Below are 57,671 nucleotides of genomic sequence, written 5' to 3' on the forward strand. Positions count from 1 at the left end.
GCCCGCAGGCTCTTCCGATCTGGAGGGGCGGGTTCAGGCCTATGGCCGTTGGTTCGCCATGGGGGTGTTCTTTCCCCGCTGGGATCAGGAACGGCGCGCGGGCGGCAATGCCTCATGGAACACCGGCGTGGATTATGCCGCGCAATTGCAGGCATCCGGCAAGCGCGCGCTGGTCGAACAGGTCTATGCCCGCGCGGGATTGTCGCTGCGGGAGGATCTGGCCACTTTGGCCAAAGCGCCGCGTGTTTCGGCCAACCCAAAAGCCGTCGCCTACATGCGCGCCAATTTCGTGCCCTCCGGCCGGTTGAAACGTCCGGTCCTCACGCTGCACACCACAGGCGACGGCGCCACCATGGTCACCTATGAGCGCGCCTATGCCGATCTGGTGCGCCACGCGGGGGCAGCGCCCATGTTGCGGCAGGCCTATGTGCAGGCCTTCGGCCATTGCAGCTTCAACACCGCCGAGACCGTCGCGGGGATCGAGGCGCTGGACCGGCGCATCGCCAGCGGGCGATGGGATGACGCGGCCATCTCCGCCTCCGGCCTGAACCATGCGGCAGAGCCCATCGGCAAGGCACGCTTCGTGTCCTATCGGCCTGCACCCATGCTCAGGCCTTGCGGCGCCGTAGCGGGGTCTTGCCGTGGCGAAACGACAGCACCGCGTTAGGCAACTGAACCAGCCGGATCGGCGCCTATGTGCGGAACAGCATCGTGACGAGGAACAGGATGGTCTTGACGTCCAGCAGCTTCAGCGCGGCGCGGGCTTCCTGCGGCGTCAGCTTGGCGACCATCGGCATGGCGCCGAAAATCTTGCCCCGGATCACCAGCGCATCGCCATCCCGCTCGATCTTGCGGACGGTCATCAGTTCCTTGTCATTGGCATCCAGCACGCGCATCTGCGGCGGCTTTTGGGTGGTGTTCATCAGATGACTCCCCCGCAGACCTTGTCGAAATCGATCCCCATGTCGTCCATCATCTGGATCGCCGTGGCGCGGCCAGCGCCAAAGACCCCGCCGCCCGGATGCATGAAGGGCCCGACCAGATAGAGCCCCTCGATCTGTGGCACGCGGAAGCTGCCGAGGTCCGGCGTGGGGCGGTGGCCGACCGACTGATACATGAAGGGCGCGCAGCCGTGGATGTCGCCCTTGATAAAGCTGGCCGGACTGTCGCGCTCGTGATCGACGGGTGAACGGATCAGGCGGCCGGTGATGTTGTCGTCGGTGAGATTGCTGTAGAATTTGCGGTATTGGGCAAGGGCGGCGTCGGCCACCTCTTCCTTGCGTTCGTCCCACGCCGCGTGGCCGCCGTCGAACAGGTCATAGGGCGCGAAGTTCACCCCGTAGAACACACCGGCCCCTTCCGGCGCGCGTGAGGGATCGAAGATGGTGTTGTCTCCGCCCGCGATCAGGCGTGGAGCGGTCAGGCCACGGCGCAGCTTGTCATACTCCAGCAGCATGTCGCGCATGGTGTAGAAATCCATGAGTTCGGTCATCATGGCATTGGTCTCATTGCCGACCTTCAGCGTCAGGCGCTCCTTCAGCGTCAGATGCATGAGGTTGATCGAGAAGGTGGAGGGCGTGACGCGCTCGGCGCGTTCCAGCACCGGCTCGGGCGTTTCGGCGACGAATTTGCGCAGGACATGCGGGTGAATCGCACCGATCACGCCATCCCTGGCCATGAAGGTTTCGCCCGTGGTCAGCTCCAGACCGACAGCCTTGCCGGAGGAGACGATCACCCGGCTCACCTCGGCGCTGCAGCGCACCTCGCCGCCCCAATGTTCGATGGCGCGGACCAGCGCCTTGCTCAGCTGCCCCGAACCACCCCTGGGCATCGAGCAGCCATAGGTATGGATGATGCCCGGCATCAGGAAAGCACCCATGCCGGTGCCCAACTCGTCAGGCATCTGCAGATTTTCGGTGACCATGCGCAAGATATGGAGGCGGAGCAGATCGCTTTCGAAATACTGGTTCACCACATCGAGCGCCGACCGGCTCATCACATCGAGCAGGAAGCGGCCCTCGTCGGACTGATCCATCATCGCCACAAAGGCGCCCATCGGGAACGGGGGCGCATAGAGCCCGCTCATAAACATAGGCAGGGCGGCCATGCTGGCCCTGGCGAACTTGCGATAGGCCTCGGCATCGCGCGGGCTGAAGCTGGCGATCTCTTCGCAGGTGCGATCCAGATCCTTCCAGGAGCGGACGATGGTGCCATCCTCCCAGATCGAGGCATGGGGCAGTTCGGGATAGATATATTCCAGGCCGAACATGCCCAGCAGGCCCAGTTCATCCTGACGCAGCATGGGGTTGCCCTGAATCATGATATGCACGTTGGAATGCTCATCATGCCAGAAGCCGGGGCGGATCAGTTCACGCGTGGAGACACCCCCACCGAAATGCGGCTTGCGCTCCAACACCAGCACCCTCTTGCCGGCCTTGGCCATATAGGCGGCGGCGGTCAGGCCATTGTGGCCGGCGCCCATCACCACGATATCGTAATTGCTCAATGCCCAACTCCTTGAAAAGCGTCTCCCGAGAAGAAGGCGCGGAAGGCCGCGAGGCCCGGAACATGGCTGGCACAGCCGCCATCGGCGACGAGCACCTGCCCCGTGATATTCCGCGCGGCATCGCTGGCGAGGAAGGCCACCGCCTCGGCGATATCTTCCGCCACGCCAAGCTGGGGGCGCAGCGTTTCGCCCTCGACAGCTTCGCGCAATTGCGGCGGAAAGGCCTCGCGCAGGGCGGGCGTCATGGTCATGCCGGGCGCGACGGCATTGCAGCGCACGCCATGGATGCCATGACTGGCGGCTATGGCGCGGGTCATCTGGATGATCGCGGCCTTGCTGCTGGAATAGGCCGCCTGAATGATATGCCCCTGAAGCGCCAGATTGCTGACGGTGTTGACGATGTTCCCACCGCTCACGCGCAGGTGCGGCAATGCCGCCCGGCAGCCGATCATCGTGCCACGCACGTTCACCGCATAGGTCCGGTCCCAGAGGGCGGTGGCCATATGCTCGATATCGCCATCCTGCTGCGCAATATCGGGGCCGAGCAGCGCCGCATTGTTGTGCAGCACATCCAGCCGCCCGAAATGTGCAACGGTCCCGGCGATCATCGCCTCGATGCTGTCGGCCTGTTCCAGATCCAGCGCGATCGCCAGAGCGCCGGGCAGGGTCTCCGCCAGTTCCCGCGCCCGGTCGAAAGCGATATCGGCAATCGCCACCCGCGCCCCGCGCTGCGCCATACGTTGCGCGGTGGCCCAACCGATCCCACCTGCTCCACCGGTGATCAGGACCACCTTGCCATCCAGCCGGATTGCATCCTGCGCCATTCGCCTGTTCTCCCACTTCCACACTTGTTTGCGCGGCTGATCGATGCTCTTAATCGCCGCACGACCCAGCGGAAGACGGCACTTTTTTGTGCCCTGCATGAAGATGAAATCTGTGATCGATCCGGACGATTTCCCTCAGGATCTGCGCGCTGGCCTGAGCGCGCTGGCCACCGATATGGCAAGCCATGGCACGCGCCGCGTCGATCCCCCGCGCGAGGTGATGGCCATGCTGGGCGACCGCTGGACATCGCTGATCCTGCAGGTGCTGATGATCGGCATATGGCGCCACGCCGATCTGAAACGCGCGCTGGCGGCTCTTTCGGAGGAGCAGGCCATCTCGCAGCGGGTGCTCACGCTGAAGCTGCGCGCGCTGGAGCGCGACGGTTTCGTCGCGCGCCATGTCACGGCGGATGTTCCGCCGCGCGTGTCCTATCGCCTTACCGCGCTGGGGGTGGAGCTGGCGCAGGAAGGCCGCCGGATGATCGATTGGGTGAACACCCGCAGCGCGGCCATCATTCAGGCGCGCACCGCGTTCGACCAGCGCGACGGCTGATCAGTTGCCCCGCATCCCCGGGTGGTTCTGCTGGAACTGCACCGCGATCTCGTCGCGCCGCGCATCGGCGATGGGCACCACATTGCTGTCGGCCGAGGGCGTGGTTTCCTGCGCATGGCACGCCAGCCGCTCCACCACCCAGCGCAAGGCCCGATCATTGTTGTTCGAGATATGCCACTGGATCGCCTCACGGATGGGCGGAATGTCGAAGGGCACTTCGCGCATCACCAGACCCATCGTCGGCACGAGCTGATTGGCCAGACGGCGGTGCATCGTGGCGATCCGCCGCGTGCCGATCACCAGCCCCGCCTGTGACAGGAAGGTGGGCGCCACCACCTCGATCCGGCGCTGGGTCTTCTGGCGGCGCACGAACCAGTCGTCGAACGCCGGGGTGCGGCTCTTGCCGAAGCGGGCTGTCACATGGCCCAGCGCGAAATAGCGTTCGCGGGTCATATCGCCCTGCAGATCGGGGTTGGCGGCATCGCCGACCACCACATAATCATCGTCGAACAGCACCTGGCTGGGATGATCGGCGCTGATCGCGAAATCGATGGTCAGCAGCAGATCGATCAGGCCGCGCTCCAGCACCTCGATGGGATTGTCGCCCATCGGCTGGATCTCGAAGCGCATATGCGGCGCTTCGCGCTCCAGCGTGGCCAGAGCGCCCGCCAGCAGCACCTGCGTCGAATAGTCCGAGGCCATGATGCGCACCTGACGGTCGGCGGTGGCCGGATCGAACTCGGGGGCGATGGCCACGGTGGTGCGGATCTGCTCCAGCACGGCGCGCACCGGTTCGATCAGTTCTTCGGCACGGGCGGTCAGCACCATGCCGCGCCCCTTCATCACCAGCAGATCGTCCCCGAAATAGTCACGCAACCGGCCCAGCGCGCTGCTGGTCGCCGATTGCGACAGGCACAGGCGATCGGCGGCAAGGCTGACGCTTTTTTCCGAAAGCAGCGCGTCCAGCGCCACCAGCAGGTTGAGGTCCAGTCTCTGGAACCGCATGCCCATCCTCTCTTTATGCCAGCGTCTTGAGTGCGCTGGAGACAAGATTAGCAAGATTTCCGTCATGCGCAAAGCCCGCGCGGTCTGCCGCCGCCGTGGTGATGGGGGGCTGGGCGGCAAAAGCGGCTTCCAGCGCGGCGTCGGGTTCATAGGTCACCAGATCGGGCGACACGCCGCATTGGCGGGCGATCTCTGCCGCCAGATCGCCCATGGTCACGCGCAGCGCGGGCAGGGTCATGGCGCGTGCCGGGGGGAGAAGCGCGGTGTCCACCTCCAGCGCATGAATGAAATTGCCGGCAACCTGCGCCACCGATTCCGCCCAGATCGTGCCTTGCGCCGAAACCGGGCAGGTGAACGCCTCTCCGGCCTTCAGCGCATGGAACAGATTGCTCATAAAGGCGCTCTTCATGCCCGAGGGGCCTTTGGGGCGCGCCAGAATGCCCGGCAGGCGCAGACTGATGCCCTCGATCAGGCCTCGCGCTGTGAACATGGCGACGGCATGCTCCATCATCGCCTTGTGGCCGCCGTAGATCATCCTGGGCACCAGCGGCGTGGCATCGTCCACCTGAGGCGGGAAGGGATCGCCGAACACCGCGATCGAGCTGGCATAGGCGAAACGCGGCGTGTTCCCCACCGCCGCAGCCTCCAGCAGCAGATCATACATGGCGTCGACATTGATCCGGCGCGATGCGTCAGGATCGGCCTCCGCCGCGCCGCCCGGCACCGTGGCCAGATGGATCACCGCATCGCAGCCTTGGGACAGAGCATCGGCGCGCACCGCGGCATCCCCCAGATCGCCCGCCACCACGCGCGCGCCCTGCGGAATGCCGCCCGCCACCGTGTCCACCCCCACAACGTCGCGCCCTTGCGCGATCAGGCGGCTGACGATCTGGCGGCCGACAAAACCCCCGGCTCCGGTGACGATGGTGGGCATGGACGCGTCCTTCGATAAAAGAGAGGAGGCGGCACGAGGCCCCCTCCCCAAGGCAGGTTCGACGTGGCGGACGTCAGAAATTGACCGACAGGCGCCCGCCAAAATAACGATGTGAATCCCGCGCGGGCTGGCCGATGACCAGATTGGCCGAGGTGGCGCTGGCGAAGAAGTCCTCCAGATTGGTGTAATACATGTGGTTGGTCAGATTGTTGACGAAGAAGGTCAGGCTGGCCGTCTGAGCCTTGTTCTGGAAGCCCAGCGACACATCGACAAGCGCAAAGCCCTTTTGCACCGCATAGGGGTTCTGATCGGCCTGCATGTTGGTGGTGGTGCGGTAGGAGACATTGCCTCCCAGCAGCACGTTGAATGTGTCCATCGGCACCGTCTGCTGCAGGCTGCCCGTCAGCTTGAACTTGGGCGAAGAGGGCAGCGGCTTGCCGGTCAGATCCTGACTGTTGGCCGCGACATTGCAGCCCTGCGCCGCCGTCTGCCCGGGATAGCACACCGCGCCGGGGAAGTTGGTGAACTTGGCGTCGGTGTAGGCGCCCGACAGGTTGAAGCGTGTGTTGCCCCGCACGTAGGTCAGATCGCCTTCCACGCCCTGCGTCCGCGCATCGGCATTGGCCAGCACCAGCACGGCGATCAGGCCTGAATTGTTGTAAAGCTGGGCCTGGTAATTGTTGTATTTGGTGTAATAGGCCGCCAGATTGAAGGTCAGATGCCGGTCAAGCAAGCTGGATTTCAGGCCCAGTTCGAAGCTGTCGATGGTTTCGCGCTTGGTGGCCCCCGTGAATTGCAGATCAGAGGCACTGGGCGCGCTCTGCGTCGAGGCGAAATCATGCACCGTGTTGAAAGCGCGCGGCTTGTAACCCCGCGTGTAGGAGCCATAGACCATCACATCGCGCGTGGGCTTGTACTGGATCGCCGCATCGCCCACCAGCGCCGAGGAACTGTCTTTCAGATTCCACGTATAGCCACCCTGACCATAGCCGCCGCTGCCATAAATGCCATTGGCGGGATCGAAATATTGGGTGACATTCCAGCCGATCTTGTCCCAATTGTACCGCAGGCCGGCCACCAGCGTCATCTTCTCGCCCAGCTTCGCCGTGCCGCGGCCATAGATGGCGTAGTTTTGCGTGGTGGAAATGTTGGTCTTGGCCAGCGGGTTCAATGTCCAGTTGCGGAAGCTAGCCTGATTGACTGTCATGTCCGAATAGAAAAATCCGGTGATGTAGCTGAAGGGGCGTGACGCATCCGAGGCCAGCTTCACCTCTTCGGTGGTCTGGTTGACATAGCCGTAGAAATGGCCGGTGTTGTTGAAAGGCTGGTTCAGCGCGGCGGGAATGGCGCCCACGCCTTGCAGGAAGTTCTGGAAGATCGTCGCCCAATTGACATTGGATTCGAAGATATCCTGCGTCTGGTCCTGGTTTTCGCGGAACAGCGAGGTGGTCGATGTCAGCACAGAACCATTGCCCAGATGATAGTTCAGGACCAGCGAACCGTCCTTATCCTCATAGCGCGATCCCATCACCGTATGCGAGGCATATTGCGTGTTGCCATAAGCGACATTGATGCCCGGATACATCACCGACTGCGTCAACCCCACCGGCGCGGCGAAAAAATAGGCGCCCGGCGTCATATAGACCGGCACGAAATTCTCGCCGCTGCTGGTCGAAAGCGCGTAATGCGCCATCACCTGCGCATCCAGCGCATCGGTGATCTGCCACTTCAGCTTGATGCGCCCGCCCTTGCTGTCGGCGTTGGAATGCTCCTTCAGCGTGGTGTTGTAGACCGGATAGGGCGTGTGCTGGTAATAGGCGCTGATGCTGCCGGTCAGCCCCGGCGCGATCTGGCCCGAGCCATGCACATCCATATGATGCTCGCCATCATTGGTAAGCATGGCGTTGAAGCCGAATTTGGTCACCTCGCTGGGCGCGTAGGTCACGAAATTGATCACGCCCGCCGAAGCGGTGCGGCCGCCCAGCGTGGCCTGAGGGCCTTTCAGCACCTCAAGCTGCTGCACATCGGTGATGGTGTTGGCGGCAAAGCTGTCGGCGGGCACGGGCACGCCGTCCACCTGAATGGACACGCCCGAGGTCAGGCCGATCGCCCCCTCATTGGCATTGGTCGAGATGCCGCGAATGCCATAGGGCACGCGCCCGTTGAAGGTGCCCTTGATCTCCACCGAGGGCACGATGCGATTGATGTCCGACAGGTCGGAGACATGGTTCTGGGCGATGGAACTGCTGCTCAGCACGGCGGCGGCGACGGGAATATCCTGCAGGCGCTCGGTGCGCTTCTGCGCGGTGACGACGATTTCGGCTGTATCGTCAGGTTTGGCGGTGGGCGCGCTCTGGGCCAGCGCACTGCCGCCAAAACCCAGCGGCGCAGCCAGCAGCGCCATCATCGAAACCGACAATTTCGTCTGCTGCCGAAACAAGTTGCTCATGTCCATATCTCCCCAGTCCCGACCGACATCTGTGATGCCCGGCTCCACTTTTCGTCTTGGTGGCGAAATTAGCGCGAAGCGGCCCCGCCGTCGCACCGATTGTATGGATGAGCGCCTATCCATGCTTCGGATTTGCCTGAGCCGCGTTTCCGCTTACCTCTTGAGGGCATGACACGGGAGAGCATCAAGAGCGTCGCAACGACGCTGATCGTAGGCGGCGGGATCGGCGGCATGGCCGCGGCGATTGCGCTGGCGGAGCGCGGCGTGGCGGTGGAGATCGTCGATCTCGATCCGCAATGGCGGGTGTATGGCGCGGGCATCACCATCACCGGGCCGACCTTGCGGGCCTATCGGCGGCTGGGGCTGCTCGACGCCATCAAGAAGCAGGGGGCGATCACCACCAAGACGCGATTGTTCAAATTCGACGGCACCCATATCAAGGATCTGGACGAGCCCATCATCGAGGAAGGCCTGCCCGCCACGGGCGGCATCATGCGCCCGGTGCTGCACCGGATCATGCAGGCGCGCGTGAAAGAGCTGAACATTCCGGTGCGTCTGGGCCTCACCGTTTCAGCGCTGGAGAACCGCGCAGAGGGCGTGGATGTCCGCTTTTCGGACGGCTCCACGGGCCATTACGATCTGGTCGTCGGGTCCGACAGCGTGGGCTCCAGCGTGCGCGAAATCGCCTTTCCGCATATGGCGGCAGCACAGCCCACCGGGCAGGGTTGCTGGCGCCTTTCCATCCGCCGTCCGCCCAATCTGACCGAGGGCGAATTCTATCTGGGCCATGACAATCCGGCGGGCATCACCATCTGCGCGCCCGACAGCGTCTATCTCTGGATGCTCACGCCGCATGTCGAGCGCGAAAACTTCCTCACCGATGACGAACTCTTCGATGAACTGCGTGGATCGCTGAAGGATTTCGGCGGCAACATCGGCTGGATCCGCGACAACATGACGCGCGCGGACTGGATCAACTATCGTCCTCTGACCGCCGCTCTGCAGCCCAAACCCTGGTTCAACGGGCGGATCGTGCTGCTGGGCGATGCGGTGCATGCCACCACGCCGCATCTGGCTTCAGGCGCTGGGATGGCGGTGGAAAGCGGACTGGTGCTGGCCGAGGAACTGGCCGGGCATGACGGCGTGGCGCAGGGCCTGCTGGCCTATCAGGAACGCCGCTTCCCGCGCTGCAAGGATGTGATCGACAGTTCGATTGCCGTCGGGCGGTTGCAACTCAACCATGGCGCGCCGCATGAGCATGCCGCCATTCTGGAAGGCGCTCTCAGCCGGTTGAACGAGCCGTTTTAAACGCCTCGGATGAGGGCTTCGGAGACGGTGCCGCCCGAAGCCCTCACGTCGATCACAGCTTGTAGGCGCAGACCTTCGCCGTGGCGTTCGCCCAGCAGGCTCCTTCGCGCTTCAGCAGGCCCAGTTCGCTATGGGCATGGGTGGAGCCGGGCTCCTCATTCCAATAACCATGGGCGCCATCGTCATCCATGTTGACATAGGCGAAATATTTGGACCGATGCTTGTCCGAAACGCCAATCGAAAATGACCCCTGCTTGTCATTGATGGTGACTTCGCAAGGACCGTTCAGATAGCTCTTATGCTTGACTTCCAGCACGCAGCGCCCGGTCTTGGCCTGCGCCATGCCTGGCGACAGCGCAGCGCCCAGCGCCAGAAGAAACAAAGGCGTGAACTTCATCTCAATGACTCCCGACGGGATGAAGACGGTTGTATTCGGCCAGAGCGATGCGGGCATGGTTCTGCCGATCCGCCTCATTGGGAATGCCCGGCCCCTCGAAGGAGATCATGAAGGCATGCGTCGCCTTGTTCAGATCGCTCTGCTTTTTCAGCGTGGTGATCGAGCGGCGGTAGGAGGTGTTCAGCTCATGCTCCAGGTAGCCAAGACTGGCCGCCTCGCTGTCGCGCTGCAGATGATGCGCATCGGCCCAGGCGAAGAAGGTCTTGCGGCGCGGGCCTGTCCATTGCGCCCAACCGTAGCCGCCCTTGTTCTCGGCCTGACCACGCTCGTGATAGGCGGTGAAATTGGCGCTTTCGGTGCCCAGATTGCCGACGATGGCGGCGGCTTGCACCGGCGTCAGTTCGAAGGCGATGATCAGGTCACCCATGATCGCGGGGGCAAGGCGAATGAAATTCGGCATCGTCGAAGGCCGATGATGCCGGGGCCGACGCCGATGCCTGATATGCGGTTTCGCTGTCGTCATTGCTCAATCCATCCATCTTATGGAACTGACGTTCTTCGAGCATAGATAAATTGTCAAAACAATCCATGCGACAAGAAAACACGCCAAGAACATCTTTTCCCGCGATGAAATCATCAAGCTCCAGTCATGAAAAATCGAATTCTTCAATCCCATGAAAGATCAATTGGCGTTCGCCACATTATACCGCGTAAGCCCCGCCTGACTGAGATAACAGACCTTGTCGGAATCAGTGTTGAAGGCATCGGTCATGAAATCGAGCGATAGCGACATCTCCACCAGATAACGCGCGCGGATGGCCGCGATCTTGGCCGATTCCTTCTCCCATGTCCGCAACTCATGGGCGACATACTCGGCGACGGCGGCATCCACCTTGTTTTGCGGATTGCCCTTGCGGATCAGCTCGGTCCGCTTGGTGCTCACACCCTGAAAGCGGTTGAACAGTTCCAGCATGCCTTGAGAGTCGCCGGTCGCGCTGAACATATGGATGCCGTAATAGGCGCCGGGCTCCACGGTTCGGATCACCCCGCCCAGAAAAGCGTAGGAGCAGGCGCTGATGCAGGCATATTCCTTGCGCAGGCGCACCGCCATATTCCTGGCGCGGATGATACGGCCCATATAAGGCCCTTCCATGGCGGCGCCGCCTGGCGAATTGAACCAGATTTCCTCGATCGCGCCCGCCTTCGCGATGGCCTGCTGCAACCGCTGGGACTCGCCGGCCATGATCTGCCCTTCGGCGATCAGCACCTTGCCATTGGGCGTGTTCTGCACGCGATAGGTCATCGGCGCGGCGAAAGCATCCGTCTGATAAGATTGCGGCAGATCATAAGAGGCGCAATAGGTCTGCTCGGCCTTCTGCGCCAGCGCCCCTTGGGGCGCCAGCGCAGTCAGACACAGCAGCGGCGCGAAACGCCGCAAGATCAAGCGACCTTCCAGTCGGTGGCGGGAGGCGTGCGGCACAGACGCGGCGTCTCACGCACTTCCTGACCCGAAATATAGGCCACATTGGTCACGGTGCGGCACTGGCGGCCATCGGCCAGCTTCTCGGGCGCGGCAGCGGTCACGGTGCCATGCACGTCCGAGCGGGTGTCGCTGGTCCAGGTCTGGGCCTGACCGACGGGGGCGTTGGCGGCATCGACGTTGGCCTTGGCCATCTTCTGCTTTTCGCACTCGTCCAGCTTCTTGGCGATCACCGAACCGACAATCGCGCCACCCAGCGCGCCAAGCACCGTACCAGCCAGCTTGTTTTTGCCGGCCAGGCTATGGCCCAGCAGACCGCCGACCGCGCCACCAACAAGAGCGCCCTTGGTGCCCGAACCGCCGCAGCCACCTTCACCGGCCACGGCAGCCGTGTTCATGCTGGTGATAGCAAAGATCATGGCCGTGATCAGAAGAATTATTTTTTTCATAAACACTCCACCCTAACAAAGTTAACGGACCATTATACAATAACATTTGAAAAAGTTCCCGTTCAGGATAAACTTTCTCATATAGTTGAACTATACATAGGTCACGAGAATTTTGCACAATACAATCAAACCATAATGTGAAAGTTCTGCACCAGGCACGCCGCGCCTTCAAAACTTCACGAAAAAGCCCCCTGCATGGTATATCGAAGGACGTCACCATCGCGCCCCTTACCCCCGCGCCAGTCCAAAAGTCCGAGACGCCGGCGCGATGGGCCCCTGCTTTTCGAGCAACACCGCCGATCCCTCCCCCGTCTTGTAGAAACCCTCGTCAAACGCCGCGATTCCCAGGGCCTTGAGATAGGTCTCCAACAGCGGCCCGGTGAAACGCTTCTTGATCGACCTTTCGGAATAACGCGCCACATCCTCGAAAGGCTGGACTTCGCCATCGGCCGAAAAGGCCCATTTGCTGCCATCGAAGGAGGCCGAGACCGCACGCAGGATGTTCAGGAAATCGGTCTTGTGGGGCGCGAAGATTTCCATCACCGTCGCGGGCAGGCGATCACCGCCCCCCTCCTCCGGCACATAGGTCATGCGCAAGGCATCGCAGGCAAGCACTTCGGCAAGATGAGACACAGCCGAAAAGGCATCCGTTCCCTCATGGCCATTGTCCCAAAAGGTCACCCATTCCGAATGGGTTGGCACGAAGAGGTAGCGGCGGCGCTCCACGCTGGTCAGGGGCAGCAAGGCCTGCAAGACCTCGCCCAGATCGCCCTGCGGGCGGGATTCCACCAGGGTCACCCCCCGCTTGGCCTGAATTCCTCCCTGCCAATCGAGGAAAGCGCGGGTGGCCCGCGCCGCATCGCAGCGCAAAAAGCCGATGGTATCGGTGATGGGCGCCAAATTTCCAGAGAAGAGTTCCTGCATCTTACCTTACCGTTTTGAGAATCACATGGCCGTCCGGATCGTTGGACTTCAGCCGCACTTCATGGCCCGGCCCGCGTGTCGAACTGGGCGTATCATATTCGACATAAACCCTTTTGCCGTTTGCGTCAGTATATTGCAGGTCCGGGCGATTGACACCCACGCGCTCGCCGGCGGCATTGACCTGCTGCTGGTTGACGCGGAAATCGGTGGCGCCCTCGGCACGCGCTGCGGCAATATCGGCCTGCATCGCCGCGTTCTGCGTCGGGCTCTGGCCGATCGGCCGCCTCAACGACAAAGCGGCAGGCGGCTTGGGATTGACCGCAATATCCTGCGGCAATCGCGCGGGCGGCGGCGTGGTAAAACGCGATGCGATCAACTTGCCCGCAGGGCCCGCCACCAGCCCCATCCCGGTGGCGATGCCCGCTTCCTTCCAGCTCCAGGGGCGATCCTTGCCCATCAGATTGTCGATGCCCCAATCGGCGACATAGCTGGCAAAGCCGCTGACCGCGCCCACCCCGGCATAAATCGCATAACCGGCAGCGGCAGGCACGAAGAGGAATGGAACCGAGGCCAGCGCGCCAACCAGCGCGCCCTTGGCGGCGGCGGCCAGAATGCAGGTGAAGCAGAACTCCTTCTGGGTCAGCGCTTCATTCAGGCCAAAGCCCACGGCGCCTGCCGCCGCCCCCGCCGCCAGCAGAACGAGCGCCGGGGCCGCGATCGGCGCCAGCAGCACGCCCACCGCCACCCCCACGGCAATCGCCGCCACCGCAGAAAGCGCCTGCTGCCACCACAGCCCCAGCGGGTCGGCGCGATTGAGCGGATCATTGCCGACATAGGCATAGAGGTTGATCCCCCCCGCCACCCCCATGGGATCGCGGCTGAGATAACGCCCCAGCGCCGGGTCATACATGCGATGGCGATTGTAATGCAGCCCGGTTTCGGCATCGTGATAATGCCCCGGCAGGCGCAACGGCTGATGCCTGCCACCCACCAGAACCTGCAGAGCCCCGAAAGCCGAACGCTCGGCCTCCCAGATCACCCGGCCCTGAGCATCGGTCAGGCGGGTCGGCGTACCGATCGGGTCGACATGATAATGGCAGATGCCCGCAGCATCGCGCTGGAACAGCGGCATGTGGCTGTCCGGCCACCAGGCATAATCGCGGACCTGCCCGGTCGCGCCCGGCTGCCAGCCATCCGCGCCGGTCTCGATCTCGCGGATCAGCTGCTCGCCCGCCCAGATAAAATGGGTGACGCGCGTGGTGACGCTGCTCTCCACCGTCTTGCGAATACGGCGGCCCAACGGATCATAGGCGAAGCGGACCACCAGCCCCCGGCCATCCTCCGCGCGGATCAGACGATCGAAGCCATCCCATGCATAGCGCCAATGTACGGCCCCGCTGCGCTCCACCAGATTGCCGCGCGGATCATAGACGAAATGCTCGGAGCCCTGCGCCACCATCTGGTTCAGCGCATTGAAACGCGCCTCTCCGGCAGGCCCGGCGATGCGGTTGCCCGCGCCATCATAGGCGAAAGCCTCGCGCGCGCCATCGCCGCGCCGGAGCGCCAGCACCTGCCCCCCGGCATCGTAATCGACCCGCAGCGCGCCGAGCCGACTGTCCTCGCGCGCCACCAGCCGGTCCTCGGCGTCATAGGCATAGCTTTGTTGGAACGCGGCGCCCTCCGGCGTTTCCAGACGGCGCCCCGTGGGCAGGCCGACCTGATCCTGCCATGTCGTGGCCACCAGCCCGCCGGGGGAGAGCATCCGCCACCCCGCCTCGTCGGGAGCATAGTCGATGGCGTGGCGCGCGCCGCTCCAGTCGGTGATGGCGCAGAGGCGCTGATCGGCATCGCGCGCGTAACGCATGGCGCTGCCATCGGGCCAGACGAGGCCAACAAGCACACCCGCGTCGTCATAGTCATAACGAATGGCCTGATCGCCCAGACGCTGATCGGTCCGCCGTTCCTCGATCAGGCGGCCCTGCGCATCGTAGCGCCAGGCAAGGTCGATCTCGGCATTGCGCGCCGCCACCAGAAGCCCGCGCGCATCGTAGGTGAAGCTGGCCAAGGCGCCGCCAGCGGCCATCCGGGTAACCTGCCCCGCCTCATTGCGGCTGAGATCGATCCGCAAGCCATCGGCGCGGATCAGCTGCTGAAGCGCCCCGGCGGGATCGAAGCTGTAGCTTTCGCGCGAGCCATCGGCATGGGTCTGACCCTCGGGCCTCTGGCCGACGCCATAATGAAAGCGTGTGCTGTTGCCATTGCCGTCGCTGATGGCGGCCAGCGCGTCACCCTGATAGTCGAAGCGTTCGATCCGCCCCAGCCTGTCGCGCTGGGCGGTGACAAAGCGCCCTTGGGGATCGCGTGCGGAGAGAGCGCCCTCGTCGCGATAGGCCATGCCACGGAATGTCCCATCGGGAAAATCCATGCGCTCCAGCCGGTTGATGATATCGTGCCGGGCCCGAAACCGTTCACGCCCGCCGCGCGAGACAGAGGCGATGTTGCCGCGCCGGTCATAGGCCAGATCAAGCGCCAGCCCCGATGGCATGCGCAAGGCAGCCAGCTTTCCGGAATCACCATGAGCCATATGCCACTGCCGACCCAGCGCGCTGGTGACACAGGCAAGCTGTCCGTCGCCACCAAAACTCATGCGCGTGGCGCCGCCGCCGGGGCTGTCGATCAGCAGATCGTCGGACTGCGGGTCTCGCCGGGGGGGATGGGGCAGGCCCGCAAAACTTTCCGCCAGTCGGTCGCTGCCCGCGCGCCGCCGAAAGGCCGCGATATGGGCCCGGCTCATGCGTTGGCGCGCGCCCACCGGCAGGCGCGGCGGCAGGCGCAGGATCTCAGGCGCGCGATAGGCCATATGGCCATTACCCGCGCCATCGACGGTGAGGAAGGCCTGCACCGGGCCAAAGAAAGCGTTCAGCTCATCCACCGTCGAGCTGCGCAGATAGGCGGGCAGCAGGCGCGGGTCGTGAAAGCGAAAGATCCAGTCCTCGCCCTCTGGCGAAGAGACCTTGATAAAGCGCCGCAACTGGCGATGCACCGCCTTGAAACCGGCGCTGGAGAGCAGGAAATAGCCCCATGGCTGGCCGTCGAAACGGCGCGCGATGTCTTGCGCCATCCCTGCATCGACATGCAGCAGATAAGGCGCCTTGTCGCGATAGGCGGTCGCCGCCCAGCCCTGATAAAGGCAGGCTCCGCGCCCCGGCCCCGCCGCTTCCGCCAGGCCCGGCACATCGGGCGAAACGCAGCCGTCGATCAGCGCATAAAGCTGCCCCGCCGCCGCCCATCCGGCAACCGACTGCGCCCGCACCGGCGCGAAGAGCACCGGTGATGCGTGGTCGGCAGGGGGCGGCGTCTCGGCCATCGGTCTCCCTTATACCGCCACGAAGGGCGCGCCGCTGGCATAGGCGCGATCGAGCGTGGTGCGACGTGGCGGAGCGCCATCGCCGATCAGCACGGTCACCGCGCCGCTCGCCAGCGTGCCGCCATGGCAGGAGGTGTCGCCGATGCGGGCGGCCTCATTGTTGCCGATCTTGACTGTCGGGCAGCCCGCCTCGATCTGGGCCTTGCTGCCGCAATCGAGCTGGTCGCCCTTGCGCGCGGCAGGCTGGCCCATGATCAGCACGGTCGGCTCGCCCGAGACGATGGTCGCCACATTCTTTTGCGGGCAGCTTTCCTGATCGCTTATGCGTGCGGCGGGCGGCATGGCGGCATCTCCCTCTCAATGCCCATCGGCGGACCAATGCGGCGGATCGGTGGCCAACTTGCGCACCCCATAGGTCGCGCCGACCCGGTGCAGATCGCCATTGCTGCTGCCCGAGCGCGGGTGGTCGATCCACACGGTCTTGCCCGAGGCATCGGTGACCGTGATAGCCTGATCCCAGCTGATCGTCATATCGATGGCCGTCCCATCGATATGGTTCGAGGTGAGCGAGGGCTTGAACCGTATATGGAACAGATTGACCATCGCCTGCGCCGCCTTGCGCGAGGCGCGCGCATCGCCATGATCCCAGTGAATATCCACCTCCTTGTTCTCGGGCACGGCATCGGGCTTGATCTGGCCATGGGCGACCATCCAGGCGTAATGCATCAGCCATGCGCGGTTTCGGTTGCGCCGCGTGGAGCTGACCCGCACCGAGGCCGAGGCGCGCCTGAGCATGGCCACGAAACTGTCGACCTGCACCGCGAAGCCGGGCGCCAGATCGCTGATCCTGTCGCTGTTGGGAAAACGCGCCTGATTGGCGCGAAACCATGCCGCGCCGCTGAGGTTGCGCTGCACCGCCTGCGCCGCCAGCCTCTCACGCAGCAACGTGGAGGGCGAACTGTCGGACAGGCGGCTGACCATCGCGCCGCCCGGATCGATCCGCCCGCCCGAGGGCATACCCATCACGAAGGACTGATAACGGCCGATGGCGGTCATGGTTGGTTCGTCCATCATGCCATCGGAGCGCAGCACGCCGAGGCCCAGATCGCCCACGCGTGTGTTGAGGCCCTGCTGGATGGCCGCGACATCCTCCCGCGCATTGACGCCACCACGACCGACAGAAGAGGCGAGAGTGATGTCGGGCATCATTCGGCCTCCGTGTCGTAGCGCGCCAGCACAGCCATGATCCTGGGTTGCCCGGCATGGGCTTTTTTGAGTCGCACCAGCTGCGTATCGGTGCCGCTGCAGTCGCGCTTGACCTGCTGTTCAAGCTGCCGGGCGCGGGCACCATCATAGGGCTCCTCGCCCCTTGCGTGGTCGCAGCTTTCGCGGCGGGTTATGAAGGCTTGCACGTCAGCAGGCATGGCCGCGCCCTGAGGTGAGGCCGCCAAGGCCCCGCCGGCATGGCAGGCCAGCAGCGCGACGGGCAGCGCCCATCCTGTCTTGTGGCGGAGAGCACTCATTCGATCTACATATCCAGAACTTTAGCCTGCTTTTCGTAGAAAGCGGCTGAAGTAGCGTTGCCCTGCGCCTTGTAACGCCGGCTGACAGCCTTGGCGGCAAGGGTGGCGATCTGGAAGGCATGGTCACGCTCGTCAAAGGTAACCTCGCCCTGCCCGACATCGCCGTTCACAAAGCGCCCGACCATAAAACCGCCGGTGTTGGCGCGGGCGCTGGCGAAATCGATCACCCCCATGGTGGGGATGCCAGCGCGGAACTCGCCATAAAAGGCCTCGCCGCTGGTCTGACCGTCCCGCCGCCGCAGCATGCCCAGCCCAGAGGCCTTGCCGCCGGGGCAATCGCCGGTCCAATACGTCGGACCGGCGGGCAAGGAGAGAGGCGCCACAAAGCGGCACCAGGAGACAGGGTCATGCGACCAGACCAGCGCAGCGGCTGGAGCCTGCGCACGCAGCGCGGCGGCGCCGCCAACACAGGCGGCAGCCAGCGCAAGGTGGAGGCAGGCGCCTCTCATCACCACGGTTTTTCCCCGGCCATGCCGCTTACTCCACCAGGTTCTCAAGCTGACCGGAGAGCTCAACGGGTTCGGGCTGCGCTTGCCTGTCGGTAAAGGCATAATGGAAGCCGTCCGGCCCTGCCGAGACTTCGATCCCCGAGACTTCTTCGCCCCGCATCTGGCGTTCCAGCAGCTGGATCGACATTTCGGGCAGCAGCGTGTTGGTGAGGATCGCATCGATCATGCGCCCGCCCGAGGCCACCTCATTGCAGCGCGAAACGATCAGGTCGACAACCGATGCAGTGAACGTCAGCGCGATCTTGTGGTTCTCGGCGATACGCTTCTCGATGCGCTTCAACTGCAGACGCACGATGCCCGAGAGCATGTCGGGGCTCAGCGGATAATAGGGAAGCACCAGCAGGCGGCCCAACAGGGCGGGCGGGAAGGTTTTCAGCAGATCGGGCCGCAGGGCCCCCGCCAGCGCTTCGGGATCGGGCTTCATCTCCTCGTCCTCCGACAAGGTCATCACCAGATCGGTTCCAACATTGGAGGTCAGCAGGATGATGGTGTTCTTGAAATCGATAAAGCGGCCTTCGCTGTCATTCATGAAGCCCTTGTCGAAGACCTGAAAAAACATCTCATGGACGTCAGGATGGGCCTTCTCCACCTCATCGAGCAACACCACCGAATAGGGACGGCGACGAACCGCCTCGGTAAGAACCCCTCCCTGCCCGTAACCGACATAGCCCGCAGGCGCGCCCTTCAGCGTCGAGACGGTATGCGCCTCCTGAAATTCGCTCATGTTGATGACGATCAGCGAGTCATCGCCCGAGAACAGCAGTTCGGCCAGCGCATGCGCCGTCTCGGTCTTCCCCACGCCCGAGGGGCCGCAGAGCATGAAGACGCCGACCGGCTTGTTGGGATTGTCCAGCTTGGCCCGGCTGGTCTGGATGCGCTTAGCGATGGCATCCATGGCATGGTCCTGCCCGACCACCCGCGCCTTCAACTGATCGGCAATGGTCAGCACGCTCTGGATCTCGTCCTTGACCATGCGGCCCACCGGAATGCCGGTCCAGTCGCCCACCACCGCCGCAATGGCATCCTGATCGACCACGCCAAAGACCATCGGTGTATCGGCCTGCACAGCGCGCATTTCGGCCAGAGCGGTTTCGAGCGCGGCCTTCAACGGGGCCTCATCCTGGCCCCCGTCCTGCCGCGCGTTGCGAAGGGCATCACGGGCAGCAGCCACACCGGCCAGCGCGTCCTTCTCCCGCTCCCACTTAGCGGTGACTGTCTCCAGCGCCTCGCGCGCAGCGGCAATCTCTTCCTCGATGCGTTCCAGGCGATCATCGCTGCGGTAATGATCCGAGGCCTCGCGAGAGACAACGTCACGCTCGATCTCAAGCAGTTCGAGGCGACGGCGGCGATCCTCCACCATGGCGGGCGTGGCATGCTGCGAGACCGCCACACGCGCGCAAGCCGTATCGAGCAGGCTCACCGCCTTGTCCGGCAATTGCCGCGCGGGCACATAACGCTGCGACAGCAGCACCGCCGCCGCCACAGCCTCATCCAGCACGGTGACGCCATGATGCTTCTCCATCATCGGCGCGACCGAGCGGATCATGTCGATGGCCTTGCCGGTCTCGGGCTCGCCCACATCGACGGTCTGGAAACGGCGGGTGAGCGCCGGATCTTTCTCGAAATACTGGCGATATTCGGCATAAGTCGTGGCCGCGATGGTGCGCAGCCGCCCGCGCGCCAGCGCAGGTTTGAGCAGATTGGCCGCATCCCCCGTGCCCGCCTGACCGCCCGCGCCGATCAGCGTATGTGCCTCATCGATGAACAGGATGATCGGCACCGGCGAGCTTTCCACCTCATCGATCACCTGACGCAGGCGCTTCTCGAACTCGCCCTTCACCCCGGCCCCGGCCTGCATCAGCCCGATGTCGAGCGAGCGCACGGTCACACCCTCCAGCGCGGGGGGCACATCGCCATCGGCGACGCGGCGGGCGAAACCCTCGGCCACCGCCGTCTTGCCCACGCCTGCTTCGCCGACAAGGATCGGATTGTTCTGGCGGCGGCGCAGCAGAATATCGACCACCTGCCGGATTTCCGCATCGCGCCCGATGATGCGGTCGATCTCTCCAGCGCGGGCCCTGGCGGTCAGATCGACGGAGTATTTGGCCAGCGCCTCGCCACGCCCGGCGGCAACAGTGCCCGGATCGCCCTCGCCCGCCGCAGGCGCCGGAGCGCTGCCTTCGCTGGTTTCAGCCGAGGCGGCGATCATCGCGTCAAAGCTGTTGCCCAGCTTATCGGCGCTGACCTTGCGCCACTCGCCGCTCAGCACATAGAGCGCATTGCGCAGGGTCGGTGTCTTCAGCATGCCATAGAACAGATGGCCCGAGCGCACCCGGCTCGCCCCGAATTGCAGCGAGGCATAGAGCCAGCCCTTCTCGATGGCTTCCTCGATCTGCGGCGCGAAATCGGAAATGGCGCTGGCCCCGCGCGGCAGGGCATCGAGCGCCGCCACCACATCCTGCGTGAGCCTTGCATCGTCCAGCCCGAAGCTGCTGCGGATCGCGGCGAGATCGTTGCGCGGATCCTGCAGCAAAATATGCACCCAGTGGACCAGCTCGACATAGGGATTGCCGCGCATCTTGCAGAAGCTGGTCGCGGTCTCGATGGCCTTGAGCGGCACCGGGCCAAGGCGCTCGAACAGGGCCGTACGGCTGATCTCGGACATTTACAGTTCCCCCAAGGATGCGTGAGCCGGTTTCATGCGGCGCAGATGCGCGTCGGACCGGATGATGTCGGATGGTTTCGGGCTGAGCCAACCCGTCCAGCCCAGCCGCGTGCGGCCATCGAGGCGCGCGGGCGGCACTTCGCTTTGCGGAATATCGATGCGGATATCCCATTCCAGATGGCTGGGCGCAAAGGCATCGAGCGCTTCCGAGGCAATGGTGAAGCGCGGCTGGCCGGGCAGCAGTTTTTCGAACTCGCCAAAGTTGCGCGCGCCGATCACCACGCTGAAACTGTCCGAGGCGGTACGGATGCGGCTGCCCAGCACGACATCCCGCCCCAAAGTGGCGAAACCCTTGCCGAGGCGGCTGCGGTCTTCTGCCTCGATCGCGCGCCAGCGCGGCTGATATTCGATGACGCGCACCGGCTGGCCGAGCAGATGGCCCAGCGAATCCTCGATGCCGATGGCGCTGCGCCGCGAGGCGAAGAGCGAGGCATAATGCACCCGCGCCCGTGCCGGAAAAGCCGCGTGATCGGAAACGTCTTCCGTCGCGCCCGACAGGAACGCCAGATAAGCGCCAAAGCGGTCATCGGCGGGGCGGTCGGCCTGCACCGCAGGTTGGGAATCGGCCCATGCGCGGTAGAAGAACTGCAACATGCGGTTCGCCAGCACATCCAGCCAGCGACCGAAGGGCCTCTGCCTGGCATAGCGATGCTCGAACGCCGCGAATTCGGTCAGATGCACCGGCAGCGGCCCCATTGGGCCGGTCAGCCCCAGCCAATAGCCGTTGATCTGCGCGCGCTGGTGGCGAAACTCCACCGAATGCAGCGTGGGCGCGGGAAAATGCATCGCCGGGATTTGCGCCAGATCGACGATACTCTGATCCGGGCGACGCGCTTCACCCAGACGCGGCAGATCGGGCGCGCGCGCCTCCGCACCGCGCACCGCCGGGAACATCCCGAAGAGGCGCGCCTTCTCCCTGATCCTTTCGAGGAAGGTCAGATGGTGTGGCGGCGACCCATGCGCGGCGGCCATTGCGCGACATCCCCCTCGTTCGGACTATGGAAGTGGCATTCGGTGAACGCGTTGATGCTGGCGAATTCGGCCAGAAAGCGCTCCAGAACGGCGGTGAAGAGGAACATGCCGCTCTTGTCGAAAGCGGCGTCGTCCAGCTTGATGCGAATGCGATGGCCGCGCGCCAGCGCCATGCGGTCCAGCCCCGGCACGCGGCGCATCACCTTGGTTGAACGGATCGCCAGAACGCCGTCGATCTGGCGGCGCAGGGCGGCTTCATCCTGCTGGCCGTAAAGCGCCAGATGGTCACGCAGGGCGGAAGGGTCGTCATGATCTTCCGAGGCCAGCGTGGCGTAATTGGGGGTAAGATGGGCAATCACCCGCCACGCCGCATCGCCCAGCCCCAGCGGCGGGCGCGGGCGCGTGGGCGCACGCAGCACCGTGACGGCGCGAACCGGAACGCCCGAAACGGTGAAATGCTGGTCGCCGCGAAACGACAGCAATTCGGGCAATTCGCGGTTGGTGACCAGCGCGCGCACCGCCAGCTCATGCACATCGTCCAGCCGCGTAGCATCGCCAGGCGAGGTCAGGCTGAGCCACGTATCGGTACCGACATATTCGCTGCGGCGGCGCAGGCGTCTTTCGCGGGTGGAGAGGCGGCGCGGGCGCAGCTGCGTGGAGTAGAACAAAGCCTCGCGCCAGTCATAGAGCAAGGCTCCGAAAGCATAGAGCGGCGCGACGGTCTTGGGATCGAGATTGTCCCGCGCATAGGCCTTGACGTCGAGCAGGCGGAACACCTCGAAATCATTGCGCCTGGTGCGGTCCGGGATGACATGGAATTCATGCTCATGCGGGCGGACCTGCACGCGGTCGAGCTGCTTTTCGAACAGATTGATCGCGGGGGTGGCGAAAAGCCTGAAGTTCGTCTTGTCCACCGCGCGCGCCAGCGTGGACGAGGCGCGCGAGAACAGCAGCACCACATCGCACATCTGCGGCGAGGCGCGAAAGGCCCGATCCAGTCCCTTCAACCGCGTGAACAGAAACCTTTCGGGGCACGCGAAATATTCCGACAACAGCCGATAGCCGCGAAAGGAGCGCTGCTCTGCCGGAAGCAGGGCCTCATCATCCTCGAAGCCGATCTGTTCGGGCAGCGGCAGCGCCATCCAGGGCGCATTGGCCGGGGCATCCGCCGAGCGCGCCAGCACACCCAGCGTCTCGCCGATGATCTGGCGGTAGAGTTCATTGGGCACAGCCTCTGCGCCATGGAGATGGATCGCCAGATCCTTCACCTTGATCTGCGGCAGATCGGCGCCCGGCGTGGCGGCAAAGCGCAGGCGCAGGCCAGCCTCGGCGCGGATCTCGCCCGAACCGGCGTAGGACGCCACCGCCGCGCGAGTGGAAAGATACTCCGCCTCGACGATCGCCAGCGGCCACAGGGTGACATCGTGTCCGGTGCGGAACATCACCGGCGCATTGTCCTGTGTGTTGGCCACCAGTTGCGTGCCGCGCGGCACATGATGGCCCGCCAGCAGGTTCTGCTCGCCCTGCTTGGGTTCGAAACCGGCGATGCAGATCGAGGGCATCGGGGCCAGATAATGCGGCTGGATCGCATGCAACAGATGCGAGGTGAACTCGGGATATTGATCCGCGAGCTTGAGCTGCACCCGCGCGCCCAGAAAAGCCACGCCTTCCAGCAGGCGCTCGACGTAGGGGTCGGGGTCGGTCGGCGTCTTGAGGCCAAGACGGCCCGCGACGGTCTCATGCTCCTCGCCGAATTCGCGCGCGGCTTCGCGCAGATAGGCCAGCTCATCGTTGTAATGGCGCAGCAGGCGCGGGTCCATGAGGGCTTACTCCCGCACATCGACGGCGACGGTTTCCGGGTCCACCTCGGTCCGGAATTTTACCGGCATGGCCTGAGCGGCAGCCGTGATGTCAGCGCGGATCACAAAGGTGATGGTGTTGGGCTTGTCATGGCTTTCGGCCGGTTCGACACTGAGCGAATCCTCGCCCAGACGCGGCTCATACTGGCGGATCGCCTTGCGGATTTCCCGCGCGCGGTTGAGGATGGCCCGCCGTGTCAGCGGCTTGCCCGCCAGATCGCTGAGCCCGTAATTCAGCACCGAGCTTTGCACATGCGGATAGGGCTCCAGATCATGGAGCGCTTCCAGATTGGTGGTGTTGAGCAACCAGGCAAGCTCGCGCCGGATCGTGCTGCGCAGCGCAGCCTCATTGAAGCGGTCGAGCCGGGGCACTGTGTAATGCCGGAACTTCTCGCGCGAGACCTCGGGCGTATCCGAATGGATGTCTTTCAGCCCGGAAATGTCGATGTCCGCCACAAGCTTGTCGAACAGCGTGGGCGTGAGACGGTGACTGACGGCCATGGTCAATCGAAGCTCAGGTCGCGCAGGCTCAGCAGCCCGCGATCCTCGCCATTCGAAAGCGTCCAGAGGCGCTGGCCCGACCCCAAATCGCCAAAGTCATGCCCCCGCCATTGCGTTTCACGGGCGAGGCGCTCTCTATTGTCCTGTGCAGCCTCGCTGCCCGGATAGCGGGCAGGCAGGAAACCCGCCACCGACTGCCCGGATTTGAACGCAATCTGCACCGGATACCACACCAGATCGCGCAGATCGCGCGGCCCCTCGCTGGTGATGCTGGCGACCTGATCGAAAGGCTGGAGCCCATAGCGCCCGCCGATGATGGCCTCGAAAGCAGGGCCGAAGCGCGCATCGGCATCGGCGATCCACCCGAAACTTTCACCGTTGAAACGACCGGGAGCATCGGGCGCGGCATCGAAAGCAGCATCGCGCGCGGCAATAGCGTCATGCGCGCGGCCATTGGTCAGATGATGCAGCGCATCGATGACACCATCGCACCAGTCGGACGCCACATGCTGACGCGCCCTTTGACGCCCGGCAAAGACCTCCGCACGTTCAAGCTCGGCATCGATCGCCTGACCATAGGCGGTTGCCAGCATCTGCGCTTCACCCGAAAGCTGGGCAAGGGCCTGCAATTGCTTGCGAGCCTTGTCCCACTCGCCGGCCACAGCCAGCAACTGGAACAGGAACATGCGCGCCGCCTGATCGGCGGGCTGCGCCCGGACGGTATCGACCAATGCGGCACGCGCACCTTCGACATCGCCCGAACGCAGCAAAGTATCGGCATCCGCCATGGTTCGGATCAGCTGGCGACGTTCTGGCGAATGTCGTAGCTGGCAGTGATGACGCCGCCATCCTTGCCGCCGCTGCGGTTCTGCGGCTGATAGTCGAAGGTCACCTTGGCAGTGTTGAACACGACCGATTCCATGATGGCATCGCCGTGGCTGGCGCCCTGATTGTCCACTGAAGAAACGATGACGTCTTCCAGCGTGATCTTGTAATAGACCAGCGGATTGGTGCCATCACCGGCCTTCTGCGAGTAAATGATGACCTGCGGAATATGACGGCCCGAAGCGCAGGCGCTGAACAGTTTGGCCGAAGACTTGTCGACTTCCTTGGTGATCGAGATGTCGCGGATTTCTGCCTTGCCCGAACCGCCACCGGCACCGCCGGTGTGGAAGGAACCGTGCTGGGCCGCGCCGAAGTTGAAGGAAATGATATCGATTTCCTTCTCGTGACCCTTCTTCTGACTTTCACCGTCGATCCCGTCGATCTTCAGGAACAGATCAACTGCCATTAGAAATCCCCTAAGTCATGAACAACAAATCGAACTTAAATTCCGATTGTTGCAATAGCTCGAAATCTTATAAGTTAAAAATCAATTCGTCGCGAAAATCATGCACTTCGCGGCAATCTCGATACCATGCTGAGCGCAATATCCATGCCCTCCAACTGGTAATGCGGAACGAACATGAACTTGCCCTTATAGTAACCGGGATATTCATCATCCGGCACGATTTCGATACGGGCATCCTTGAGTGGCAGGCGGGCCTTGGTTTCTTCGCTCGACAGCGCCGGAGAGCCATCGACATATTGCAGAACCCAATTGTGCAGATCGCGCTGCAGCTGATCGGCCTCGCGGTTGCCGCCAACCCAGTCGCGCACCATGCACTTCAGATAATGCGCAAAGCGGCAGCTGGCGAAGATATAAGGCAGGCGCGCCGAAAGATTCGCATTGGCCGTGGCATCGGCATTCTCGTAATTCTTCGCGCGATGCAGCGTCTGGGCACCAATAAAGGTGGCCTGATCGCTGTTCTTGCGATGAATCAGCGCAATCATGCCCGCCGCAGAAAGCTCAGCTTCACGACGATCCGAAATGGCAATTTCGGTAGGGCACTTGTAGTCTACGCCGCCGTCGTCAGTCGGGAAGGTCGCGGTCGGCAGGCCCTCGACTGTGCCACCCGATTCCACGCCGCGAATACGCGTGCACCAGCCATAGGTGTTGAAGGCCTCGGTGATGCGAGTGCCCATGGCGTAAGAGGCATTCAGCCAGAGGTGATGGTCATGCTCACCGCCGGTTTCCTCTTCGAAATCAAACTCATCGACCGGCTCTGTCTTGGCGCCGTAGACCGGGCGCCCCAGAAAACGCGGCATGGTCAGCGAAAGATAACGGCTGTCTTCCGACGCGCGGAAGGTACGCCAGGCCGAATATTCCTGCGCATCGAACAGCTTGCCCAGATCGCGCGGATTGGCCAGTTCGGTCCAGCTTTCCATGCCGAACAGCGGCGGCGCGGCGGCGGCGATAAAGGGCGCATGCGCAGCGGCGCCGATCTTGGCGAGGCCCTTCATGACCTCCAGATTCGGTGCAGTGTGATCGAAGTAATAGTCGCAAACGAAAGCGCCATAGGGCTGGCCACCCAATTGACCGAATTCGGATTCATAGACCTTCTTGAAGAGCGGGCTCTGATCCCATGCCGCATCGCGATACTGGCGGAACATCTTGCGACATTCCTCCTTCGACATATTCATGACACGGATCTTCATATCCTTGCCGGTCGAGGTGTTCATCACCATATAGTGAAGACCACGCCATGCGCTTTCCAGCGCCTGAAACTCTTCATTGTGGATGATCTGGTTGACCTGCTCGGTCAGCTTGCGGTCCAACTCGGCGCGCAGCGCGTCCACTGTGGCATAGACATCCTCACCGATGATCGAGGCATTCTCCAGCGCCTGATGCGCCAGGGTCTTGACCGATTCCTCGATGCGGTTCTTGCGGATATCGTCGGCGGGCTTGAACTCCTTCTGGAGCAGCGCCGTGAAATCATCCAGCTGCGCACCCTCGATCTGGAGCGACGCGGCGCCGCCCTGAACTGCTTCCTGTGCCATGTGTCTTATCCCCGGTCTCAGGCCTGTTCGGCCGAATTGGCTTCGCTTTTCGCGGCATCCGCGGAAGAGAGCGCCGACAGCAGCGCCGGATCTTTCAGCACCTTTTCAAGCAGTTGCTGAGCACCTTCCTTGCCGTCCATATAGACCAGCAGATCCTGCAACTTCTGGCGCGCTTCAAGCAGCTGGGCCAGAGCGGGCACATTCTTGACCACCTCGCCCGGCAGGAAATCATTGATGGACCTGAAGGTCAGATCGACGGCCAGCTTGCCATCGCCAGTCAGCGTGTTGTCCACCGCAAAGGCCGCGCGCGGGGCGATCGCTTCGAGACGCTCATCGAAATTGTCCATATCGAACTCGACGAAATCACGCTTGGCGACATCCTTCTTATCGGCCAGACTCTTGCCCGAAAGGTCGGACAGCACGCCCATCACGAAGGGCAGCTCGATCTTCTGGCGCGAACCATAGGTCTCCACCTCATACTCGATATGGACACGAGGCGCCCGATTCTCCTTGATGAAGCGCTGGCCGCTCTTTGCAATCATTGGCTTTCCCACCTTTTGATTGGCCAGTTATGGCCGTTAATTTGTATATTTCCGACAAATTGAGCTGAAATTACGGTCAATATCGCGAACTATCGTCATTCACCCGAGTTAACAACACAGAACCTGCTTCCGATACGCTATTGGGAGCAATGTCCTCCAGAAGCGCCATGAAATCCATGCTGATCCACCCCCTGACCCGACGTAGGGCAACGAGTATTGGGCTGGTTGGTTCCCGCCGGGCATAATAATCCGAGATCGCATCGAGCGCGCGCGCGACATCATCCCGCGATTCAAGGCGCCCCACCACCCCGCGCGGGCCTGAATACGCCGCCTCGCCCGCGCCATCCGGCGCGGCTTCCTCCGCCACATCCTTGCCCCCTGCATAGGGCGCCAGCAGGCGGCGGATGCCATCGATGGCCTGATAGGTCGGCTTGAAATCGGTGCCGGTTTCGTCGCCCGCATGGGCCATCAGCGCGGCATCCACCCGCTCAATGGCGGAGCGGATCCGGGCCAGAACCTCGATCCTGTCTGCGAAGACCTCGGGCGCGGTTTCTTCCACCGCATGGCGGAACATGCCAAAGCCTTCCACGGTGTCGCCCTCGGCCTCGAAACGCTCCATATCCTCGGCGGACCAGGAACCCAGACGCGCATGCTCCACCAGCGCGATGCGCTTCAAAGGCCCCAGAAACGTGCCAATCCGCGCCAGCGATTCACAGGCACCCCGGCGCCCGATAAAGCCGTAATCCTCCAGCGAGGGATGCAACACATCCCAATAGCGCTCCATCAGCCCGGCCAGCATATCGCAGCCGGTGGCAACGACATCGATGCGCCCCATGCGCGCGCCGGCGCGGGCCAGGTAGATCGCCAGCCAGATGTCCTTGCTCAGACGGCTCTGCTGTTCGATCAGCGCGATCGTGCCGCGCCAATCCACAGATTCAGCGCCTTCTTCAAAGGCTTGCTCGATCTCCTGACGGTCAGGATGGTCGAACAGATCTTCTCCGCCCGGTTTCTCGTCCGAGACAGGCGCTAGCAATTCATCGAGAGTCATCACAGGCTGATCGCTCCGCAAAGCCTGACACCCCACCGCCCCAAAGGCCTGCGAGGGATCAGGAGGCGAGCCGTGCTTCCACGCGGCGGTTACGGGTGTCGGAAGCAACGTGCCCCGGCAGCGGCTGACTGGGCCCGAAGCCCCGCACATCGATGCGCGAGGCTTCCACCCCCTGCTGCGCCAGAAAATCGGCCACCGCCTGAGCCCTGCGTTGCGACAGGTCCATATTCGCATTCAGCTTGCCACGCGAATCGGTATGCCCTTCGATCAGGAAGCGTTTTCCTGAAAGTTCAGGCATTTGCATGGCCTGAGCGAAGACCCGCGCCTTGACCATGCCATCCGGCGTGATCTGCGCGGAATTGAGTTTGAAGCCGATCATGAGATCGGCATGCCCGGCTCCTGCGACAGGCTGTGCGCTGGATGCGGCCAACGCAGACCTCGCGGCGCCGACATGCGACGGCCTTACGACACCATGTGCGGATTTTCCGACAAACCCCTGAGACGGCGCCGCGGTTTGCGTCGCAGAAATGGCATTCGCCACCTTCTTTCCACCAGGATCGGGACGGGCGATGCGGAAACCTTCCGTCACCCCCGAATCATCGGTTGTCACCGGATCGCCGCCGGGCGCATCGGGCAAAGCCCCGTCGCACTTGCCGGCGAAGACGCAAAGATATCCTTGCACCGAAGGCTCGGAAGCCTTCGCGGGGCGGGCGGCTGCGGGCGCGGCGACAATCACCGCAAGGCCCGCAAGAGCCGCTGGAATTCCAATTCGCATCAAGCCCTCTTTGCCTAATGAGTCAATCCCGCCCCAAGCACTCGATCCTAGTTCCACCTTTTCGTTACGACAAGACCCCTTGCCATTAAAACGTCAACAAGCAGCTTTATAAGCTTGCATGACTCGCAAATGATAAGCCAGACACGCCGCAGCTGATTCATGTCGGAGGCCGATTTTGGCTGCTACGTCGAGACTATCGGAAATGTCCGTCGACCTTGGCGATGAGCAGGTCGAACTTGAACGCATCGATTGCATGGAAGGGATTAACGCTCCTTTTACCATAACAGTCGATCTCTTTGCGCCGCTGGAAATTGACCTTCAGCCGCATCTGGGCAAGCCTTGCGCGCTCAAGGTGCGCGAGGATGAGGTGCTGCAACGCCACTTCCACGGGCTGGTCATTTCGGGCGAACATATCGACGAAACCCCCACCGGCCACCGCTACCGCCTGGCGCTGCGCCCCTGGAGCTATTTCCTGGCGCAGAACCGCGCCATGGCGATCTTTCAGGACCTGAACGCGCAAGACATCATCAGCCAGATTTTCCAGAAGGCCGGTATTTCCGATTTCGAATTCAAGCTTTCCGGCACGCCGCGCCCGCGCGACTATTGCGTGCAATATCAGGAAAGCGATTTCGCCTTCACCTCAAGGTTAATGGAAGAGGAAGGTTTCTACTTCTTCTTCCGCCATGAAGCAGATCGTCATGTGATGGTCATCTGCGACGGCCCTGCCTCACACGTTGCAGGCACACCCGCCACGCTGGTCTATGCGCCCAATTCGATCTCGGTCTTCACGGCGGATTCGGTGGAGCGCTCCAGCGGCGGACGCCATCATCTGCAAAGCTGGCGCGAAAAGGTCAGCACGCAGGCCGGATCGCATGTCACCCTGCGCGACTGGGACTTTCGCGCGCCCAACCGTTTCGTCGAGGCCAAGGCCCAGGCCGAGGCGCAACACCCGCGCGACACGCAGGAAACCTATGTCTACCCGGGCCGCTTCTTCCACGAATCCATCGGCGTGGGCGAGATCGAAACCCATGGCGGCGAGCGCAGCGACACGCTGATCAACGCCATGCGCGCCCAGCGCCGGGTCTTCACCGGCGCATCGCAAGCGGCGGGGCTGTCTTGCGGCTTCAAGGTGACGGTGGCGGACCATCATATCGGCCGGATGAACGCCGATTACCTGATCATGTCTGCCTATCACAGCATCGTCGCGGAAACCTATCGCAGCGGCGCGCATGCGCATGAGGCCTCCTTCAACACCCGCTTCGAGGCCATCCCCGCCGACACCACCTTTCACCCCCCGCTCTCCACCCCGCGCCCGGTGGTGCAGGGGCTGGAGACCGCCGTGGTCTCCGGCCCCGAGGGCGAGGAAATCTTCACCGACGACTATGGCCGCGTAAAGGTCCGCTTCCACTGGGACCGTGGCGCCACCCCCGGCGAGGCGGCCACTTGCTGGATCCGCGTCTCGCAGACGGGCGGTCTGGGCAACCTCATCCTGCCGCGCGTGGGTCACGAGGTGCTGGTGGATTTCCTCGGCGGCGATCCGGACCGCCCGGTGGTGGTGGGCCGCGTCTTCAACGCCAACCATATGCCGATCTACCCCCTGCCCGCCAACAAGACGCGCGCCCTGTGGCGCACCAAGCGCTATGGCCAGACCGGCGATTACACCAACGCCCAGCCCCTCGACAGCGGCGCGCCGGGCGCCAATGAAATCCGTTTCGAGGACAAGGGCGGCGCCGAGGAAGTCTATGTCCATGCCGAGCGCCTGATGAACACCCGCATCCGGCTGGACGAGACCCATGATGTGGGCCGCAACCAGTCGGTCAACATCGGCTTCGATCACGATGAAAGCGTCTTCCGCGACGAAACGCTCAAGGTTGGCCGCAATCAGGATGTGCTGATCGTCGAACAGCGCAAGACCAAGGTGGGCAAGGACGATATCCTCGATGTCGTGCAGTCCTTCAAGCTGACCGCCAACACCAGCATCGAGCTGCAGGTCGGCCAGTCGCGCATCGAGATCAAGCCGACCTCGATCGCGATCAGCGCGCCCAACATCACGGTCAGCGGGCAGGCTTCGGTGGCGATCGATGCGCCCGAAACCTCGGCGGATGGCAAGGGCACGCTGACGCTGACGGGCGGACTCGTCAAAATCAATTGAAGGCAGTACCATCCAAGATCATGAGTGAGTGGCGCAGCATCCATCTGACCCAAGCCCGCCAGGTGGCGGCGCTGATGGGGGTGACACACGGCCTTCCCGCGCCGGAGATGTCCGTGCGCGCCCGCTATGAGGCATTAAAGGCCGCCGATCCCGTTCAGGCCCTGACCTTTCTGGCCCATGCCCTGCCCCGCTTCGAGGCGATCCTCTGGGCGGCAAGCATGCTGGCGCAGGCGCATGGCCCCGCCCCTTCGCGCGAACAGCATGCCACTCGCGCCGCGATCCGCCACTGGCTGGACCAGCAAGACGATACCGCCCGCCGCGCCGCCTATGACAGCGCCCAGCCTCTGGCCCGTGATTTGCCCGAGCGCAGCCTTGCCGGGGCCATCTTCTACGGCGGTGGCTCGATTGCGCCGCTGAACGCCTCGCCGGTGCTGCCCGTGCCCGGACTGGCCAACCGACTGGCGGCCCTCGCTGTGATCGAGGCGGCCTATCGCAGCGGTGATGCGCCCGCCTTTATCGCCGATGCGCTGGACCAGGCCGAAGTCGTGGCAGACCATGGCGCCGCAGGGCAAAGCACGGGGCGCAACGCCGCATGACGCTTCACCTCAGCATCGTGAATGCGAGCCGTTCGACACTCGACAATGGTGGGCCCGTGGAGTTCAGCCTGGACCAGCGCGGCGCGCTGATCGGCCGCTCGCTCGGCGCCGACTGGAGCCTGCCGGACCCGCGCAACCATATCTCCTCGCGCCATTGCGAGATCCGTTTCGAGCATGGCCGCTACGTGCTGAACGACACCAGCACCAACGGCACCTTCCTCAACGACCGCGCGGATCGCCTGACCCAGCCCCATGCGCTTCAGGACGGCGATGTGCTGTGCATCGGCCATTACCGCATCCGGGTGACTCTGGCGCAACGCCCCCACGCCTTCGGCACTGGCCCATCCACGACATCCCATCACGCTCCCTCGCCCGCCGCCAGCGGATGGGATGGCTGGGGTGCGCCGCAACCTGCCTCGCCTTCGCCGCCTTTTCCGGAGACCCAAAGCGGCTGGGGCGCTCCGGCCGCCGCACCGCCATCATCGGGCTGGGGCGCGCCGACGCCGCCTGCATCGCAAGGATGGGGCCCGCCGCCTTCCTCCGCCGATGGCTGGGGACAAGCCCCGCAAGATCCGTCCGACGGCTGGGGCAGCGTGCCTGCACCGCCCCCGGCATCGAGCAATGACAGCTGGGCGCCGGCCGGCGGCGCGGCATCGCCGTCCATGCCCGATGTGTCCTCGCCCTGGGCCAGCGCCACCCCTGCGCCTCAGATGGCCTCGGGCTGGTCCAGCGCCGCGCCGGATCGCCCTCCTGCCCCCGCGCCCGACGATATCTGGGGCCGACTGGCCGAGGGCAATGTGGTGGACTGGGCGCGCGGCGGCTTCGGCCAGCCCATCGACAGCAATCCCGATCCGCTCGGCCTGAACCCGCAGGCGAAGGATGTGCTGGGCGTCGCCCCCGCCAACCCCTTCGACCGAAGCTCGCCATGGTCGAACACGCCGCCCGCGCCCACTGGCGCGCCGGTGGCGGATATGCATTTCGCCATGCCGCCGGTGCAAAACGATCCGGCGCCCTCGCCACCAGCGCCTGCCCCACCGCCGCCCGCACAGCCCTCCGCGCCTGCCCCCGACGCGATGATCGAGGCTTTCCTGCGCGCCGCCGGGGTCGAAACTTTGGTGACCCAGCGCAATCCGGCTTTGCTGGAGCGCGCCGGCAAGCTGTTCCACCGCCTGATTGCCGGCCTTGTGGTGATGGTCGAGGCGCGCGCGCGGGCGAAATCGCAGATGGGCGCGCAGGCCACCGCCTTTGAGGTCGACGGCAACAATCCGATCAAATTCTCTCGCCATCCCGAGGATGCGATCACCGCCCTGCTCAATCCCCCGGCGCGTGGCTTTCTGGACGCCGCACCGGCCATCGAGGAGGCTTTCTTCGACCTCCAGTCGCACCAACTGGCCACCCTGCGCGCGATGCAAGGCGCCTTGCGCACCACGCTGGACCGCTTTTCCCCCACCGCCATCCGCAAGCGGGCCGAGCATCGCGGTTTGCTTGCCCGTATCCTGCCTTCCGCGCGCGACGCCGCTTTGTGGCAGGCCTATGAGAAGGAATTCGGCGGCGTGGCGCAGGGCTCGGACGAGGCCTTTATGGATATGTTCGCCAAGGAATTCCGTCGTGCCTATGAGGAACAGGTGCGGGAACGCAAGGCGCAGGGCTGAAGGGCAATCACTGCCCCCCTTCCTCCATGGTCTTGAACCAGACCATCTGCGCCTGCCAGCCCCTCGTTGCCGCTTCCGAGACGAAATGCGTCATCCAGTCCGGGCCGCGCTGGCCGATGGGCGGGGCGATCACATCCTTTTCGAACGGCCCTTTGCCCGTCAGCAGCAGCACGCCAGACCAACCTGTATGGTTCACATCCAGCTGCATCTGATAGTGGTCATTGTCGCGATCGGTCACAATATGGGTTTCGGTCGCCAGCTTTTTCAAGGCATCGCGCCCCAGAACACCGGTGCCCGGCCCCGAGAATTCAGGAGAAATCACGCCGGAGGGCTCAAGGCCAATCAGCGCGAAATCCGCCTTGGGATCGTCAATGGCCAGTTGCAGCACGATGTTGGCGGCTTTCTCACCGGGGTAACCGGTCTGGCTCGGATCATTGGGCTGCATTCGCATCGCGAATTTGCGCTGAGGCACCGTCAATTGATGCGAGTCCGGCGCGCGGACCTGCCGATAGGTGTCCAGCGCCGAACAGCCCGACTGGGTGATCTGCGCCACATCGCCGAAATCGATGCTGGCTTCCTGAATATGGTGCTGGGCCAGCGCCTGCGAGATCTCGTTCTGCGCCGCCGCCGGATTGCCCGCAACCCCCGCCAGTTTGACATTCGGCCCACGCTGGCCCGGCGTGATGTCCGTGATCTGCAGCCATGTGCAGCCCACCGAAGGCAGCACGGAATCGATGGTGGAGCGCGTCAGATCGGCAGGACTGCCCGTTCCCGAAACAGTCGGCGCCCCCGAATGCGCGGCAGGATGCATCAGCCAAAAGCCCGCCCCGGCGACCAACACCAAAGCCAGTCCCGCCACGCCCCATTTCACCCCGGCAGGCAATCCTGCCGGGGCGGTTTGCGATGTCATGTCAGCAGGCGGGCGTAACTTCGCCTCAATCGTCTCGATCTGCGCCAGAACCTCATCCATCGACCGCATGCGCCGGGCAGGATCGGGCTGCAGCATGCCGGTCAGCAGCAGACGCAAGGGCTCCGGCACGCTGGCCAGATCAGGCACGGCGCGGCGCTTGTTCACCGCATCCACCAGCGAGCCCCCCATCGCGACATCACGCCCCTGTGCGATGGCCAACACCACCAGACCAAGGCTGTAGACATCGGTCCATGGCCCGATATCCCGGCCATAATCCCCCAATTGCTCGGGCGCGACATAGTTCAACTTGCCCGCAAAGCCATCGCCCACAATGGTCGCGCTGCCGGGGCCGATATCCTTGGCGATGCCGAAATCGATGATCTTCGCCTGCGAGAGTTGCCCACCCTCAAGCAGCACATTGTCCGGCGAGATATCGCGATGGATCGCCCCCAGGCGATGCGCCGCCTGCAACCCCTGAGCCAGCCGCCGCAGCAGGGCCAGCAGATCGCTCACCCCCGCCCCGATCCGCCCCAGCTCATGCGAGAGGTTCAGCCCGTCGATATATTCCGTGACGATGTAGAGCACGCCCAGCTGCGGCTCCTGCGCCAGCACGCGATATTGCACCAGCGCGTCATGGCGCAGCCCGGTCAGCGTGCGCGCTTCCTTGCGGAACATCGAGGTGACATCGGGATCGGCGGCCAGAGCGGGCAGGATCACCTTGATCGCCACCCGCTCGTCGCTGGTGACATTCACGCCCTCGAAGACCTCGCCCATGCCGCCGCGCGCGATAAAGCGCCGCACCTCGAAGATATGGTTGAGCACATCGCCCACCTGAATGGTGACCTGCGGGGCGCGCGGCGCAAATTGCGTGGGCGGCGCGTTGGTGCCGCCTCTGGGCAGACCCGTCGCGCCATCCGAAATCGGCATGAAGACGGTTTTTTGAGGGTCATCCTCCGGCGCTGCGCTCATGGCTGCGCGCCTCCCGAGGTTTGCGGCAGGGCCAGCCTTGTCGCCTCGCTGGCGCCGACGATCACGGCGGTGACATTGTCGGGCGCATTGCGCTCCAGCGTGAGAGCAATCAGGCGGTCCAGCGCGGCGCGATGGCCTTCGGCGGCAAGAATGGTGGCGATCTCCTCATCGGGAATACGGTTGGTCAGCCCATCGCTGCACAGCAGGAACACGTCGCCCGGCACGGCCTCGTCGGTGATGACATCGACCTCCAGCCCGGCCTGAGCGCCCACCGCCCGCGCCAGCACATGCGCCATGGGATGGCTGGCGGCCTCTTCGGGCGCGATCAGGCCGCGATCCACCATCGCCTGCACCTGGCTGTGGTCGCTGGTCAGGCGATGCAGCAGACCGTCGCGCAGCAGATAGGCGCGGCTGTCGCCCACCCAGAACAGCGCGAAATGCGCGCCGTTGAGATGCAGCGCCACCACGGTGGAGCCCATCTGCACGCCCTGCTGCTGCGCTGTCTGAAAAATCGCGGCATTGGCGCCATGGATCGCATCGGCCAGAGCGTTGCAATCGGCGTTGAAATCGCCGGAGGGCACGATCCGGCTGATGGCCGTGGTCACCTCGCCGGCGGCCCATTCGCCCTTTTCATGGCCGCCCATGCCGTCCGCCACCATCCAGATGTTACGCTCGGGCGAGACCCAATAGCTGTCCTCATTGTTGGTCCGCACGCGCCCCACATGGGTGGCGCCGAAACTTTCCAGGCGAAGCTGCGACGTCATGCGTCCTCCTGCGGTTGCAGCATCATGGATAACAGGCGCGGAGGGCGCAAACCCTCCACCACGCCGGGCGCGAAGCCTTCCCCCCCATCGGACCACCAGCGCGCGCCGGTCCAGCCCACGGTGAGGTTGCCCCCGGTAAAACGCGCAGTTTCCTCGACCAGCCGGTCGGCATGCCACCCTTCGATAAAGGCGTGATGCAGCATGTCCTCGCACCAGTGCGCCGCCGCCACCAAGGCCTCGGCCCCTACCCCCGCCAGCGCGAGATAGAGTGGATAGCGCCGCCCTGCGCGGTCGATCGAGGGGGCCAGAACGCCTGCCGCGCCAATCGGTCCTTCGGCGCGCGCAAACCACCAGGGCGGCGCCCGATCATAGAGATCATCGAAAGCCGTGCCAAACACGCGTCGCGCCGCATCCACCTCCTCCGAAAGCCAGCCATCCAGCGCGGCACGCTCGGCAGCGGGAAGCCCACGCGCGACAAAATCGCCGTGGCTGGGCAACTTGCCGAACAGCAGAGCAACCAGCGCCATCACAGCTTGACCGGGCAACGGAAGGACCACAGATCCCCCCGACTGAAAGGATTGTGACGCGATGGCAGTTCGATGGTCAGCGTGGCACTGTCATTGCCCTCGCCAAAGCGCGCGCGGATCGTCTGGGCGCCCGCGTTTTCCTTGGCCGCATTGCCCATCAGGCGGAACAGCGCCCATGGCCCATCGGCATCGAAACGCCGCGCTTCCTTGCCGTCGGCGCCATACAGCACGACCTCGGCATGCGGCACCCCGCCCGAAAGCGACCACAGCAGCGGGCGCGGCTGGTTCTGCGCGGCATCGAAGCGATAGCTCGCCCCGCCATTGGCCACCTGCACCGCGCTGACCGCGCTGCCGAGCGAGGCCATGGAGACACGGATCGTCAGCCCGCCGGCCAGCATGTCGCGGATCTGCGCGGCCTTGGCGAACTGCTCCGGGCTCGCCGGATCGAGCGTGCGGGCCAGCGGATCGCTCTCCCGCCAGCGCCAGACCGGGCCGCCGGTGTCGATCATCGGCATCAGCCTCTGCTGGACGAACTGGTCAAGCGCGCCGCCCATCCCGAAGACCCGCAGAACGTTCGCCGCCGAGGCATCCTGCCCGGCGGTTCCGAAAAAAGGGAAATGCTCCTTGGCAGCCTCCTGACAGGCTGGCAGCACCCCTTGCATATAGGCATCGGCCACGGCCCCCTTGGCGGCGCTGACTTGCGCGGCGGCCCCGCCCCCGGCAGCGGCCTTCACAAAGCCCTGCAACTGGGGCGGAGCGCCGGCAGCGGCGGCCTGAACCGAAGCCATGGCAGCCGCCATCTGGGCCTGCGTGGCATCGGCCCCACCACCTCCGCCCACCGAGCGCGCGGCCATCACCGCCTGCCCCGCCTGCTTGAGCGCGGCGACAAATTCATCGACCGGCGCGGGGTTCTTCCCATCGCCAACGTAATCCTGAAGCGGGCGGAAGTAATTGGTGATCTCGGCCCCGGCATCCAGCCCGGAGGCCTGGCCGGCACCAGCCTCGGCCGCATAGCGCCCGATGCGCGAACGGTTGATCCGCTCCTCCACCAGACGCTTGCCCAGGCCCGAAGCACCGCCCTCGAAACTGGTGTTCTTGCGCAATTCGAGCAGCACGCGCTTCACCGGCGACGGGCTCTTGGTCATGGCGCCGAAAGCGGCGGGATCGCGGAAATAGTCGCCCGGCTGCATCGCCGCGATCACGGCCTCCCAGGCCGCAATATAGTCCTTGGCGTAGAGCCCGGCGATGCCGGGGCGGATGTTGCTCATTTCCTCGCGCACGCCGCCGGTCTGCGCGTCGCCACCCAGCACCCACAGGTCGCGCTGCATATCCTGCTGCACGGTGGCAAGGCCCAGCATATAGCTTTTCTCGAAGCCGTCCCGGGTGAAGAAATAGGGCACGCGGGTGCCTAGGATCTGGTCATGGTTGGCAAAGGCCGAGGCATCGCCCTGCGACAGCACGCCAGAGACCTGCCAGTCCGGCCCCGCGCCCGCCGCCTTCTGCTTCATCACCGCATAGGCGCGGTCCGCCAGCGAGAGGGTGCCGATGGCGCTGCGCGCACTGGCCACCAGTTCGCCATTGAGCGGCGGCTTGCGATCAGCCCAGACGCTGGCCAGATCCTTGTCTTCCAGCAGGGCATCGAGATGCTTCGCCAACTGATCGCGTTCCGAAGCGCTGTCCGATCCGGCGAAGACCTTGGCCGCCCAATCATTGACCACCCAGCGATGGACCGCCTTGGCATCCATCGGCCCTTGCTGGCCCAGCATCAGATACACCTTGAGCGGCTCATAAAGCGCCATGGCATCGCCGTGGTTCTCGGTCATCGCCTGTTCGAGGCGCAGCATCAGGCGCGGCAGCATCACGCGGCGCAGCACCTCGCGATAGCTTTCCTCGGCCTGCTGGCTGAGGCTGCCTTGATAGAGGCCGAAGGTCATCAGCAGCGGCGGCCCGCCTGCTTGACGGTCACGATAGCCACGCGCCAGATCGCGCAGGCTGTTGAGCGCCGGCAAGGCCGCGCGCAGATCGCCATCACCCTCGCGCACCTGTTTGAGGTCGATCCCGGCCTCGTGAAGCTGGGTGCCCGCCTTGCTTGTCTGCTCCAGCAGATCGGACTGGAACATGCGGTTGCGCGCAAAGCTGACGCCCCACAGCGCCAGCACCACCAGCACCGCCACGCCGATGGCCGAAAGCCCGCCGATCAGCCGCGCACGCTGGCGCAGCACTGCCGAAGGGTCATGCGAGACCAGCCCGGCCTCGGGGAAGACCACCTCGCCCAGCAGGCGGTTGAGGAAATAGGCGCGGCCCGATCCGCCGCCATGGGCAGGCTGCGCGGGGCGGTCATAGATATCCGCCATGCCGGAAAGGATGCGGTCCAGCGGCGCGCCCTGCTGGATGCCGCTGGTGAAATAGAAACCGCGCAGCCGCGCCGTGGGGGCGTCACCGGTGGCGAAGGCCCCCTCGAGGAAGCGCGAAACCCGCGAGCGCAGCGACTGGAACTGCGCCGGGAAGCCCAGCAGCAGCGCCCGGCGCAGCGGATCGACCTCCTCGAACAGGCGCTTGGCCTGCCGGTCGGCCACGGCCTGCGCCACGCCGTCGAAGGCTTTGACCAGCATCTCGGCACTGGGCGGGCCGTCCTTATAGGCAAAGCTGTGGCCCAGCACCGCGCGGCGGCCTTCCACATCCAGATCGTCGAAATATTCGGTGAAACCGGCGATCAGATCGGATTTGGTGAGCAGAATATAGACCGGAGCGGACACCTCCAGCGTCTGGCGCAACTCGATCAGCCGCCGCCGCACCGCCGCCGCATGGCTGTCGATCCCGGCGCAATCCGCTGCCAGCAGTTCATCCACACCGATGGCGACAATGATGCCGTTGATCGGCTGACGCGGGCGATGCTTGCGCAGCAGGCCGAGGATCGAACTCCAGCCGCGCCGGTCGACCTGATGGTCGGAATCCTGCGTGGTGTAGCGCCCCGCCGTATCGACCATCACCGCTTCATCGGCGAACCAGAAATCGAGGTTGCGCGTGCCGCCAACGCCCTTCACCGCGCTGTCGTTGAAGGGAAAACGCAGGCCGGAATTGAGCAGCGCCGTGGTCTTGCCCGCGCCCGGCGGGCCGATGATGACATACCAGGGCCGGGTGTAGAGGTAATCGCGCCGCTGGCCCGAAGCCCCCTTCATCTGCGCCAGGGCATCGCGCATCCGCTGGCCCAGCGCGCGATCTTCCTCATCCTCGGCGGAAGGGGCCAGTTCCTCGCCCAGCGCCCTGGCGGCCTGCCGGGCCTTGCGGCGGCGCAGGAAAGCGAAGGCGCCCCACACTCCGCCCACGATCAGCACACAGAGCAGCCGCACCCACCACGGGCGCAGGAAACCGACAAACAGCGGCAGGCCCGCCGCCAGCAGGAGCGCCATCAGCAGCGCGCAGGCGATGGTAACGAACCACCAGTTCTTCAACAGACGCATCGGAAGCTGTCTCCGGCTCAGTATCGGCGGGGCACGATGATTTCGACGCGCCTGTTGCGGGATTTGCCTTCCGGCGTATCGTTGGAGGCGATCGGCACGGTCTCGCCCATGCCCTTGGCTGCAACGCGCAAGGGATCGGTGAGCGCCCCCCGGATGATCGCCGCCACGGTCTGCGCCCGGGCCTGAGACAGCGCCATATTGTCCGGAAAGCTGAGATTGGCGACGCGATCGCTGTCGGCATGGCCCTCGATCAGCACCTGGCCCTTTTCCTTCTCGATGGCGGCGGCGATGCGCTTGAACAGCGCCTCACGCCCCGGTTCCAGCTGGTCCGAGCCCGAGCGGAACAGCTGGCCGACGCTGGTGCGCACCCGCACGGTCTGGGCGTCTTCCTCCACCGTCACCAGCCCCTCGCGGATTTCCGGCTCAAGGAAGCGGCGCAATTCGGAGGCCTGAGCGCTGCTGCTGGCCGGCAGGCTGGCAGCCGGGCGCGAGAGCGTCAGCCGGTCCCCCGGCACCAGCCCCAGCAGCGCGCTGGAAGGCGCCTCCCCGCCGGACATCAGGATCAGCCGCAAGAGGATGTAGATCAGCAGCAGCAGGCCCGCCGCCGCAGCCCCGGCCAGCGCCAGCAGGTTCCACGGCGCGATGCGGCGCAAAGGCGCGTTCTCACCCCGCCATTGCGGCGACATTTCGCTCATCGACAGCGAGCGGACATGCTGCAGGCTGCCATGCAGCTTGGCCATGATCTCATGCAGGCGGCGCTTGCCGTCGGGCATCACGCGGAAGCGGCCCTCGAAACCCGCCGCGAGGCAGGCATGATAGAGCTCGATGATATCCAGATTGTCGGCGGGCGCGCGCAGCATATCGTCGGTCAGCTGCCAGAAGCGGTCGCCGCCGATGTTCTCCTGAAAGAACTGCACCACCATCGAGCGGCGCGCCCATTCGGCGCCATCGGTGCCGATGTTGGGCAGGTTCTGGGCGATATCGTCCACCGTGGCGCAGACGGCATATTTGGCGCGCTGGCGCACCTCCTCGCGGTAATGCGGGGCAATGGCGCGGTCGAAGGCGGAGATGATCTGCGTCGCCTCGCGGTGGAACTGCGGCAGCGGCGCGCGCACGCGGCCCGCGCGCATGCCCGCCGCCAGCGCCAGCACCGGCGCGGCCTCGATCAGCATCAGATTGCGCAGGCTGCGCGGGGTGGCCGGGCCGGGCACATCATCCTCGGCCAGCCGCGACGGCGCCAGCCCCGCGCCCGGCGGCGGCATGCCCGAACGCGACAGGGGCGGCGGCGCGTCATAGGTCTGAACAGGCGGCGGAGGTGGCGGGGCCGCCCAATCGCGCATCGCATCGGCAGGCGCGGCAGGTTGCCCCTGCCCGCCCCTCAGCCCCTGAAGCGGCGAGGGACGGAAGACCGTGCGGTTGCCGCCCCTGTCATTCGGATCGTTGCTCATCGCCCGCTTTTCTTGACGCACCAGAGTTCGAGATTGAGCTGCGGCCAGTCCCCCGCGACATGCAGGCCCAGCGCGGGCGCGGTCAGCAGGTCACGCCAGTCCGCCGCGCCGCGATCCAGCTCGAAATAGACAAAACCAGGCAGCACGCGGATCTGCGGCGGCGGGGTGGGCGTGTGGCGCAAGGGCACGCCGGGCAGGGCGCTGTCCACGATCTGGCGCATCTTCTGCACCGCGCCGAATTTGGCGACCGAGGGAAACAGCCCGCGAATTTCCTCCAGCGGCGAGGCCGCCGCCACGGCCAGATAGAAGTATCCGTGCTGATAAAGCCCGTGATCGGTGATCTTCGAAACGTAAGCCCCCGGCCCGGCATTTTCCAGCGGCAGTTGTACCGCCGAACGGTCGAACACGGCGGCCAGCATCGATTGCAGAAGATCGATCACCGGATCGAAGCAGGTCTGGGGATGTTCATGATCGTAACGCGGCAGCGGCGGTGGCTTGCGCTCGGGCCGGATCATGGTGGCGATCTCGCCCGCCATGGCGATCAGTGTTTCATAGAGCCGCTCGGGGTGAAGCATCGGCAGGCGCTCGGCATGCTGAAGCACCGGCAGCCAGCGGTTGAGCGCCTGAAGCAGCAGGAAACTCGCAAAGGTTTCCGCCCCGCCATCGGTGGCCTCCACCGCCCGCAGCGCCAGTTCCTCGGCGCGCTGCTCGACGCGGCCAAGGATATCGGTGACCGCGCCGCGCAGGCGCAGCGAGGCATCCTTGTCCAGCGTGGGCGGGATAAAGCGGTCATCGAACATCAGCCGGCGGTTGTGAACTTCGCGCACCCGCGCGATGCCCAAAGTCACCCGGCCATAGATCTGATCGCGCGTGACGCCAAAGCGCAGATTGGGGCGTCCGAAATCGATGGGTTCGGTGGTGCGATCATCAGAAAAGCTGTCCGCCGTTTCGCGCTCGTCGACAAGGAAGCGGGCATCGAGCGACGGGCTTTCCGCATCGCGAAATTCCGTCGCCCCGCCTTGCCGGGCAGGCAGCGTCAGATGGATCACCGCGTCGCGCACCTCGGCGGGAACATCCAGAGGTTCGGGCGGCGGCATATCCTCGGGGATGGCAAAGGGCGTGCCGTCAGGCAGGATGCCCGAGGCGCGGATCACCCCGAATTTGCCCAGCGAAGCCAGATCCTCATCCACCACGATTTCCGTAAAGCCCCAGGGCCAGGGCTGCACGCTGCTCACCCGGGCGCGGATCAGGCCATCGATGAAGCGATCCTGGGCCTGGAAATGCTGGGGGCGCAGAAACATGCCTTCCCGCCAGGCAACCCGGTTATGTCCACCCATTTCGCTTCAGGCCTCTCTGTGTGACGTGTCTGTGACGCGCAACGATCCAAACATGGCTTTGCGTCCGTATAAGCCGGTGTTATTGCAGCATGAAAGCTTTTCCAACGATTATCTTCCCAAGGCGGCCCGCTCGTGAACGAACATGACAGCACTTCGTTCGATCCGAGAACTTGGATTAACCAAAGCGCATCGGCGGTGCATACGCCCGGAACCACGGTCCGTTCCCGGGTTTCGCATCATCGACTTCATGCATGGTTGCTTCCGCTGGGGAGTGCTTTGCTGTTAGCTTTGGTCGGGGCGGGCATTGCGGTTTTAAATCGACCTGCCGTGCCGCATTCCCGACCAGCCGTTGCCACACCGCCATCCGCCGCGCGGTTTATCAGCCGGCGGACACTCAATCTGGCCGATGTGGGGGATATCGCCTCCCAACTCGAACCCTCCGGCCTGGCGCGCGGCGAGGCGCAGGAGGTCAGCCGGGAGGTGGTCAAGGCGCTGGGCCGCGCGCCGGACGATATCCGCCTGATCCTCGATCTGGAACGCCATGGCGAGACCTCGACGTTAATCACGCTGGAGGCCACGCGCAGCGATGGCACCGGCGTGATGTTGCACCGCCAGGCCAATGGCGCGCTGGAAGCCAAACCCATCTACGGCACGCTGACCAGACGACTCACCGTGGTGCGCGGCGAGATCGACAGCAACAGCTTCTACTCCTCGGCGGTGACGGCGGGCGTGACCGACAGTCTGATCGGCGAAGTCGCCAACGCCTTCAGCTATGATTTCGACATGCAGCGCGAAGTCGCGCCCGGCGATGTCTTCGAAGTGGCCTTCGAACAGGCCTACAACCCCGCCAATGAGGCGGTGGGCGTGCCGCGCCTTGCCTATGTCTCGCTGCGCACCGCCACACTGTCGCGCACGCTGTATCGTTTCACCCCGCCCGGCGAACGTGAGCCCGGCTGGTTCGATGGCAATGGCGCCAGCACGGTGCGCGCCCTGATGCGCACGCCGGTCGATTCCGCTCGGATCACCTCGCAGTTCGGCATGCGAAACCATCCCATTCTGGGGTATGAAAAGATGCATCGCGGAACCGATTTCGCCGCGCCCACCGGCACGCCCGTCTTCGCCTCGGGCAGCGCCACGGTGGAGTTCGCCGGGCCCAAAGGCCCCAACGGCAACTTCATCCGTCTGCATCACGACAATGGCTGGGAGACGCTTTACCTGCATCTCAACCGCATCCTGCCGGGCGTGACGCCGGGCGGTCGCGTGGCGCAGGGCCAGCAGATCGGCGAGATCGGCACGACAGGCCGCTCGACAGGGCCGCATCTCCATTACGAGGTGCATATCGACGGCCAGCCGGTGGACCCGCTCAAGATCGATGTGGGCACCGGGCAAACGTTGACGGGCGCGGCGCTGGCCGCCTTCCGCAAGCAGCGCGATGCCATCGATACGCAGCGCGCGGCGGCAAGGCAGCCCTGATTACGCCAGTGCCAGGCCGGGCTGCGCCTTGCGCCAGACGGTCAGCAGCGGCGTCACGAAGACCACCAGCGCCATCGTCATGGCAAGGCTGGCATTCAACCCCTCGGGCGATCCGCCCCATAAGGCCGATCCCGCCAGATCGAGATCGACCACCGCGCCAAAACCGCCCACACCGGGATTGGGATCGAGGCCCAGCAGCACTTGCTCGGCGGCATTCCAGGCGAAATGCGCGCCAACGGCGCTGGCCATGCCGCCCCCGCGCAAGGCGAGCAGGCCAAACCAGATCCCGCCGAGCAGCAGATTGGTCAGCGTGACCGCCGACCGCGCCTCGCCCAGACAATGGACCAGCGCAAAGATGGCAGCGGTGATCATCACGGCCAGCGGACCGCCCCACGACCGCTCCAGCACCGGTTGCATCCAGCCCCGGAAATACATCTCCTCGGCCACGACCTGAAGCAGCACCACGCCCAGTCCCGCCAGCAGCAGCTTTGGATCGGCATGCGCGCCGCCCGGCACGACGGTTCCGGCCAGCCAGGCGTAAGCCGCCGCCAGCAGCAGCCCGGCCAGACCAAGGCTCAGCCCGAAGGCAAAGCCTCGCCATGGCCGGGGCCCCAACAGCGATCCCGCGCGGCTCAACCATGCCCCGGCCACGGCAACAACCAGCATGGCGCCTGAAACGATGATCGTGAACAGCGCCTCAAGCGCGGCATCCGACGGGCCGCCCGAAAGGAGCACATCCGTCAGCCTTGTGGCCAGCGGGGGGCCAAAGCGCAGAATCGCCACCATCGCCAGCGTGCCAACCACCAGCACGCCCCCGGCGCGAAGGTGATGTTTGTCCCGCCGAGATGCCGTCAGCATGGCGCAACATCCATCAGCCGGGTGTCACGGCGAGAAGGAAGAACAGGCATCTGATCTCCTGACTTTATCGAGCGTCGACGCTTGTTTAGCCACGGATCGCGCGATCTGCAATTTCCGCAAGCCTGCCCGCCCCCTCCCATCACGCCGCGCAAACGCCCTCTTGACAAGATATGTTATAACATCAATCAAGCGCGCAAATCAGGGGGTTCGCATGATCTTTGCATATCCGTCACGCCCGGCACGCCGCCGGGCCTATTTCAACCATGCCTCGCGTCTGGCGCTGCTGGCCGGGCTCACGCTGGGCACGATCTCGCCCGCACTGGCGGATGAAACGCCCGGTGATGACACACGCGCCGACATCCGCGTCGATGGCCGCCGCGAGCAGACCCTCGCCCGCCCCGCCGAAGCCATCGGCGCCACCATCGACGCCGGCATGCTGGAGCGCGCCAACACCATCACCGCCGAGGATGCGCTGCGCTATCTGCCCAACATCCAGCTGCGCCAGCGCTACATCGGCGACACCGGCAGCGCCGTGACGGTGCGCGGCACCAGCGGTTTCCAGACGGCCCGCGTGCTGGTCACGCTCGATGGCGTTCCGATCAGCAATTTTCTGGGCAACACCTATGTCTATGCACCCTTGTGGGGCATGGTCGCGCCCGACGAGATCGAGAGCGTCGATGCCTCCTACGGCCCCTTCTCGGCGCGCTATGGCGGCGGCACGATGGGCGCGGGCATCTTCATCCAGACCCGCATGCCCCAGAAGCTGGAGGCCGGTGTCGACCTCACTTACGGCAATCAGGATTTCAACGCCCAGAAGAGCAGCGACAGCCTGAACACATGGCGCATCCAGTCGCATATCGGCGACCGGCACGGCAATCTGTCATGGATGCTCTATCAGGACCATCTGAGCAGTCAGGGCCAGCCGCTCTATTTCGCGGTGACGCCGGTGTCGGCGGGCACCAGCGCGGCGGGTACGCCGGTAGCGGGCGCGCTGCGCGACCGCGACGCCACCAACACCGACCGCTATCTGCTCGGCTCATCGGGCGTGACGGATACGCGCAGCGATCTGGTGAAAGGCAAGCTGGCATGGGATGCCGCGCCCACCACGCGGGTGATGCTGACCACCGCCTATCGCGATCTGCGCTATGACAGCCTTGCGCCCGAAACCTATCTCCGCGACGCGGCGGGCAATGGCGTCATCAGCGGCTCGGCGCAGATCGACGGGCGCGGCTATGCGCTCTCCAGCCTGCTCGGCCTGCGCAAGCAGGATGTGCAATTGCGCGATCTGCTCAGCGGCATCAGCCTCACCAGCCAGCTCACCCACCGCCTGCATGCGGAACTGAGCGCCTCAACCTACAATGTGCTGGGCGGCGAGACCCGGCAAGCCTATCCGGCAGGCAATGGTGCTCAGGTGATCGCCACGGATGCTCAGGGCTGGGCCAATGCGGCGGCGCGTTTTGCCTGGGATGTGGCCAAGCGCAACCAGATCGGCTTCGGCGGCGATTACGCGCAATACTGGACCCAGACCAGCACCTGGAACTCCACCGACTGGCTGAACGGCGCCCGCTCCAGCTTCGCCGAACGCTCGGGCGGCAAGTCGGAAACCTTCGGCCTCTATGGCGAGGACCGCTGGACCATCACCCCCACGCTGACCCTCACCGCCGGCTTGCGCTACGACCACTGGCGCGCCTTCGACGGACAACGCACCACCACCGCCAGCGCGCTGATCTATCCCTCGCGCGCGGGCAGCGGCTGGTCGCCCAAGGGCGTGCTGCGCTGGGCGCCCGCCAAAGGCTGGGCGGTGCAGTTGCGCGCGGCGCAGGCATGGCGCTTCCCCACCGTCACCGAACTGTTCCAGTCGGCCAGCAGCGGCGGTGTTCTGGTGCAGAGCGACCCTCACCTCAAGCCCGAACACGCCACCACCTTCGATCTGGGCACCACCCGCGACATGACGCTGGCGGGAGGCACGCTGAGCCTTGGCGCCACGCTGTTCCATGAGCGGGTGAGCAACACGCTCTACAACCAGCAGAACGCCTTCACCGGCGCGACCTATTACCAGAACATCGGCCTTGTCCGCACGCGCGGCGTGGAGCTGTCGGCCACCGGGCGGCATCTGTTCGATGGTTTGCTCGATCTGGACGGCGCTTTTGCGTGGCAAGGCGGCAAGATTCTCCAGAACGCCAATCTGCCGGCCAGCATGGGCAAGGAAATGCCCCGCGTGCCGCGCATCCGCTGGAACCTACTGGCCACGCTGCATCCGGTCGAGAAGGTCGATGCCACAGTGGGCGTGCGGCACGAAGGCGCGCAGTTCAGCGATCTGCTGAACAGCGACGGGCGGCGCGGCGGTTTCGGTTATGCCGATGCCTATACCTTTGTCGAGGCGCGGTTGGGGGTACATATCACCCGCCAGCTTCAGGCCAGCGTGGGCGTGGACAATCTGTTCAACCAGATCCGCTACATCTACCATCCTTATCCGGGCCGCACGGTGTTCCTCGCCCTGAAGTGGCGCGCGCAGTGAACAATTGGGTGAGCATGGCGCCGCCTCTGGCGCTGACGCAGGTTTGCAAAAGCTTTGGCGGGCATCGCGTGCTCGACAGGCTGGACCTTCAGGTCGAGCCCGGCGAGGTGGTGGCATTGCTGGGCCGCAATGGCGCGGGCAAGACCACCACGCTCAACCTTGCGCTGGGTTTCGAGCAAGCTGACAGCGGCCTCGTCGCGATTTGCGGCGAGGCCCCGGCCCAAGCCTGCGCGCACATGGCCTATCTGCCCGAACAGGTGGCGCTCTATCCCCATCTCTCGGGATTGGAGAACCTGCGTTACTTCACCGCACTGGCGGGGCTGAGGCTGTCCAAACCGGACGCCGCCGCCCTGCTGGCCGAGGCGGGCCTGCCGCCGGAAGCCTGCCAGCGCCGCGCCAGCGCCTATTCCAAGGGAATGCGCCAGAAGTTGGGGATCGCCATCGCTCTGGCACGACGCTGCCCGCTGCTGCTGCTCGACGAGCCCGGCTCGGGCCTCGATCCGCTGGCGATGGAGGAGCTGGGCGCGCTGGTCCGCCGCGTGGCGGCGCGCGGCACGGGCGTGCTGGTGGTCTCGCATGATCTCTTCGGCCTGAAACCCATGGCCAACCGCGCCGTGGTGCTGGAAAGCGGCAAGATCGGCCAAAGCTTCGATCCGCGCCATGCCGATGCCGCCGCGCTGCTCTCCTTCTATGGCGCGGCTTCATGATGCGCGCCGAGGCGCTGCTGATGCTGCGCAACCGTGCGCTATGCCTGATGCTGGCGGTGCTGGCCGCGCTGCTGCTCGGCACCGGCCTGACCACCCTGCGCGACCATGCCCTCACCGCACAAACCTTCGCGCAAACCGGGCAAGCCGAACGCGACCGCTGGCTCCATCAAAGCGCCAAGACCCCCCATCGCGCCGCGCATTTCGGCCTCTGGGTGTTTCGCGCGCCCGCACCGCTTTCGGCGCTCGATCCGGGCACCGATCCCTTTGTGGGGCGCATGCTGCGGGTCGAGGCGCATCATCCCGATGATCCGCTGTTTCTCTCCGCGCTGGACGAAGGCCCGTTCCATCGCGCCGGGGCCTCCACCATGGGTGATATGGTCGCGCTGTTCGTGCCTTTGGCCGCGCTGCTGCTGGGCTTCGCCAGCTTTGCGGCGGATCGCGAGAGCGGGCGACTGCGCATGATGATCGGCGCGGGCGGGCCATTGCCGCGCATCGCTGGCCTGCGTTTCGCGATACGCCTGGCGCTGTTGGCGATGGCCACGGGTCTGCCCATGCTGGCCGTCGGGCTGATCGTTGGCGGCGCCATCATGCAGCTGCTCGCCATGCTGCTGGCGGCGCTGGCCTATGGCGCCATCTTTCTGGCCATCGGCATGGCGGTCTCGCTGAGCGCGCCGGGCAGCCGCGCCGCGCTGGCCCTGCTGCTGGCCTTGTGGGTGATGCTTTGCGTGCTGGTGCCGCGCCTGACCACCGCCGCTGTCGAGACCGCTTTGCCCACGCCCTCACACACCGCGCTGCTCGACGAAGCCGCAGCGATCAACCGCGCCTACAACACGCCCGAGGCCGCCGCCGCGCGCAAGCAGCAGCTTATGGCGCAGGGCGGGCATATGGATGTCGGCGGGGCGATGCTCTACAGCCGCGACCATCACGACAATGCCGCCTATGACGCCAGCCTTGCCCGCATGACGACCCGGTTGCGGCAACAGGATGGCTGGCTGACCATGGCGGGCCTCGCCTCGCCCCTGCTGCCCTTCCAGCTCGCCAGCGACACGCTGGCCCACAGCAGCGCGAGCGATCAGGCCGCCTTCCTTCAGGCCGCCGAAGCCTATCGCCGCCGCATGTCCGATCTGATGAATCTGGATCTGCGCGCCCATCCCGTCGCCGCCGGGCAGAGCTATCGCGCCGGGCCAGCGCTTTTCGCTGCCCTGCCACCTTTTACGGTGCCGCAAGCCAGCATGATCGGCCTGCTCTGGCCGCTTGCGCTGCTGGCCCTGTGGCTGATCGCCAGCCTGCTGTTCCTTCGCGCCACCATCCGGAGGCTTCGCCCATGATCGCGCTGATCCAGATTGAAATCCGGATGCTGGCCACGAGGCGGCTGAACTGGGCCATCGGCGCCCTGCTGTTGCTGGCCATGCTGATCGCCACGGCCAGCGGCCACCAGCAGGCCCGAAGCCGCCAGCGCGAGATCGCCCATGCGCAGAGCGAAACCGCCGCCGCCAAGGCGCAGGCCCGCGCCATCGCAGCCCGACCCGACCGGCCGCCCGAACAATATCGCAATCCCTCCGATCCCTATGGCTATCTGTTCTATTTCGCGCGGCCGCACGCGTTTCGCGCCCTCTCCCCGCTGGCCCTGATCGCCACCGGAGACAGCGATCTGCTGCCCTCGGTGATCGCCATCACCCCCGGCCATGCCGATGCGCGCGGAGCGGCGACGGTGACCAACCCCCGGCTGGCCCGGATCGGGCGTTTCGATCTGGCCTTCGTGCTGGTCTACCTGGTGCCGCTGGCGCTGATCGCCATGGCCGGCACGGTCATTTCCGCAGAGCGCGAAGGCGGCCAGTTGCCCCTGCTGCGCGCACAACCGGCAGGGCTGGGGCGGATTGCCCTGGCGCGTTTCGCCGCGCTGGCAGTGGTGACCATCCCCGCCACGCTGACGATGCTGTGGCTGGTTCTGGGCTTGGCGGGGGCAGTCCATGCCGCATCGTCGAGCATGCTGGCTGTGCTCAGCCTCGATCTGGCCGGGTTCATGCTGTTCTGGCTGGCGCTGGCGGGCTGTGCGGCGGGGCTGCGGATCACCTGCAGCGCCAGCCTCACCGGCCTGTTGCTGATCTGGGCGGTGATGGGCTTTGTGGCGCCGTTGGCCTGCGGCTGGTGGGCGGGACTTTCGGCCCCTTCACGCCTTCAGGCTATTCAAACCTCACGAGACGTCGCTGCCCGCTTCGATGCCGATGCCGCGGGGCAGACCAGCCTCTGGCTGAAGCGCCATGCCCCCAACCTCCCGCCCGAGGCCAGCCAGCACGCCGATCTGCAACGTCTGGCGCTTGACGGGCTGACCACCGAGGCGCTGGCCTCCTACGCCCGCGCCGCTCGGCACTATGACCGGGATGCCGCGCTCTGGCAGGAGCGGCTGGCCCCCGCCTCGCCCATGCTGCTGCTGGACCAGGCGCTGCTGACTGCCGCCGGGCAAGGCCGCCGCGACAGCCTGCGCCTGACCGAGCAGGCCGACCGCCATGCGCTCGATCTCGAGACGCGTTTCACCCCAGCAATTCTGGCGGCCTCGCAAGAACAGCAAGCCGGATCCGATGGTGGCCGGGCGGAACAGCGCTATGAAAACTGGAGCAGCGATCCGGTAATTCAGCCCGACCTTCGCCGCGCCCCCTGCCGGGCCCTGCTGCTATGGGCTGTGCTGGCCACTCTGGTGGCATGGGCCTTGTGGCATATGCCGCGCCGGATTGCGGGCGGGAGAACAGGCGCATGGGCTTAAGGCCGGCAATGTTTGGCTTTCTCTCCCGATCATATGCGGATTCAATGTGAACGGCCCTCCACTCGTCTCGCATTTCAACGCCGCTTCGTCCTAATGGGGCGACTGCATCGGACCTGCCCGCGCCTTTTGCCCGGGCGGTCCAAGCAGGAGCACACCCATGCAGGACATCCTCTGGATCGGCCTCTTCCTCGCCCTCTTGGCGGCCAGCCTTGGCTACACCGCCTTGTGCAACCGGGCTTGAGGGAGACACCACAATGACACTCGACCTCTGGCTGGCGGGTTTCACCGCCATCGGCCTTCTCGTCTACCTCGTGGCCGTGCTTGCGCGGCCCGAGCGGTTCTAGGAGGGCGCCATCATGACCTTCCAGGGATGGCTGCTGATTGCAGCCTTTGTCGGCATTTTGCTGGCGCTCACCAAGCCGATCGGGCTCTGGCTTTTCGCCCTGTATGAGGGGCGGCGCACGCCCCTTCACACCCTGCTGGGCCCGGTGGAGCGCGGCTTCTACCGGCTCTCGGGCATCGACCCGCAGGAGGATCAGAGCTGGCGCCGTTACGCCGTGCATATGCTGATTTTCAACGCCGCGCTGGGCCTGCTGACCTATGTGCTGCTCCGCACGCAGGCGCTGCTTCCCTTGAACCCTTCCGGTTATGCAGGGTTGAACGAGAACCTCTCCTTCAACACCGCGGTCAGCTTCACCACCAACACCAACTGGCAGAGCTATGCGGGCGAGTCGACCATGTCGAACCTCTCCCAGATGCTGGCGCTGACCATTCACAACTTCCTCTCGGCGGCGACGGGCATCGCGCTGGCCTTCGCGCTGTTTCGCGGCTTTGCCCGGCGCGAGGCGAGCGGGATCGGCAATTTCTGGGCCGATATGACGCGGGTGACGCTGTATCTGCTGCTGCCGCTGTGCATGGCGCTGACGGTCTTCTACATCGCCAGCGGCGTGCCTCAGACGCTCGCCGGTGCGGTCGATGTCCATACGCTGGAAGGCGTGAAGCAGGCGCTGGCGCTGGGCCCGGTGGCATCGCAGGAAGCGATCAAGATGCTGGGCACCAATGGCGGCGGTTTCTTCAACGCCAACAGCGCCCATCCTTTCGAGAATCCCAATGCGCTCACCAATCTGGTGCAGATGCTTTCGATCTTCGCGATCGGCATGGGGCTGACCTATACGTTCGGCAAGGCCGTGGGCAACACGCGACAGGGCTGGGCCATTCTGGCCGCGATGATGGCGATCTTTCTGGTGGGCATCACGGTGACCTATTGGCAGGAAGCCAATGGCACGCCGATGCTCCACACGCTGGGCGCCGCCGGCGGCAATATGGAGGGCAAGGAGGTGCGCTTCGGCATCGCCGCATCCTCCCTCTTCGCCGTGGTGACGACAGCGGCCAGCTGCGGCGCGGTCAATGCCATGCATGACAGCTTTACCGCTCTGGGCGGGCTGGTCCCGCTGTTCAACATGCAGCTTGGCGAGGTTGTCGTGGGCGGCGTGGGCGCGGGCATATATGGCTTCCTGCTCTTCGCCATTCTGGCGGTCTTCGTGGCGGGCCTGATGGTGGGCCGCACCCCCGAATATGTCGGCAAGAAGATCGAAAGCCGCGAAGTGAAGCTCTCGGTGCTGGCGATTGCCGTGCTGCCGCTGGTGATCCTGGGCATGACGGCGATTGCCTCGGTGCTGCCAGCGGGTCTGGCCGGGCCTCTGAACAAGGGCCCGCATGGCTTTAGCGAGATCCTCTACGCCTTCACCAGCGCGGTGGCCAACAATGGCTCAGCCTTTGCCGGGATCAGCGCCAACACGCCTTTCTACAATGGCATGCTGGGCGTGGCGATGTGGATCGGGCGCTTCTTCATCATCATCCCGATGCTGGCCGTGGCGGGCAGTCTGGCCGCCAAGAAGCACACGCCCGAAAGCGCCGGCAGCTTCCCCACCACCGGCCTGCTGTGGACGGGGCTGCTGGTCGGCATCATCGTGATCGTCGGCGGGCTAACCTTCCTGCCCGGCCTCGCGCTTGGTCCTATCGCCGATCATCTCGCGATGATCCGTGGTCAGCTCTTTTAAGGAGTGCGGCAGATGGCCCGTTCCGAAAGCAAATCGCTGTTTACCGCTGACCTGATCGTTCCGGCGATTGGTGATGCTTTCCGCAAACTCAATCCCAAAGAGCTGATCCGCAACCCGGTGATGTTCACCACGGCGGTCGTCGCCACGCTGCTCACTGTCCTGCTGGCGGTGGGGCATGATGGGCTGACCATCGGCTTCAAGCTGCAGCTGGTGATCTGGCTCTGGCTGACGGTGCTGTTCGGCACCTTTGCCGAGGCGCTGGCCGAAGGGCGCGGCAAGGCGCAGGCCGCAAGCCTGCGCGCCACCAAGGCGGAACTCACAGCCAAGCGCATCAAGGGCAACAGCTTTGAAAGCGTGCCCGCCAGCGCGCTGCGCAAAGGCGATGTGGTGCTGGTGCAGACCGGCGACCTGATCCCTTCCGATGGCGAGGTGATCGCCGGTGTGGCCTCGGTGAACGAGGCCGCGATCACCGGCGAAAGCGCCCCCGTCATCCGCGAGGCAGGTGGCGACCGTTCCGCCGTCACGGCAGGCACACGGGTGATCTCGGACGAGATCCGCGTGGCTGTCACGGTCAACCCCGGCCAAGGCTTCCTCGACCGCATGATCGCTTTGGTCGAGGGCGCGGAACGCCAGAAGACCCCCAATGAAATCGCCCTGACCCTGCTGCTGGTGGGCCTGACGATCATCTTCCTGATCGCCGTTGGCACCATTCCGGGCTTTGCGCTTTTCGCCGGCGGCAGCGTGCCAGTGTCCATTCTGGCGGCGCTGCTCATCACGCTGATCCCCACCACCATTGCCGCGCTGCTTTCGGCCATCGGCATTGCGGGGATGGACCGTCTGGTGCGCTTCAACGTGCTGGCCAAATCGGGCCGCGCGGTGGAAGCAGCGGGCGACATCGACGTGCTGCTGCTCGATAAGACCGGCACCATCACCGTGGGCGACCGTCAGGCCACCGAATTTCGCCCTGTTGGCGGCGTGGATGAGGCGCGCCTTGCCGAAGCCGCTCTGCTCGCCAGCCTTGCCGATGAGACGCCTGAGGGCCGCTCGATCGTGGTGCTGGCACGCGAGATGTTCGGCATGCGCGAGGTTGTCCTGCCACAGGATGCGCAGATCATTCCCTTCACCGCGCAGACCCGCATTTCCGGCGTCGATACCGGTGGGCGCGTGATCCAGAAGGGCGCGGTGCAGGCGATCCTGAAGGCCAACCCCGGCGCGGGCAACACGGCGGCGGCCACCGAACTGCGCCGCATCACCGACGAGATCGCCCGCGTGGGCGGCACGCCGCTGGCCGTGGCGGTCGATGGCAAGCTGCTTGGCGCGATCTTCCTGAAGGATATCGTCAAAGCCGGTATCCGCGAGCGTTTCGGGGAACTGCGCGCCATGGGCATCCGCACGGTGATGATCACCGGCGACAACCCGCTGACCGCCGCCAGCATCGCGGCTGAATCGGGCGTCGACGATTTTCTCGCCGAGGCCACGCCCGAGGACAAGCTGGCTCTGATCCGCAAGGAACAGCAGGGGGGCCGTCTGGTCGCCATGTGCGGCGATGGCACAAATGACGCGCCCGCTCTGGCGCAGGCGGACGTGGGCGTGGCGATGAACACCGGCACGCAGGCCGCGCGCGAGGCGGGCAATATGGTCGATCTCGACAGCGACCCGACCAAGCTGATCGAGGTCGTGGGTTTGGGCAAGCAATTGCTGATGACGCGCGGCGCGCTCACCACCTTCAGCGTGGCGAATGATGTGGCCAAATATTTCGCCATCATTCCCGCGATGTTCGTGGCGCTCTATCCAGGGCTCGGCGTGCTCAATGTGATGGGGTTGGCCACGCCGCAGAGCGCCATCCTGTCGGCGATCATCTTCAACGCCATCATCATCCCCATGCTGGTGCCGCTGGCTCTCAAGGGCGTGACATACACGCCCATGGGCGCCGGGCCGCTGCTGGCGCGCAATCTGGCCATCTATGGGCTGGGCGGGCTGATCGCGCCTTTCGTGGGCATCAAACTGATCGATCTGGCCGTCGGCGGCCTGGGTCTGGCCTGAGGAGGCCCCCATCATGAACTTTCCTATGAACAAGGATATCACAAGCTCGCTACGCCCCGCTCTGGTGATGACGCTGCTTTTCACCCTGCTGCTGGGCATCGCCTATCCGCTGGCCATGACCGGCATCGGCCAGTTGCTGTTCCCCCGGCAGGCCAATGGCAGTCTGGTGATGGAAGGCGGCAAGGCAATCGGCTCGACCGTGATCGGTCAAGCCTTCGTGTCTGATCGCTATTTCCAGACCCGCCCCTCGGCGGCGGGCAAGGGGTATGACGGGATGAACTCCTCGGGCTCGAACTATGGTCCCACTTCGCAGGCGCTGCAGACCCGCATCAAGCAGCAGGTCGATGCCATGCGCAAATCCGAACCCGCCAAGGCAATTCCAGGCGATCTGGTGACGGCCTCCGGCTCGGGCCTCGATCCGGATCTTTCGCCCGAGGCCGCCTTCTATCAGGTGGACCGCATCGCCGCCCTGCGCCACCTCGACCCCATCGCGCTGCATGGGCTGGTGGAGCAGAGCATCGACCATCCCATACTTGGCTTTCTGGGCGAAGATCATGTGAACGTGTTTGAACTCAATCGACGGCTCGATGCACTTCAGGCTAAACGTTAAGCCGTGACCGACGACAGACCCTCTCCCGAAGCTTTCCTGCGCCAGGCGGCGCGGGAGGGCCGTGGCCGCCTCAAGATTTTTCTTGGGGCGGCGCCGGGCGTCGGCAAGACCTGGGAAATGCTCTCGCAAGGCGCGCGGCGTCGCGACAGCGGCACGGATGTTGTGGTGGGCGTGGTGGAAACCCATGGCCGCCGCGACACCGAGGCGATGGTCCATGGCGCCGAGCTGATCGCCCGCCGCGAGGTCGATCATCGCGGCCACAGCCTTGGCGAGATGGACATCGACGCCATTCTGGAACGCCATCCCGCGCTGGTGCTGGTCGATGAACTGGCCCACACCAATGCGCCGGGCAGCCGACATCCCAAGCGCTATCAGGATGTCGAGGAACTGCTCGATGCCGGGATCGATGTCTATTCCACGCTGAACATCCAGCATGTGGAGAGCCTCAACGATGTGGTGGCCAGCTTCACCCGGGTGCGCGTGCGCGAGACAGTGCCCGATTCCATTCTCGAACAGGCCGAGATCGAGGTGGTGGACATCCCACCCGACGAGCTGATCGAACGCCTGCGCGACGGCAAGGTCTATATCCCGCAGGAAGCGACCCGCGCGCTCAGCCATTTCTTCTCCAAATCCAATCTGACGGCCCTGCGCGAAATGGCACTGCGCCGCGCTGCGCAGGCCGTCGATGCCCAGATGCTGGAGCATCTGCGCGCCAATGCCTTGGCAGGCAGCTTCGCCGCCGGAGAACGCATTCTGGTCGCCATCAGCGAGCATCCCCATGCTGCAGGCCTCGTCCGCGCGGGCAAGCGCATGGCCGATGCCCTGCGCGCGCCATGGACGGTGGTGCATATCGAAACCCAGCGCGACCAGTATTTTACCGAGAGCAGCCGCAGCCAGCTGGCTGAAACGCTGGCGCTGGCTTCGCGCCTTGGCGCCACCACCGCCAGCATTCCGGCGGTCAATGTGGTGGAGGGGCTGAACAGCTTCGTCCGCGATGCGCGCGCCACCCAGATCGTCATCGGCAAATCGCCGCGCAGCTGGTGGTTCGAGATACGCCACGGCTCGGTGGTGGACGCTCTGGTGCGGGTGATCGGCGATGTGGCGGTGCATGTGCTGCCCTCGGGCGAAGCCGCCCCCACCGCCACCGCCCGGCCAAGGCTGCACCGCCGCAATCTTTGGGGCCGCCCGGTCGATTACCTCTGGTCATCGGGCGCGGTGGCACTGATGACGGCGCT

The 57,671-nt window shown here is 64.8% G+C and carries 49 protein-coding genes (2 of these 49 only partly in view); 16 read left to right on the plus strand and 33 right to left on the minus strand.

Annotation, left to right across the window (positions count from 1 at the left end; translation table 11 throughout):
* Window positions 1–667, plus strand: the final stretch of a protein-coding gene (locus tag SR3_RS00715) for an alpha/beta hydrolase family protein (RefSeq protein WP_068079613.1). It extends 710 nt beyond the left edge of the window; only the last 667 of its 1,377 coding nucleotides appear in the window; the start codon falls outside the window, past its left edge; the stop codon is at window positions 665–667.
* Window positions 668–692: 25 nt separating this feature from the next.
* On the opposite strand, the gene SR3_RS00720 is transcribed toward SR3_RS00715, so the two are convergent.
* The 3 genes from SR3_RS00720 to SR3_RS00730 are packed head-to-tail and all read right to left on the minus strand — an operon-like array spanning window position 693 to window position 3,330.
* On the minus strand, window positions 693–923 hold the full coding sequence (locus tag SR3_RS00720; RefSeq protein WP_068079615.1) for a hypothetical protein: 231 nt from the start codon (window positions 921–923) through the stop codon (window positions 693–695).
* Window positions 923–2,506: a phytoene desaturase family protein gene (locus tag SR3_RS00725; protein ID WP_068079616.1), complete on the minus strand. Its 1,584-nt coding sequence runs from the start codon at window positions 2,504–2,506 to the stop codon at window positions 923–925. The genes SR3_RS00720 and SR3_RS00725 overlap by 1 nt, the downstream gene beginning before the upstream one ends.
* Window positions 2,503–3,330, minus strand: a complete 828-nt coding sequence (locus SR3_RS00730; RefSeq protein WP_068079618.1) for an SDR family NAD(P)-dependent oxidoreductase — start codon at window positions 3,328–3,330, stop codon at window positions 2,503–2,505. Before SR3_RS00730 ends, SR3_RS00725 begins: the two co-directional genes overlap by 4 nt.
* A gap of 97 nt (window positions 3,331–3,427) precedes the next feature.
* Here SR3_RS00730 and SR3_RS00735 point away from each other — a divergent pair, with 97 nt between their 5' ends.
* The gene (locus tag SR3_RS00735; RefSeq protein WP_245653669.1) at window positions 3,428–3,883 is read left to right on the plus strand and encodes a winged helix-turn-helix transcriptional regulator; all 456 of its coding nucleotides are present in this window, start codon (window positions 3,428–3,430) and stop codon (window positions 3,881–3,883) included.
* On the opposite strand, the gene SR3_RS00740 is transcribed toward SR3_RS00735, so the two are convergent.
* From SR3_RS00740 to SR3_RS00750, 3 genes are all read right to left on the minus strand, one after another.
* Window positions 3,884–4,888: a LysR family transcriptional regulator gene (locus SR3_RS00740; RefSeq protein ID WP_068079894.1), complete on the minus strand. Its 1,005-nt coding sequence runs from the start codon at window positions 4,886–4,888 to the stop codon at window positions 3,884–3,886.
* 13 nt (window positions 4,889–4,901) lie between these two features.
* Complete coding sequence (locus SR3_RS00745) at window positions 4,902–5,822, minus strand: NAD-dependent epimerase/dehydratase family protein (protein WP_068079622.1); 921 nt, start codon at window positions 5,820–5,822, stop codon at window positions 4,902–4,904.
* A gap of 73 nt (window positions 5,823–5,895) precedes the next feature.
* Entirely contained in the window at window positions 5,896–8,271 is a 2,376-nt protein-coding gene (locus SR3_RS00750) for a TonB-dependent receptor (protein ID WP_169805529.1), read from the minus strand.
* A gap of 168 nt (window positions 8,272–8,439) precedes the next feature.
* Between SR3_RS00750 and SR3_RS00755 the strand changes: the two genes are divergently transcribed.
* Window positions 8,440–9,579 carry an FAD-dependent monooxygenase gene (locus tag SR3_RS00755; protein ID WP_068079626.1) on the plus strand — a complete coding sequence of 380 codons (1,140 nt, stop codon included), beginning with the start codon at window positions 8,440–8,442 and terminating at the stop codon, window positions 9,577–9,579.
* Window positions 9,580–9,631: 52 nt separating this feature from the next.
* On the opposite strand, the gene SR3_RS00760 is transcribed toward SR3_RS00755, so the two are convergent.
* The 20 genes from SR3_RS00760 to SR3_RS30380 all read right to left on the minus strand — a co-directional run bounded on the left by SR3_RS00760 (window position 9,632) and on the right by SR3_RS30380 (window position 29,551).
* Window positions 9,632–9,976 carry a hypothetical protein gene (locus tag SR3_RS00760; RefSeq protein ID WP_068079627.1) on the minus strand — a complete coding sequence of 115 codons (345 nt, stop codon included), beginning with the start codon at window positions 9,974–9,976 and terminating at the stop codon, window positions 9,632–9,634.
* 1 nt (window position 9,977) lies between these two features.
* Entirely contained in the window at window positions 9,978–10,436 is a 459-nt protein-coding gene (locus SR3_RS00765) for a phage tail tip lysozyme (protein WP_157098553.1), read from the minus strand.
* 222 nt (window positions 10,437–10,658) lie between these two features.
* Window positions 10,659–11,420 (minus strand): COG3904 family protein, encoded by a 762-nt coding sequence (locus SR3_RS00770; RefSeq protein ID WP_157098554.1) that lies wholly within the window; start codon window positions 11,418–11,420, stop codon window positions 10,659–10,661.
* On the minus strand, window positions 11,417–11,875 hold the full coding sequence (locus SR3_RS00775; RefSeq protein WP_169805530.1) for a glycine zipper 2TM domain-containing protein: 459 nt from the start codon (window positions 11,873–11,875) through the stop codon (window positions 11,417–11,419). Before SR3_RS00775 ends, SR3_RS00770 begins: the two co-directional genes overlap by 4 nt.
* A gap of 258 nt (window positions 11,876–12,133) precedes the next feature.
* A complete protein-coding gene (locus SR3_RS00780) occupies window positions 12,134–12,805 on the minus strand; it encodes a hypothetical protein (RefSeq protein WP_169805531.1) in 672 nt (223 codons plus the stop codon).
* 25 nt (window positions 12,806–12,830) lie between these two features.
* On the minus strand, window positions 12,831–16,196 hold the full coding sequence (locus SR3_RS00785) for an RHS repeat-associated core domain-containing protein (protein WP_068079637.1): 3,366 nt from the start codon (window positions 16,194–16,196) through the stop codon (window positions 12,831–12,833).
* A gap of 9 nt (window positions 16,197–16,205) precedes the next feature.
* Entirely contained in the window at window positions 16,206–16,538 is a 333-nt protein-coding gene (locus SR3_RS00790) for a PAAR domain-containing protein (protein WP_084454781.1), read from the minus strand.
* Window positions 16,539–16,553: 15 nt separating this feature from the next.
* Window positions 16,554–17,402, minus strand: a complete 849-nt coding sequence (locus SR3_RS00795) for a hypothetical protein (protein WP_169805532.1) — start codon at window positions 17,400–17,402, stop codon at window positions 16,554–16,556.
* On the minus strand, window positions 17,402–17,719 hold the full coding sequence (locus SR3_RS00800; RefSeq protein WP_068079641.1) for a hypothetical protein: 318 nt from the start codon (window positions 17,717–17,719) through the stop codon (window positions 17,402–17,404). Before SR3_RS00800 ends, SR3_RS00795 begins: the two co-directional genes overlap by 1 nt.
* 5 nt (window positions 17,720–17,724) lie before the next feature.
* Entirely contained in the window at window positions 17,725–18,231 is a 507-nt protein-coding gene (locus SR3_RS00805; protein ID WP_157098555.1) for a hypothetical protein, read from the minus strand.
* A 25-nt stretch (window positions 18,232–18,256) separates the two neighbouring features.
* Window positions 18,257–20,953, minus strand: a complete 2,697-nt coding sequence (gene tssH / locus SR3_RS00810; RefSeq protein ID WP_068079645.1) for a type VI secretion system ATPase TssH — start codon at window positions 20,951–20,953, stop codon at window positions 18,257–18,259.
* Window positions 20,954–21,985 carry a type VI secretion system baseplate subunit TssG gene (gene tssG / locus SR3_RS00815; protein ID WP_068079647.1) on the minus strand — a complete coding sequence of 344 codons (1,032 nt, stop codon included), beginning with the start codon at window positions 21,983–21,985 and terminating at the stop codon, window positions 20,954–20,956.
* The gene (gene tssF / locus SR3_RS00820; RefSeq protein WP_068079649.1) at window positions 21,949–23,805 is read right to left on the minus strand and encodes a type VI secretion system baseplate subunit TssF; all 1,857 of its coding nucleotides are present in this window, start codon (window positions 23,803–23,805) and stop codon (window positions 21,949–21,951) included. Before tssF ends, tssG begins: the two co-directional genes overlap by 37 nt.
* Before the next feature lie 6 nt (window positions 23,806–23,811).
* A complete protein-coding gene (gene tssE, locus SR3_RS00825) occupies window positions 23,812–24,345 on the minus strand; it encodes a type VI secretion system baseplate subunit TssE (protein ID WP_068079651.1) in 534 nt (177 codons plus the stop codon).
* Between the two features lie 2 nt (window positions 24,346–24,347).
* On the minus strand, window positions 24,348–25,133 hold the full coding sequence (locus SR3_RS00830; RefSeq protein ID WP_068079653.1) for a type VI secretion system accessory protein TagJ: 786 nt from the start codon (window positions 25,131–25,133) through the stop codon (window positions 24,348–24,350).
* An 8-nt stretch (window positions 25,134–25,141) separates the two neighbouring features.
* Window positions 25,142–25,636 (minus strand): Hcp family type VI secretion system effector, encoded by a 495-nt coding sequence (locus tag SR3_RS00835; protein WP_068079655.1) that lies wholly within the window; start codon window positions 25,634–25,636, stop codon window positions 25,142–25,144.
* Window positions 25,637–25,734: 98 nt separating this feature from the next.
* Window positions 25,735–27,225: a type VI secretion system contractile sheath large subunit gene (gene tssC / locus SR3_RS00840; protein WP_068079657.1), complete on the minus strand. Its 1,491-nt coding sequence runs from the start codon at window positions 27,223–27,225 to the stop codon at window positions 25,735–25,737.
* A gap of 17 nt (window positions 27,226–27,242) precedes the next feature.
* On the minus strand, window positions 27,243–27,767 hold the full coding sequence (gene tssB / locus SR3_RS00845) for a type VI secretion system contractile sheath small subunit (protein ID WP_068079659.1): 525 nt from the start codon (window positions 27,765–27,767) through the stop codon (window positions 27,243–27,245).
* Between the two features lie 76 nt (window positions 27,768–27,843).
* Window positions 27,844–28,815 carry a type VI secretion system protein TssA gene (locus tag SR3_RS00850; protein ID WP_068079661.1) on the minus strand — a complete coding sequence of 324 codons (972 nt, stop codon included), beginning with the start codon at window positions 28,813–28,815 and terminating at the stop codon, window positions 27,844–27,846.
* Window positions 28,816–28,873: 58 nt separating this feature from the next.
* A complete protein-coding gene (locus SR3_RS30380) occupies window positions 28,874–29,551 on the minus strand; it encodes an OmpA family protein (protein ID WP_169805534.1) in 678 nt (225 codons plus the stop codon).
* A 241-nt stretch (window positions 29,552–29,792) separates the two neighbouring features.
* Between SR3_RS30380 and SR3_RS00860 the strand changes: the two genes are divergently transcribed.
* Genes SR3_RS00860 through tagH form a run of 3 tightly spaced genes read left to right on the plus strand, consistent with a single transcriptional unit; the run spans window position 29,793 to window position 33,990 of the window.
* Window positions 29,793–31,742, plus strand: coding sequence for a type VI secretion system Vgr family protein (locus SR3_RS00860; protein ID WP_068079665.1), 1,950 nt, complete (start codon window positions 29,793–29,795; stop codon window positions 31,740–31,742).
* 20 nt (window positions 31,743–31,762) lie between these two features.
* On the plus strand, window positions 31,763–32,338 hold the full coding sequence (locus tag SR3_RS00865; protein WP_068079667.1) for a DUF6931 family protein: 576 nt from the start codon (window positions 31,763–31,765) through the stop codon (window positions 32,336–32,338).
* Window positions 32,335–33,990, plus strand: coding sequence for a type VI secretion system-associated FHA domain protein TagH (gene tagH, locus SR3_RS00870; protein WP_068079669.1), 1,656 nt, complete (start codon window positions 32,335–32,337; stop codon window positions 33,988–33,990). Before SR3_RS00865 ends, tagH begins: the two co-directional genes overlap by 4 nt.
* A 7-nt stretch (window positions 33,991–33,997) precedes the next feature.
* Here the strand turns inward: tagH and SR3_RS00875 are convergent, their stop codons facing one another.
* The 6 genes from SR3_RS00875 to tssK are packed head-to-tail and all read right to left on the minus strand — an operon-like array spanning window position 33,998 to window position 43,370.
* Complete coding sequence (locus tag SR3_RS00875) at window positions 33,998–35,869, minus strand: serine/threonine-protein kinase (RefSeq protein ID WP_068079671.1); 1,872 nt, start codon at window positions 35,867–35,869, stop codon at window positions 33,998–34,000.
* Window positions 35,866–36,633 carry a PP2C family protein-serine/threonine phosphatase gene (locus SR3_RS00880; protein WP_068079673.1) on the minus strand — a complete coding sequence of 256 codons (768 nt, stop codon included), beginning with the start codon at window positions 36,631–36,633 and terminating at the stop codon, window positions 35,866–35,868. The genes SR3_RS00875 and SR3_RS00880 overlap by 4 nt, the downstream gene beginning before the upstream one ends.
* Window positions 36,630–37,160 (minus strand): type VI secretion system-associated protein TagF, encoded by a 531-nt coding sequence (gene tagF, locus SR3_RS00885; protein ID WP_068079675.1) that lies wholly within the window; start codon window positions 37,158–37,160, stop codon window positions 36,630–36,632. The genes SR3_RS00880 and tagF overlap by 4 nt, the downstream gene beginning before the upstream one ends.
* On the minus strand, window positions 37,160–40,621 hold the full coding sequence (tssM, locus tag SR3_RS00890; RefSeq protein WP_068079677.1) for a type VI secretion system membrane subunit TssM: 3,462 nt from the start codon (window positions 40,619–40,621) through the stop codon (window positions 37,160–37,162). The genes tagF and tssM overlap by 1 nt, the downstream gene beginning before the upstream one ends.
* A gap of 17 nt (window positions 40,622–40,638) precedes the next feature.
* Entirely contained in the window at window positions 40,639–42,069 is a 1,431-nt protein-coding gene (gene icmH, locus SR3_RS32590) for a type IVB secretion system protein IcmH/DotU (protein WP_068079679.1), read from the minus strand.
* Complete coding sequence (gene tssK / locus SR3_RS00900; RefSeq protein WP_245653671.1) at window positions 42,066–43,370, minus strand: type VI secretion system baseplate subunit TssK; 1,305 nt, start codon at window positions 43,368–43,370, stop codon at window positions 42,066–42,068. Before tssK ends, icmH begins: the two co-directional genes overlap by 4 nt.
* Before the next feature lie 363 nt (window positions 43,371–43,733).
* Here tssK and SR3_RS00905 point away from each other — a divergent pair, with 363 nt between their 5' ends.
* Window positions 43,734–44,879: a M23 family metallopeptidase gene (locus SR3_RS00905; protein WP_157098558.1), complete on the plus strand. Its 1,146-nt coding sequence runs from the start codon at window positions 43,734–43,736 to the stop codon at window positions 44,877–44,879.
* Here SR3_RS00905 and SR3_RS00910 read toward each other — a convergent pair whose 3' ends face one another.
* A complete protein-coding gene (locus SR3_RS00910; protein WP_068079685.1) occupies window positions 44,880–45,737 on the minus strand; it encodes a CPBP family intramembrane glutamic endopeptidase in 858 nt (285 codons plus the stop codon).
* A gap of 211 nt (window positions 45,738–45,948) precedes the next feature.
* Between SR3_RS00910 and SR3_RS00915 the strand changes: the two genes are divergently transcribed.
* The 9 genes from SR3_RS00915 to SR3_RS00955 form a co-directional block, all read left to right on the plus strand.
* Window positions 45,949–48,255, plus strand: coding sequence for a TonB-dependent receptor (locus SR3_RS00915; RefSeq protein ID WP_068079686.1), 2,307 nt, complete (start codon window positions 45,949–45,951; stop codon window positions 48,253–48,255).
* Window positions 48,252–48,962, plus strand: a complete 711-nt coding sequence (locus SR3_RS00920) for an ABC transporter ATP-binding protein (protein WP_218018735.1) — start codon at window positions 48,252–48,254, stop codon at window positions 48,960–48,962. The genes SR3_RS00915 and SR3_RS00920 overlap by 4 nt, the downstream gene beginning before the upstream one ends.
* Entirely contained in the window at window positions 48,959–50,290 is a 1,332-nt protein-coding gene (locus SR3_RS00925) for an ABC transporter permease subunit (protein WP_068079688.1), read from the plus strand. Before SR3_RS00920 ends, SR3_RS00925 begins: the two co-directional genes overlap by 4 nt.
* Window positions 50,287–51,723 (plus strand): ABC transporter permease, encoded by a 1,437-nt coding sequence (locus SR3_RS00930; RefSeq protein WP_068079690.1) that lies wholly within the window; start codon window positions 50,287–50,289, stop codon window positions 51,721–51,723. The genes SR3_RS00925 and SR3_RS00930 overlap by 4 nt, the downstream gene beginning before the upstream one ends.
* Before the next feature lie 254 nt (window positions 51,724–51,977).
* Window positions 51,978–52,067, plus strand: a complete 90-nt coding sequence (locus tag SR3_RS00935) for a potassium-transporting ATPase subunit F (protein ID WP_068079691.1) — start codon at window positions 51,978–51,980, stop codon at window positions 52,065–52,067.
* Between the two features lie 12 nt (window positions 52,068–52,079).
* On the plus strand, window positions 52,080–53,783 hold the full coding sequence (gene kdpA / locus SR3_RS00940) for a potassium-transporting ATPase subunit KdpA (protein ID WP_068079693.1): 1,704 nt from the start codon (window positions 52,080–52,082) through the stop codon (window positions 53,781–53,783).
* Window positions 53,784–53,795: 12 nt separating this feature from the next.
* Window positions 53,796–55,826, plus strand: coding sequence for a potassium-transporting ATPase subunit KdpB (kdpB, locus tag SR3_RS00945; RefSeq protein ID WP_068079695.1), 2,031 nt, complete (start codon window positions 53,796–53,798; stop codon window positions 55,824–55,826).
* Window positions 55,827–55,851: 25 nt separating this feature from the next.
* Complete coding sequence (gene kdpC, locus SR3_RS00950) at window positions 55,852–56,436, plus strand: potassium-transporting ATPase subunit KdpC (protein ID WP_068079697.1); 585 nt, start codon at window positions 55,852–55,854, stop codon at window positions 56,434–56,436.
* A gap of 3 nt (window positions 56,437–56,439) precedes the next feature.
* Window positions 56,440–57,671, plus strand: partial view of a sensor histidine kinase gene (locus tag SR3_RS00955; RefSeq protein ID WP_068079700.1) — the 5' end (the start) only. The gene runs 1,438 nt beyond the window's last position; the window shows 1,232 of its 2,670 coding nt (coding positions 1–1,232); it begins with the start codon at window positions 56,440–56,442; the stop codon falls past the right edge of the window.

Origin of the sequence: Novosphingobium rosa NBRC 15208, from assembly GCF_001598555.1 — a bacterium.
GTDB lineage: Bacteria > Pseudomonadota > Alphaproteobacteria > Sphingomonadales > Sphingomonadaceae > Novosphingobium > Novosphingobium rosa.

Excerpts from the sequence above, each read along its gene's own strand:
- SR3_RS00720 (WP_068079615.1), bottom strand. The coding sequence starts at position 923 with ATGAACACCACCCAAAAGCCGCCGCAGATGCGCGTGCTGGATGCCAAT.
- SR3_RS00730 (WP_068079618.1), bottom strand. The coding sequence starts at position 3,330 with ATGGCGCAGGATGCAATCCGGCTGGATGGCAAGGTGGTCCTGATCACC.
- SR3_RS00735 (WP_245653669.1), top strand. The coding sequence starts at position 3,428 with ATGAAGATGAAATCTGTGATCGATCCGGACGATTTCCCTCAGGATCTG.
- SR3_RS00740 (WP_068079894.1), bottom strand. The coding sequence starts at position 4,888 with ATGCGGTTCCAGAGACTGGACCTCAACCTGCTGGTGGCGCTGGACGCG.
- SR3_RS00745 (WP_068079622.1), bottom strand. The coding sequence starts at position 5,822 with ATGCCCACCATCGTCACCGGAGCCGGGGGTTTTGTCGGCCGCCAGATC.
- SR3_RS00750 (WP_169805529.1), bottom strand. The coding sequence starts at position 8,271 with ATGAGCAACTTGTTTCGGCAGCAGACGAAATTGTCGGTTTCGATGATG.
- SR3_RS00755 (WP_068079626.1), top strand. The coding sequence starts at position 8,440 with ATGACACGGGAGAGCATCAAGAGCGTCGCAACGACGCTGATCGTAGGC.
- SR3_RS00760 (WP_068079627.1), bottom strand. The coding sequence starts at position 9,976 with ATGAAGTTCACGCCTTTGTTTCTTCTGGCGCTGGGCGCTGCGCTGTCG.
- SR3_RS00765 (WP_157098553.1), bottom strand. The coding sequence starts at position 10,436 with ATGCCGAATTTCATTCGCCTTGCCCCCGCGATCATGGGTGACCTGATC.
- SR3_RS00775 (WP_169805530.1), bottom strand. The coding sequence starts at position 11,875 with ATGATCTTTGCTATCACCAGCATGAACACGGCTGCCGTGGCCGGTGAA.
- SR3_RS00785 (WP_068079637.1), bottom strand. The coding sequence starts at position 16,196 with ATGGCCGAGACGCCGCCCCCTGCCGACCACGCATCACCGGTGCTCTTC.
- SR3_RS00790 (WP_084454781.1), bottom strand. The coding sequence starts at position 16,538 with ATGCCGCCCGCCGCACGCATAAGCGATCAGGAAAGCTGCCCGCAAAAG.
- SR3_RS00795 (WP_169805532.1), bottom strand. The coding sequence starts at position 17,402 with ATGCCCGACATCACTCTCGCCTCTTCTGTCGGTCGTGGTGGCGTCAAT.
- SR3_RS00800 (WP_068079641.1), bottom strand. The coding sequence starts at position 17,719 with ATGAGTGCTCTCCGCCACAAGACAGGATGGGCGCTGCCCGTCGCGCTG.
- tssH (WP_068079645.1), bottom strand. The coding sequence starts at position 20,953 with ATGTCCGAGATCAGCCGTACGGCCCTGTTCGAGCGCCTTGGCCCGGTG.
- tssG (WP_068079647.1), bottom strand. The coding sequence starts at position 21,985 with ATGGCCGCCGCGCATGGGTCGCCGCCACACCATCTGACCTTCCTCGAA.
- tssF (WP_068079649.1), bottom strand. The coding sequence starts at position 23,805 with ATGGACCCGCGCCTGCTGCGCCATTACAACGATGAGCTGGCCTATCTG.
- tssE (WP_068079651.1), bottom strand. The coding sequence starts at position 24,345 with ATGGCCGTCAGTCACCGTCTCACGCCCACGCTGTTCGACAAGCTTGTG.
- SR3_RS00830 (WP_068079653.1), bottom strand. The coding sequence starts at position 25,133 with ATGGCGGATGCCGATACTTTGCTGCGTTCGGGCGATGTCGAAGGTGCG.
- SR3_RS00835 (WP_068079655.1), bottom strand. The coding sequence starts at position 25,636 with ATGGCAGTTGATCTGTTCCTGAAGATCGACGGGATCGACGGTGAAAGT.
- tssC (WP_068079657.1), bottom strand. The coding sequence starts at position 27,225 with ATGGCACAGGAAGCAGTTCAGGGCGGCGCCGCGTCGCTCCAGATCGAG.
- tssB (WP_068079659.1), bottom strand. The coding sequence starts at position 27,767 with ATGATTGCAAAGAGCGGCCAGCGCTTCATCAAGGAGAATCGGGCGCCT.
- SR3_RS00850 (WP_068079661.1), bottom strand. The coding sequence starts at position 28,815 with ATGACTCTCGATGAATTGCTAGCGCCTGTCTCGGACGAGAAACCGGGC.
- SR3_RS00860 (WP_068079665.1), top strand. The coding sequence starts at position 29,793 with ATGTCCGTCGACCTTGGCGATGAGCAGGTCGAACTTGAACGCATCGAT.
- SR3_RS00865 (WP_068079667.1), top strand. The coding sequence starts at position 31,763 with ATGAGTGAGTGGCGCAGCATCCATCTGACCCAAGCCCGCCAGGTGGCG.
- tagH (WP_068079669.1), top strand. The coding sequence starts at position 32,335 with ATGACGCTTCACCTCAGCATCGTGAATGCGAGCCGTTCGACACTCGAC.
- SR3_RS00875 (WP_068079671.1), bottom strand. The coding sequence starts at position 35,869 with ATGAGCGCAGCGCCGGAGGATGACCCTCAAAAAACCGTCTTCATGCCG.
- SR3_RS00880 (WP_068079673.1), bottom strand. The coding sequence starts at position 36,633 with ATGACGTCGCAGCTTCGCCTGGAAAGTTTCGGCGCCACCCATGTGGGG.
- tagF (WP_068079675.1), bottom strand. The coding sequence starts at position 37,160 with ATGGCGCTGGTTGCTCTGCTGTTCGGCAAGTTGCCCAGCCACGGCGAT.
- tssM (WP_068079677.1), bottom strand. The coding sequence starts at position 40,621 with ATGCGTCTGTTGAAGAACTGGTGGTTCGTTACCATCGCCTGCGCGCTG.
- icmH (WP_068079679.1), bottom strand. The coding sequence starts at position 42,069 with ATGAGCAACGATCCGAATGACAGGGGCGGCAACCGCACGGTCTTCCGT.
- tssK (WP_245653671.1), bottom strand. The coding sequence starts at position 43,370 with ATGTTTCTGCGCCCCCAGCATTTCCAGGCCCAGGATCGCTTCATCGAT.
- SR3_RS00910 (WP_068079685.1), bottom strand. The coding sequence starts at position 45,737 with ATGCTGACGGCATCTCGGCGGGACAAACATCACCTTCGCGCCGGGGGC.
- SR3_RS00915 (WP_068079686.1), top strand. The coding sequence starts at position 45,949 with ATGATCTTTGCATATCCGTCACGCCCGGCACGCCGCCGGGCCTATTTC.
- SR3_RS00925 (WP_068079688.1), top strand. The coding sequence starts at position 48,959 with ATGATGCGCGCCGAGGCGCTGCTGATGCTGCGCAACCGTGCGCTATGC.
- SR3_RS00930 (WP_068079690.1), top strand. The coding sequence starts at position 50,287 with ATGATCGCGCTGATCCAGATTGAAATCCGGATGCTGGCCACGAGGCGG.
- SR3_RS00935 (WP_068079691.1), top strand. The coding sequence starts at position 51,978 with ATGACACTCGACCTCTGGCTGGCGGGTTTCACCGCCATCGGCCTTCTC.
- kdpA (WP_068079693.1), top strand. The coding sequence starts at position 52,080 with ATGACCTTCCAGGGATGGCTGCTGATTGCAGCCTTTGTCGGCATTTTG.
- kdpB (WP_068079695.1), top strand. The coding sequence starts at position 53,796 with ATGGCCCGTTCCGAAAGCAAATCGCTGTTTACCGCTGACCTGATCGTT.
- kdpC (WP_068079697.1), top strand. The coding sequence starts at position 55,852 with ATGAACAAGGATATCACAAGCTCGCTACGCCCCGCTCTGGTGATGACG.